The organism is Thermosynechococcus sp. JY1331 (assembly GCF_031583475.1).
Lineage (GTDB): Bacteria > Cyanobacteriota > Cyanobacteriia > Thermosynechococcales > Thermosynechococcaceae > Thermosynechococcus.
Genome location: NZ_CP134180.1, coordinates 1,605,040 through 1,660,455 on the forward strand (window position 1 = coordinate 1,605,040; position 55,416 = coordinate 1,660,455).

Genomic DNA, 55,416 nt, shown 5'->3' on the forward strand with positions numbered 1-55,416 from the left:
TGGTAATGCGGCGTTCTGCTCCTGGGGCGCCCACAGAAACCGTGTTGGGAGCTGTTGTTACAGAGCCAGCGCCAATGGCCACACTGTTGGCATGGATGGCCTGTGCCGATGGGCCAAAGGCAATGGCATTATTGGCACCCGTCGTCGAATTGTTGCCAATGGCAATACTATTGGCACCCCCAGGGTTAGCAGCATTTCCCAAAGCAATGTTACCGCACGTTACTGTTGCGTTAGTGATTGAACAAATTCCGGTAGCAAACAGTTGGTTGATGAGGGCAGAGAGCTGACTGCCATTAATTGCATCCGTACTCGTTGGTGCAATGATGCCAGGCGCAACATTGACAACCTTGCGTTCAGCACCGGGGGCACCAACAGACACAACATTGGCCTGTGTTGTTACAGAGTTTGCCCCAATGGCCACACTGTTGGCATGTTGAACTGTGGCACCTCTACCAATGGCCACACCATCAGTAGCACCACCCACGACTTGGGCAGTCTGACCAATTGCAATACTATCAGCCGGATTTGCAGTACTTTGGTGGCCAATGGCAATACTACGAGCCCCCAGCGCTTGGTTGCCTGAACCCATTGCGGTGCTATTAGCTCCTTGGGCTTGGTTACCAGAGCCTACGGCGGTACTGTTGTCGCCAGGGTTCAGGTAGGTGTTGGTGGTGCCATCATAATTATTCCTCATCCCCACAGCGGTGGCGTTTGCTGCATTCGCTGAATTCTGCATCCCCACAGCGGTGGCGTTTGTTTGGGTGGCTTGGTTGCCCGAACCCATTGCGGTGCTGTCAAGCCCTTGGGCTAGGTTCTGCATCCCCACAGCTGTAGTGTTGTCTGCATTGGCTTGGTTCACATACCCCATTGCGGTGCTTCTAGTTCCTTGGGCAGTGTTTGTAAAGCCAACCGCGCTGCTCTGAAATCCTTGGGCTTGGTTACCAGAGCCTACGGCGGTGGCGTCCTGTTGAGTGGCAAAGTTCTGTCTACCCACGGCGGTGGCGTTTGTTTGGGTGGCTCGGTTCTGCATCCCCACAGCGGTACTGTTGTCGCCAGGGGTCAGGTAGGTGCCATCATAATTATTCTGCATCCCCACAGCGGTGGCATTTGCTGCATTCGCTGAATTCTGCATCCCCATCGCGGTGGCATTTACTGCATTGGCTTGGTTCACAAACCCCACAGCTGTAGTGTTGTCTGCATTGGCTTGGTTCACAAACCCCATTGCGGTGCTATTAGCTCCTTGTGCGGTGTTTGCAAAGCCAACCGCACTGCTCTGAAATCCTTGTGCGGTGTTTGCAAAGCCAACTGCGCTGCTGTCATTTCCCAGAGCTTGGTTCGCAAACCCCACAGCTGTAGTGTTGTCTGCATTGGCTAGGTTCACAAACCCCATTGCGGTGCTATTAGCTCCTTGTGCGGTGTTTGCAAAGCCAACCGCGCTGCTCCGAACTCCTTGGGCTTGGTTACCAGAGCCTACGGCGGTGGCGTTTGCTTGGGTAGCTTGGTTGCCCGAACCCATTGCGGTGCTGTCAAGCCCTTGGGCTCGGTTCTGCATCCCCACAGCGGTGGCGTTTGTTTGGGTGGCTCGGTTCTGCATCCCCACAGCGGTACTGTTGGTGCCGGGGGTCAGGTAGGTGCCATCATAATTATTCTGCATCCCCACGGCGGTGGCATTTACTGCATTCGCTGAATTCTGCATCCCCATCGCGGTGCTATTAGCTCCTTGGGCTCGGTTCTGCATCCCCACAGCGGTGTTGTTATCACCCTCGGCTCGGTTCTGCATGCCAATGGCGGTGTTGTTACTGCCAGTTGTATTCGGAGTGCCATCACCATCAGCAACGTTTTGATAACCGACTGCGGTATTGTTATTGCGAGCTGCAGGGCTAGAAGAATGTGGTGTTCCAACTGTGCCGACTTGATTTTGTGCTCCTAGGGCAGTGTTATTGTTGCCTTTGGCTTGATCTTCTGGAATTGACAAATTCAAATTACCGTCATTGTTGCCAATTGTGTTGTTAGAGCCAAAGGCATGATTTTGAGAATTAACGGTGTTGATCCTGTTGTTAGTACCAACAGCGGTGTTTTCGGTATTTATGTTTGACCCAAGGTTATTGTTGCTACCGATCGCATGATTGGCGACAGTTCCACCATTTACTGTGTTGCTAATACCAACAGCAATAGACCGTTGCAAGGCAGGGAGTAAATTGTTATTTGCGCCACAAATTAGGTTGTCGCTCCCTGGACCAGCGGTAGAATCGAAATTAGGATTAGCACCACTATTCCCACAGTCTCGAGTTTGAGACAATGCAGGTGTGGTGACTAGAATAATGTGCACTGTTATGCTAACAACACAAGCCAAAACGGGGTGTAGTCTTTTGCACATGAGGATAGGCCTCCCAAGGTTAAGGTGTAAATACAACAGTCAAGTGCTTTGTAGAATTTTGCACTTTCCTATGGGCTACTCTTTCCTTAAACCCAAAAAGACACAAGTCCTACAGTCGCTAAAAAAGCGAAGGAAAACCCTGCCTTTTTGGTATCCCCCGTTAGCTCACTATTTAAGTAACTCTAGTCAGACTTCGCTTAATTGTCAAGCTTAGTCAAGCACAATTTAGATTTTTTTCGTTTTTAATCAACCTTATCAGTTCCTGATCGCCCGCTGTAGGCGATCGCGCCATGCCAAGGCAAGGGTGAATTCTGTAAAAGGAATGCGATAACAGTCTCCTGTAAAGGTTTCTAGCACCAGTTGAATTGCTCCTTTAGAATGAGTAGTTTGTGTGTCAATTCGTTGACCGTTACACTCAATCCAAATGTTTTGAATAGTCGATAATTCGCAAGTTTGCAAATGAATAATGCCCTGTTGGGTAGGGTGTCCCCACGTCAAGCGATCGCCCTGTTGACCAAGGACAGCGGCAATGTCATATTTACTGGTTTCAAAATTTTTTGCCCACTGGCGATAGTGTTCCACCTTCCGGTACTCGACCCAGCCCAACCATGCCAGCAGGATAAAAACAGCCAATAGGGGTAACCAGAGCAGACCGTGACTCATCGATCCACCAATAACTGCCGCCGCAATACATCGAGGGCATTCATAGCACTGAGATGCCGCACCCAATCCCGTCCCCGTTGACCACTAAAGCGAAATTCACGGGTCATGACCTCGCCATTGGGCAGTGCCACGCCAATATACACCAGTCCCACTGGCTTACTGAGCGTCGCGCCGCCGGGGCCAGCAATCCCGGTAATACTGACGCCCCAGTCACTGCCTAAACGCGTTTTCACGCCTAAAGCCATCTGGGCAGCCACCACGGCACTCACGGCGCCTTCTTGCTCTAAGTCCTCAGGATTGACCCCCAGTAGAGTTACCTTGACATCATTGGCGTAGGCAATTACGCCCCCCTTAAACGAGAGAGAACTCCCCGGCAAACGGGTTAGCATCTCCCCAAGGCCACCGCCGGTGCAGGACTCTGCCACTGCCACTGTTTGCTGTCGTTCCTGAAGCAGCCGCGCTACCGCACTGGCAAGGGTATCCTCATCCGCACCGTAGCAATCTAGGCCGACAATTTGGCGGATTTCTGCTTCAACGGGTTGAATCAATTGCTGGGCTTCTGCTTCATCTTTGGCACGGACAGTAATGCGGAGGCGGGTTTCCCCATTGCTGGCATAGGGCGCCACCGTGGGATGCTCACGGGCAATTTGGGCAGCCACTTTTTCCGCAAGTACCGATTCAGGGATGCCCCAGAAACGCAGCACACGGCTGTAAATCACCTCTTTTCCCCAGCCCTGGGAGCGCAAAAAGGGCACCGCAGTTTCTTGCCACATCTGCTTCATTTCGGCGGGAACACCGGGAAAGGTGAGAATTGTCAGACCCGTGCGCGGCTGCCAAATCATACCGGGGGCACTGCCAATCGGGTTGGGCAAAATCTGGGCGCCCGCAGGCAGGAGCGCCTGTTTACGGTTACTGGGACTAAAGCCGCCGCGATGGGCATACTTGCGTTCTAGATCGGCAATAATTTCAGGACGTTCTTCAAGGGGGGCTTGAAAGAAATCGGCGATGGTTTCCGTTGTCAGGTCATCGGGCGTGGGGCCAAGGCCACCCGTGAAAATCAATAGGCGGGCGCGATCGCAGGCAATAGCGAGGACTTTTTTGATGCGAGTGGGATTGTCGCCCACCACGGTTTGATAGTAGTGGGGAATCCCCAAGCTTGCCAGTTGCTGGGCCAAAAACTGGGCATTGCTGTTGAGAATTTCCCCCAGCAGCAATTCTGTGCCCACGCAAATAATCTCTGCGCTCATTGTTTCAGTCATCTTCGTTGTTGCGCACCCGTTCCCATACATACCAAGCGGCAAAGCCCATCAAAAGGGAGGCGGCCACGGCATAGCCCCATCCCCCCGGCAAACCGGCCAAGGCCAAGGCCAGACTCCCCACCCATAGCGTTAGGCAATAGATAAACAGCACCGTCATCCGCTGGGAAAGACCGGCGTTGAGAAGGCGATGGTGTAGATGTCCCTTATCGGGGGCAAAGGGAGACTGCCCTTTCAGGAGGCGGTTAAAAACAACGGTTGAGGTGTCCACAATAGGCACAGCCAGAATCAATAGGGGCAGCAAAATTGCCACCGCTGTGTAGGCTTTCACAAGGCCAATGACCCCTAGGCCGGCAAGGGTAAAACCCATGAAGTAGGCGCCGCCATCGCCCATGAAAATTTGTGCCGGATTGAAGTTATAGCGTAGAAACCCCAAGGCACCTCCTGCCAAGGCAGCTGCCAATAGTCCTGCCTCCGGCTCCCCCATCAGCATACAGACAAACAGCATCGCTGAGGCAGCAATACCCGACACCCCGGCTGCTAGGCCATCCACACCATCAATGAAGTTAATGGCATTGGCAATGCCGACCAGCCACACTGTCGTCAGGGGTAAGCTCAACCACCCCAAGTCAACAATGCCGACAAAGGGCACCGTGATAATGCGAATTTTGACACCCACGGCCCAGACAATGCCCGCCACCAGAAATTGCAAGACAAGGCGTAGAAGCGCTGGTAAAGTCAGCAGATCATCCGCTAGGCCAATCAGGAAAAAGGCCACCCCGCCAAGGGTGACCCCCCAAATCTCATATTCTGCTGGCTGAGGTAGGACGCCAAATCCTCCCGCATTCCAAACAATCAGCAGCGCCACCAGATTGCCTAAAAAGATCGATACCCCCCCTAAACGCACCATGGGACGAGTGTGAATCTTACGGGCATTGGGGCGATCGACAAACCCTGCCTTCTGGCCAAAGTCATTGACAATGGGGGTGACCAACAGAACAACGGCAATGGCAGCAAGGAAGGCAATCAGGTGGTACAGCATCTGTTCAGGGCATTGGCAGCAGGATTCCCTCTCAGGCTAGCACTGGTTGCGGCAATTGCAAGTGGGGATAGAGGGGAAATTGAGTACAGAGGGCAGCCACCCGCTCGCGGCAGCGGTTTTTAATCACCTCATCCTCGGGGGCATGCAGGCGATCGCTAATAATTTCGGCGATTTCCGTAAACTCAGCCTCAGTGAAGCCACGGGTTGTCAACGCTGGGGTTCCTAACCGCAGACCACTGGTGACAAAGGGAGAGGCAGGGTCAAAGGGAATCGTATTTTTATTGGTGGTGATATTGATTTCCCCCATCAGGCGATCGGCCTCTTTGCCCGTTAGATTTACCGATCGCAGGTCAATCAGCATCAAGTGGTTATCGGTGCCCCCAGAGACAAGGCGCAGTTGTCGCGCTTGCAGCCCTGCAGCGAGGGCTTGGGCATTGCGGATCACTTGGCCAGAATAGGCTTTAAACTCGGGCTTAAGGGCTTCACCAAAGGCCACCGCCTTAGCGGCAATAACGTGCTCCAACGGCCCCCCTTGGGTACCGGGAAAGACGGCTTTATCGAACTTTTTGCCCAACTCTTCATCACGGGTAAGAATCAGGCCGCCGCGAGGGCCGCGCAGGGTTTTATGGGTGGTGGTGGTGACCACATCGCAAAGGGGCACAGGATTGGGATGGTGACCTGTGGCAACCAAACCGGCAATGTGGGCAATATCGGCCATGAGGTAGGCCCCCACTTCATCGGCAATTTGACGAAACTCGGCAAAGGGAATGACGCGCGGATAGGCGGAATAGCCGCAGATGATCAGCTTAGGACGGTGCTGCCGCGCCAAATCCCGCACCTGATCCATATCGAGGCGTTCTGTTTCAGGATGGACACCGTAGTGAACGACGTTAAACCATTTACCAGAAACGTTGACGGGGGAACCGTGGGTGAGATGGCCACCGTGGGACAAATCCATCCCCATAATCGTGTCGCCGGGATTGAGCAGTGCCAAAAAGACGGCAAAATTGGCTTGGGCACCGGAGTGGGGTTGCACATTGGCGTGGGCGGCGGCAAAGAGTTCCTTGGCGCGATCGATGGCCAGTTGCTCTACTTCATCCACAAATTCGCAGCCACCGTAGTAGCGTTTACCGGGCAATCCCTCGGCATATTTGTTGGTGAGAACTGTGCCTTGAGCGGCCATCACCGCAGGAGAAGTAAAGTTTTCGCTGGCAATCAGTTCAAGGTGTTGCTGCTGCCGCTGGACTTCCCGCTGTACCATTTCAGCGACCAAGGGATCCGTTTGCGCAAGCCAATCAATATGGGTCATTTTATTGTCAATGGAGGGAGATGAACTGCCTTACTATCTTATCGCGGATCGCTGCCTGAGCCTTGGTTAGTTGCTCAGTTGCACGTTCCAGAGGCGGGAGGTTTCCAGGCGATCCAGCCACGTTTCGTAGAATGCCCGATTGGCGGCTTGCTCTTGGGGGTCAGTGGTCGTCCAAGGATAGGGGGCAAGGGCAGTGATTGCCGCTGTGGTGACGCAAAACATTGATTTTTGGAAGGTTTGGCAAATTTTCACGCGCAGATCGTCTTCCCCTCGGCCTTGGCGACGATAGAACTCTAAAAGATAGGGAGGGAGATAGTGGCGCATATCCTGCATGAGCAGTGTGGGAGGAATACCAGCCGCACCCGTGGGAATGGGATCCGCAAACAGGGCACCATAACCAAACTCGCTTTGATCGCGGGAAATTTGTTGCGCTTGGGCATTGAAGGAAATGAGGCCAAAGAAGGGGGTACCCCGCAGGAACACCGCTTCGACATAGGGAATGGCGGTGTCGGCTAAAAAGGTAAGACCAGCGCTAGCCGGCAGAATATCGTAAGTTTGGCCGTGAATGGTAACGCTGTAGGTAATGGGGCGATCGGCAGCCGCAATCAGTCCCGCGCGAATATGATCTACGACATCGGGAATGCTGCGAATCTCACCCGCATCGTAGCGATCGCTCAAGGTGAGAAAGATGGGATACATCACCGTCCAAAACTGCCCCAAGCCACTGTAGTAGCAGAGCATCCGCACCGTTTCCAGCAAAAACTCTGGAAAAAGCTGGTTCACGAATTGCATCAGGGGATTGCCCCGCAGTTTAGCGGCGATCGCCTTGGCCGCCAATTGCCGAAATTCTGCCGAATCAAGGAAGGCATCAAGACCGCCGCCCCCATGCCACATCATGGCACGCATACAGTATTCGGCGTATTCGTAGTTAATGCGGTCGTGCCACCAGTGGCGCAGCAGCTTGGGAATGGTAATCTCACCGTTGAAGTATTTGAAAAAGGGAAAGAGCACCAGAAACTGCCGCTCACTAATGTCGCAGAGATTTTCCGCGTAGGCCTTGAGCACCACCCCATAGCTTTTGAGGATGCCCACCACTTCCATCACATGGGTTGGCGTATCCGGTAACAGGGCTTGACCATTCAGCAACCGCTCTAGGATGGCGGTACGCAGTTCTTGATGCAGGGAGGTTGGAGCAGCAGTAATCAGGGTCATGGTACGGGCAGCGTAGCAACAGCAGTGGTGAGAAGGCTAACGGTGGTTTCACTCCAATGGATCAGCCAGTTGGGAATAATCCCTAAGATCAAGATTAGCGTGGCTAATAGGAGGCTCGGCAGGCGATCGCCCCACGCCACGGGCGGCAAATCCGTCAATTCATTGGGCAAACGACCAAAAAAGACGCGGTTCACCAGCAAGAGAAAATACACTGCTGTTAAGCCCGTCCCCACCATACACAGGAGTGTTTGCACTGGGAAGGTGAGGAAACTACTGCGGAAGATCAGGAACTCCGCCACAAAGCCCACCATGCCGGGGATACCGCCACTGGCCATGACACCGACAATCATCAGGCTACCAATCAGGGGCAACCCCCGCTCAGGGTTCAGCAATCCCCGCAGTACCTCAATGTTGCGGCTGCCGGTTTTTTCATAGACAACCCCCACCAGTAAAAAGAGGAGGGCGGAAATTAACCCGTGGCTCATCATTTGGGCAATAGCCGCCAAAATACTCAAGGGAGTGGCAGTGGCAGTGGCCAAGAGAACAAACCCCATGTGCCCAATGGAACTGTAGGCCACCATTTTTTTCATATCCGTTTGGGCGATCGCCATTAGGGAACCGTAGAGGACACTGACTACCGCCCAAGTGGCCAACCCCGGCGCCAAAACTTGCCATGCCTGCGGAAATAACTGCACGCCAAAGCGCACTAGCCCATAGGTACCCAATTTCAGGAGTACCCCCGCCAGCAGCACAGAAATCGGCGTGGAGGCTTCAACGTGGGCATCAGGTAGCCACGTATGGAAGGGCACGAGGGGAATCTTGATGCCAAAGCCCACCAAAATCAGCCCCAACAGAACCAGCTGTGAACTCAGGGGTAAGAGGGTGGATAACTGGGGGTCAAAGTCAAAGGAGGGGGCATGGGCTAACCACACCAGTCCCAGAAAGCCAGCCAAGAGCAGCACCCCAGAAATGGCTGTGTAAATTAAAAACTTGGTGGCGGCATAACTGCGCCGTGCCCCACCCCAAATCGCAATCAGAAGGTAGAGGGGAATCAACTCCAATTCATAGAAGAGGAAAAAGAGCAGCAAATTATCGGCCAAAAAAGCGCCACTGACACCCGCATTCAACAGCAGTACCAGCGGGTAATACAACCGCGGACGGGGCAGATTGACAGAAGTGGCCAAGAGGGCAATCAGCGTCAGGAAGTTATTTAAGACCAATAGCGGCAGCGACAGGCCATCCACGCTCAGGCGATAGCTCAAGCCCAGTGGCTCCAACCAAGGAATCACCTCGGTTAATTGCGGTGCTGCATTGGCGGGGTCAAATAGACGGGCGATCGCGAGACTGACGACAAGGGCGATCGCCATCACGACAGCGGCTAAACTGCGGTAGGTGCGCCCCAGACTTTCAGCGGGTAACAGGCTGAGGGCAAGGGCACCGAGTAAGGGCACCCAGAGAAGGAAACTTAACAGCGGCATTACAGTAGTAGCCATGCGATCGCCCCCCCAAGAATCGCCACACCAATGAACACCAGCAGTAGGTAGGCTTGGGATTGACCGCTGGCACTGTACTTCAGCAATTCACCCCCCACAAGGGAAGCCACACCTGTTGTATTCACAATCCGATCCACAACGTGGCGATCCACCCAAGCGCTCAACTGCGAGAGCGATCGCACTGCCCAGACCACGGTATAGCGATAGAGTTCCTCAATGTAAAGATCGTAGGCTAACAGATCCTGCACAAAGCGCAAGGGCACCTTGATCGGACGTGTCCACTGGCGTTTGAGGGTGACAAAGCCCCCAAGGAGAATTCCAGTGAATCCCGACACCACAAGCAGAACCACAATCCACCAATCAATCGTTGTCGGTAACAACTGCACTCGCTGCAAAATGAAGGGCACCAGCAAGTTCAAAATACTCAGGGTGACCATTGGCACTGCCAGCGGCCAAGGGACTTCGGGGGCGCGGCGGGTTTTAGGTTGGGCAGACCCCAAGAAGACCAAGCGAAAGACACGGGTGAGGTTGACAGCCGTTAGGGTATTAACCAGCAAAATCAGCCCCACCAAGCCAAGCTGGGTTTGCCAGTAATAGTCAATGCCGCGATAAAACGACCAAAAGGCACCCAAGGGTAGACAGCCAATCAGGGATAGACCACCAATCACAAAGGCTGAACTTGTGGCTGGCATCCGTCCGCCTAAGCCCCCCAATTCCGTCAAATCCTGACAGTTAGTGGTCATAATCACACTGCCAATACTCATAAACAGCAGTGCCTTGGCGATCGCGTGGGTGAGCAAGACAAACAGGGCAAAATCTGTCCAGTTGGTGCCGACGCCAATAAACACCAACCCCAGATAGGCGCTCGTCGAGTGGGACAGTGCCCGTTTAATGTCAATCTGGGCAATGGAAACAAGGGATTCACTGATGGCAGTCACCGCCCCAATCAGGATCAGCGCAATGTTTGCCCCCGGGCAGGCCACCAGAATCGGCTGTAGCTTAATGAGAATATAGGCACCCGCCGCCACCACCACTGAGTTGCGCATAATCGAAGCGGGGTTGGGCCCTTCCATCGCTTCATCGAGCCAGAGGTGCAAAGGTACTTGGGCACATTTCCCAGTCGGTCCTGCAATCAAGGCTAAGCCCAGTAAAAAGCCCCAACCGTCTGGTAAATTGGCGTCTTCTGCCCATTGGTAGAGATCGGGAAAATCATAACTCCCCGCAAGGCTGCCGACAGCGACTACCCCCATGAGGAGTAAGATATCCCCCACCCGTTTGGTGAGAAAGGCATCCCGTGCTGCTTTGACCACAAGGGGCTGAGCATACCAGAAGCCAATCAGCAAATAGGTCGAGAGGGTCAGCATCTCCAACAGGCCATAGCTGAGGAGCAACGAGTTACTGATCGCAATGCCACTGAGGGCCGCCTCAAAAAAGCCCATTAAGGCAAAGAAGCGAGCCATACCCCAGTCCTTTTCGAGATAACCAAGGGCAAAAATCTGCGCCAAGATGCTCAGACCCGTCACCAACTCCATAGCCCCCGTGGTGACACTGTTGATGAGCAATGAAAACGAGAGATCGAGTCCCGGTGCCTGTAGCCAATGCCAAACAATCGTTGCGGTGGCGCCACTGCGAGTTTGTTGCAATAGGAAAAAGCCATGCACAAAAGCAACAATCGTCATCAGCAGATTGAAATAGGCTGCGGGTCGAGGCCCGGTGCGCCGCACAACACCGGTGGCCCAAGGCAACGTCAGGGCTGCACCCACTAAGCCATAACAGGGTACCCACCAACTGGTTTCTAACAGTGAATTTGGCATGGCAAAAATGAACCTTGGCGGTTGAGGACGTTTGCAATACTGCTCTCTTCGTGTATTTTACAGGCTGGGGTTCCGCAGCAGTTTTGAGCCAAATCAATCATGGGGCAAGGATTCACTCTAGGGAAGGTTGAGCAATGGGGGCGATCGCCCTTCCTCGCTATTGTCCTAGCGGTAACATTTTTTGCCGCCCCACCCGCCCCAGCTCAAACGATTAGCCAGCGGGGAATGGTGACAGCAGCTCAACTCGCAGCAGCAAACGTAGGAAGAGATATCCTCAAGGCAGGGGGCAATGCCGTGGATGCAGCCGTGGCAACCGCATTCATGATCGCCGTCGTTGAACCCTATGCCGCTGGGATTGGTGGCGGTGGCTTTGTCCTTGTGTATCACGCCCAATCTCAAACCCTGCGTGCCCTTGATTTTCGGGAGCGTGCCCCCCTGCAAGCGACACCAACGATGTATCTCAACGCGAAGGGAGAGGTGATTCCCCGCGCCAGTTTGGATGGGGTCTTGGCCGCAGGCACCCCCGGCACCGTTGCTGGCTTAGCCGCTTTGCACCAGCACTATGGTCAACTGCCTTGGTCGCAGGTGGTGGCACCCGCCATTCAGGCTGCCCAACAGGGGTTTGCGGTTACCCCACGTTATCAGCAGTGGGCAACGATGCGCCAAGCCGTTCTGCAGCACGATGCTACCGCCGCGCGCATTTTCCTCAGGGATGGCCAAGTCCCCCCCTTGGGCACGGTGATTCAACAGCCGGAGCTAGCAAAAACCTTGGGGGCGATCGCCCGTGATCCCCGCAGCTTTTATGAGGGTTGGATTGCCAGAGCGATTGCCGAGTTTATGGCGCAGCAAGGGGGCAAGATCACCCTAGAGGATTTACGAACCTATACCCCCGTTTGGCGAGAGCCAATTTGTGGCACCTATCGTGCGTTTCAGGTCTGTTCGATGCCACCCCCCTCTGCTGGTGGTGTGGCCCTTGTGCAAATGCTCAACCTCTGGCAACTGTTGCCCCCTGCTTCTACCCCCAGCGATCGCGGTCACTACCTAGCCAGCATCATGCAAATTGCCTACGCCGATCGCGCCCGTTACCTCGGGGATAGTGACTTTGTGCCGGTGCCGGTCACGGCCCTCACCCATCCTCGCTATGCCCAACAGCGGGTCACTGAAATTCTTCCCCGTCGTGCCCGTCCCCAACGTGCTGTGAGTGCCGCAACCCCAATTCAACTTGCAGAGTCAGACAACACCAGTCACCTGAATGTTGTCGATGCCCAAAGAAATGCCGTTAGCCTAACCTTTACGATCAATGGTCCCTTTGGGGCGGGTGTGGTGGTGCCGCAAACGGGGATTCTCCTCAACAATGAAATGGATGATTTTGCCATTGCCCCCAATCAACCCAACCTCTTTGGTGTGGTTGGTATTCAATCAGAAAACGCCCCCCTTGCCAATGGCATCGAACCCGCCAAGCGTCCCCTTTCGAGCATGAGTCCAACAATTGTCCTCAAGGATAATCGCCCCAATATGGTTTTAGGCTCCCCCGGCGGCAGTCGCATTATTACCACCGTGCTGCAACTGTTTCTGAACGTCGTTGATTTAGGGCAGGATGCCGCCACCGCCGTTGCCCGTCCCCGCATTCATCAGCAGTGGGCACCGGATACCCTCTTTGTCGAGCCAACGATTCCAAGTTCTTGGATTCAAGCGTGGCAACAGTGGGGCTATCGGGTAGAACAAAGCCGCCCTTGGGGAAATGCCAGCTTAATTCGCGTTTTGGATCAGGGACAATTGGAAGGGGCAGCCGATCCGCGGGGGGAAGGTGCTGCCATGGGTTGGTAGAGGAGAAATATGGCACAGGTGAGTATGGCCGCCTTAGTCGCCGCAGTGCGAGCGGGCAATTGGTTGATTAGTTTTCCCACCGATACGGTGCCCGCCTTGGCCAGTCGGTGCGATCGCGGGGAATTGATCTATGCTGCCAAGGAGCGCCAACCGGCTAAACCCTTGATCCTCATGGGCGCCCATCCTGAGCAACTCTGGCCCTTTGTGCGCGGTAGTGCTGCTGAATGGGAGCAGTGGTCTGCCATGGCGGCGCGTTATTGGCCGGGAGCCGTGACCTTGGTGTTGCCCGCTGCTGAACTTCCTGCAGGTTTGAACCCCCTAGGTACAGGCACAATTGGCTTGCGGGTTCCCGATTGGCCGCCTGCCCAAGCCCTCCTCGAGCAAACAGGACCATTGGCCACCACCAGTATTAACCGTTCAGGTCAGCCGCCACTCATTGAATGGGGGGCGATCGCCCGTGAGTTTCCCCAAGTGCTGACGCTCCATCCGTGGCAGTTACCCCCTACTCCCCCAGAACCTTCAACCGTCGTGCAATGGCAATCGGGGGAATGGCACGTCCTGCGCCAAGGGCGAGTGCAGATGAAAACACCCTAATACTGGGAATCAATTTCCCCAGAGGCGACCCGTTCGAGGAGTTCCTGTAAAATTTTTTCCTCTTCTTCGGAAATTTCGCCATCGGCAAGCACTGCGTCAATAATTTGGCCATGTTCCTCCAGGGTCAGAATTTTATCTTCTAGGGCTTTTTCCACTAAAGCTTTAATTTGGGCTGTATCCATACTGCGACTCCACGTCGTCACTGCCAGTATAGCCTCATGCTTTGTAAAGCTGACGTTTGTCTCTATTGGCCAAGCAATTGGGTACCTAAGACTTTCTCCAAGGTGTAGGGACAGGTTTCAGGGAGATCTGAGTAATCCAAGGGGGTTTCACGCACCACTAAATCTTTGCCAGATTCATAGGCCTCAGCGATCGCCTGGGGTAAGTAGGGTTGCAGGCTGGGGTTTTGACTGATCAGCTTCTCCACAGCTCGCCGTTGTTCGCGAATGGTTGCTCGCCAGCTTTTACTGCGTTTTTGCGGCTGATAGTCCCACTTCAGGAGATGTCCAATGAGAATCCCGAGGCGATTTTCTAGCTCCCGACGCTCCTGCCGTCCCAAGGCTTCGATTTCCTCTACTAGGTGGGCAATATCAAGGTGGCCAAAGTCGCCTGCCTTGAGCAACTTCGCCTGCTCTAGGGTCCAAGCATAAAAGTCCGTGTCATACAGAGGAGAGGTCATGGCCTTTGATGGTGAACTATTCCGTGGGATACAAATCTCGCGGGAAGTCTGGGTCGAGCAATTGTTCTAGGGTATAGGGACAGGTTGGGGGTAAATCTGGATAGTCTAGGGGCGTTTCCAAGCACACTAAGTCTAGTCCTGCCAAATAGGCTTTGGCGATCGCCTTCGTTAGATAAGACTGAAGGCTAGGATTTTCCTCCAATAAATCCTTAATCTCGCGTCGTTGCATCTGAATCGTGACTCGCCAACTTTTACTGCGTCTTTCTGGCTGGTACTCCCACTTCAGCAAATGCCCAATCAAAACACCGAGGCGGTTTTTTAGTTCTTGCCGCTGCTGCCGTGCCAAGGCTTCGATTTCCTCTACTAGGTGGGCAATATCAAGATGGCTAAAGTCGCCTGTCTTGAGTAGCTTCGCCTGCTCTAGGGTCCAAGCATAAAAGTCGCTTTCATAAAGATTGCTTTGCATGATTTTTGATGAGCAGATCCCCTCAAGCTGCATTTTAGATAATGTACGCTGCAAAAAATTGCCCCAAGCTAGGACTGGCACTCACCAGTGTATGAAAGATACGACTCCCGGCTTCCTGCCCCGGCTGAATGGGAAACATTCTCTGCCACGGTTCTGGCGGGTCTAACCATTGCCAGTGGGCACCAGCGGCATGGACAATTGGCCAAGCGGGGGCAACATCCCAAATGCGAGGTGTGCGCTCCACAGCACCAAGCGTATAACCCGCAGCAACGGTCAGCAAGTTGTAACTGGCGGATCCCAACATGCGAATTTTGCAGGGGAAGGAGCGCTTGAGCACATCAGTACTGCGGGCACAAAGACTAAAAAACGTCTGCAACGTTGGCTCACTGACTTTGACGCGAATGGGTTTCTCATTCAAATAGGCACCGTTGGCATGGTCAGGGGCTTGATAGAAGCCATAAAACGTCTGCTGCAAGCCGGGAACGTGCACATAGCCAAATACGGGTGTGCCTTGGTAGAGCAGACTGAGGGCAATACACCAAATGGGCAGACCATGACTATAGTTAGTCGTGCCATCAATGGGATCAATGATCCAACACCACTGTTCACCACCGTAGGTATGGTTGCCCTCTTCACTCAGGCAGCCATGGTGGGGAAAGCGCTCTTGCAGCATCGCGGTGATTTTTTGATCGGCCCAAAGGTCAGCACGGGTAACAAGGCTGCCATCGGCTTTGCGATCGCTGGGGGATTGCCCTGCCCACTCCAGCAAACGGGGGGCAACCACCTGTTGAATCTGTTGACAGGTTTGCAGCACCTCAGACCAAAACCCTGAGTTCATTGGCTGTCTCCCACCGCGATACAATGAGCACGTCTGATCCTATACCCACTGGTCAATATCCGTCCCGACTCCCCATGGCACAAACACTGGTCGTCAAAATTGGCACATCGAGCTTAACGGGGGGTAAAGAAGGAAATCTAGCCTTGGCCACCATTGCCCAACTGGTGGAGGTCTTGTGTCACTGTCAACGGCGGGGCGATCGCGTGGTTTTGGTTTCTTCGGGAGCAGTGGGTGTAGGCGCTGCGCGCTTGGGCTTAACAGAGCGTCCCCAACAATTAGCCCAAAAACAAGCAGTGGCAGCAGTGGGGCAGGGACACCTAATGCGCATGTACGATGATCTTTTTTCAGTCCTGCGCCAGCCGATTGCCCAAATCCTCGTGACGCGGCAAAATTTTGTCGATCGCCAGAGCTACCTGAATATCTACAACACGTTCCAAGCGCTGTTTGAACTGGGCGTCATCCCCATTGTCAATGAAAACGATACGGTGGCGGTGGATGAACTCAAGTTTGGCGACAATGATACCCTCTCAGCCCTTGTGGCGAGCCTTGTGGAAGCGGATTGGTTATTTTTGCTCACGGATGTCGATCGCCTCTACTCAGCGGACCCGCGCATTGATAAAACAGCTGTTCCCATTGAGCGGGTGGTCTCCTTAGCCGAGTTAGCCCAAACGATTCAAATTGGTGCTGCTGGCTCCCCTTGGGGCACCGGGGGCATGGCCACCAAAATTCGGGCTGCCGAGATTGCCACCGAAGCCGGCGTACGCACTGTCATTACCGATGGGCGATCGCCCACCAACCTCCTGAAAATCCTTGCGGGTGAACCCTTGGGCACCCACTTTGAACCCCGTCCCAAAACCATCAATGCCCGCAAACGCTGGATTGCCCGTGCCCTCATTCCCAAAGGCGAGTTGTGGCTCGATGAGGGTGCCGTTAAGGCCATTACTGTGGGTGGCAAGTCTCTTTTGGCAGCAGGCATCACCCGTGTTGCAGGGGAGTTTCAAGCCCAAGATGCCGTGAAGCTCTGTGACCCCGCAGGCACTGAAATTGCCCGTGGCCTTGTCAACTACAACAGTGAAGAAATCCGGCGTGTGCAGGGGCAACAGTCCAGCGAACTAGCCAAGATCCTCGGCTATGCCGCTGCCGATACGATTGTCCACCGCGACAACTTGGTGGTGACCCTGTAACCGTGCTTTATCGCCCCAAAAAGAACGATCGGTAGCAAGTGCGGTAAAATTACTCACTAACTGTGACGGTTTATGCAGCGATTGGGGGTAGGTTTTGCATCTGGCATAGTCACACCAAGGAGGGCGTATCCCTCTAGGACAGTACCTGATGGGCGAAAGGACACGTATGGTTCAATTCCACATCCAACCAGATAGCGAAATTCCTGCTTCAACTCAGCTCTTTAACCAAATTAGTTTTGCGATCGCTGCACGGCAATTTCCGCCGGGGTATCGCTTGCCCAGTACGCGGCAGCTCGCCATGCAAACTGGATTGCACCGCAACACGATCAGCAAAGTTTACGAACGCCTTGAAGCTGCTGGTTTAGTCGTGCCCCAAGTGGGGTCGGGCATCTATGTGCGTGCCCTCGGCCAAGAGGAAACCCGTCCTCGCCAACGCCGACCCGCTGTTGTGCCTGTACACCGCATTGTTCAAGAAAGTGTCGATACCCTCCTCGAAATGGGCTATTCCCTGAGTCAAATTCGCGAGTTATTCCTTGCCGAGATTGATGCCCGCCAGAAAGCTGGAGTGAGGGTTTTGGTGACGGTGCCCCGCCACGATCAAGGGGCTGGCGAACTGATTGTTCAGGAACTGCAACAACTGCTGCCAATTCCCGTCGAGCTGATTTTTCTTGAAGACTTAGAAACCGTCCTTGATGGCGATACCTCTGCAACTGTCGTTACCGTGCGCTATTTTGCCAGCATGACGGAAGCGATTACCCGCGATAAAGACGTGCGAGTATTTTTCATCGACATCTACAACTACCAGCGGGAACTGGAAGTGGTGCGACAATTGCCAAAAGGCTCCTGCTTGGGGTTGGTCAGCCTGAGTTCCGGTACCCTCGGTGTGGCAGAGGTGATGATCCACAGTTTGCGCGGGGATGAGCTACTCTTGGTGACGGCTCAAGCCAACGATAACTATAAGCTCAATGCCTTGGTGCACCGTGCCCACACGATCATTAGCGATCGCGCCAGTGGGGAACGGGTCAAGGCAGCCATTGCGGCGGCCCGTCATGAGTTGATTCGCATCCCCCGTCTCATTTGCTGCGAAAGCTACATTGATCCACAGTCGGTTGAGCTGCTGAAACGGGAAATTGGTCTGACGGAGGATCTCCCCCTCGAAGCTAAAGCCTCTTGACTCAGGGATTGAGGTCATTCAGGCTATGGGACAATTGCACGGTGATTACCTGATTTTTTGCTTGATTGTGCATTGCATCCAGTTGTAGGTTCGTAAGATAACCTAAGCCAGCGGCTAGACTACAGTACAGGATGCCGACGGCACTGAGTTTTGGCCAATGCAAGCTCATAAAACGCCACATGAGTTAACTCCTCATTGACAGAACCACACCACATAAGTCAAGACCCCTGCTGCCAGCCCAAAACCCAGCCCTCTTCACAGGGATGGAACACAGTTAAAACGGTGAAAGTCTCTATAGGAGAGAAGCCCCCTTTGTGTCCCCCATGTTTTAGAACAGGACTGTACCTAGGAAATCTCTGGAGAACTTCCTAAGCAAGGGAACGCGGTTTGCGAGTAGGGGTCACACCTAAAAAGTTATTTCCAATTTTACTGATTGCGCTAAGAACCGTACTCAGCGTGTTACAGTTATTAAATTTTATGAAATATGCAGCAAAGTCCTGAATTTGTAAGGACTTGAGAAAGATTAAAGAAGTCTTCTAAAATCATCTAGAAAATGTTAATTATTTTTTTATTTTGGCTCAGCCAGCAAGCGTGGATACCCTGCCTCCGGTACGCATTGTGCTCGTGGAACCCCAAGGGGAGATCAATGTCGGCAGCATTGCCCGTGTGATGAAAAATATGGGGTTACAGCAGTTGTGGATTGTCAGTCCCCGCTGTGATCCCAAGGGAGAGCTAGCCCATCGCTGGGCGGTTCACGCAGAGGATGTGCTCCAGCAAGCCAGAATGACGGACTCCCTCGCAACGGCGCTGGCGGATTGTCAGCGGGTCTTTGCCACCGTGGGGCGAGAGGTGGCGGATTTGGCGTTACCTCTGTGGACACCGCGTCAGGCGGCACCGCAACTGTTGGCTGTCCCGCAGTCGGCACTGGTCTTTGGTCGCGAGGATCGGGGACTCACGAATGCAGAATTGGAGTGTGCCCATGGTTTGGTGCAGATTCCTACGGCCAATGCTTATCCATCTTTGAATCTGGCGCAAGCTGTTGCCGTATGCTGCTATGAGTTGTGGTTGACAGCCTGCGACAGTGCGGGAACTTTTCCCCAAGGGTCTGCCGTCCCCTTTGAGCGGTTGCAGGGGTTTTATGACCATTTAGAGCAGGTGCTGCTCCAGATTGGTTTTTTGTATCCCCATACTGCTGCTAGTCGTATGGCCAAGGTGCGATCGCTCCTCGGGCGTGCTTACCCCACGGATGCCGAAGTGGCGCTGTTGCGGGGCATGGTTCGTCAGGTGGAGTGGGCGATTCAGCACGCAGCCACGATTTCTTCGGACACCTTCCCTCTACAGTAAATGGCATGGTTGCTCAGTCGCGTTCAATGGTTTCGTCCTCTACGCTTTCCTCACTGTCTCATCCAGCACCGCTTCCTAGCCCAACGCCTCCCCGTCCCAATTTGTTCTTAATGACTTTTCGCTTTGGCGTCAGTGTGGTTGCCCTTGCCACCATAGTCGGCACACTGCTGTCGGTGTTGCAGCCTGAAAAACTGTCCCTAGAGACCACGGCCAGTCAGGCGATCGCCCCTGAAACACCAACCCCCAACTTGCCCCCAGAACGTCCCCTCCCCACTCTGCAACAGCAAATTCAACAACTGGTGAGCCGTCAACCCAATCTGACGGCGGGGCTGTACTTTTTTAACCTCGACTCGGGGGCATCTCTGAATGTAGGCGGCGATGCGGTCTTTCCAGCGGCCTCTACGATTAAATTTCCCATCCTTGTTGCCTTTTTCAAGGCGGTGGATGAGGGACGAGTCACGCTCCATGAACGCCTCACCATGCGCCCGGATCTGATTGCCCCTGAGGCCGGTACGCTGCAGTATCAAAAGCCCAATTCCCAGTATCCTGCCCTTGAGGTGGCCGATTTAATGATTACCATTAGCGACAACACGGCAACGAATATGATTATTGATCGCCTTGGGGGCGCAGCCGTGCTCAACCAACAGTTTCAGGAATGGGGCTTAGAAAATACAGTGATCAACAATCTGCTACCGGATATGAAGGGCACCAACACCACTAGCCCCCGCGACTTGGCAACGCTGATGCTGAAAATTGGTCAGGGGGAAATTGTCTCCCCCCGTAGTCGCGATCGCCTGCTGGACATTATGCGGCGCACGGTCACTAATACCCTCTTGCCTGCTGGCCTTGGCAAAGGGGCTACGATTGCCCACAAAACTGGCGATATTGGTATTGTGGTGGGAGATGCGGGCATGGTGGATATGCCCAATGGCCAACGCTATGTGGCAGCAATGATGGTGAAACGCCCCTACAATGATCCCCGAGGTAGTGAACTCATTCGCCAAGTCTCGCGCATGGCCTACCAAGCCTTCGAGAAACTTCCCCCTTCTCAGCCCTAGATGTCGCAGCCACTCCTGACCTTAGAGAATGTGTGCCGCTACTTTGGCGGCCTCAAGGCGGTTGATCGCGTGTCCTTTAGCGTGGCAACGGGGGAGATTTTTGGCATTATTGGCCCCAATGGCGCTGGTAAAACCACCCTTTTTAACCTGCTGACGGGGTTAATTCCTCTCACCTCAGGAGAAATTCAGTTTCAGCAGCAGCCCCTGCACCTGCTTAAGCCACACCAGATTGCTGGGTTGGGCATTGCTCGCACCTTTCAAAATATTCGCCTCTTTCCAGAAATGAGTGTTTGGGAGAATGTGCGCATGGGACAGCATCTCCATGCCCCTGCCAGTTTTTGGGCAAACCTCTGGGGAGCAGCGCCTGTACGGTATGTTCAGGAGCGCTTGGAAAACCGCGCCAAGGAACTCCTCTACTGGGTGAATCTCTATGAGCGGCGCCACGAGCGGGCAGGCAACTTACCCTATGGTGAACAACGCCGCCTTGAACTGGCGCGTGCCTTGGCACTGCAACCCCGCCTGCTCTTGTTAGATGAACCGGCTGCGGGTATGAACCCCAAGGAAAAGCAAGACCTCTGTGAGTTAATTCGCCGCCTCAAGGAGACCTTTGACCTGACGGTGATTCTCATTGAGCACCATGTGCCCTTGGTGATGAGTTTGTGCGATCGCTTGGCAGTATTGGACTTTGGTCAACTCATTGCTTTAGGGGATCCCCTGACGGTTAAAAATGATCCCAAGGTGATTGAGGCATACCTTGGCGGTGATGTTTAAGGCGACGGATTCCTATTTCCAAGGACGAACAGCCATTCTTGCCACCAAGCATGGCAAAGAGCAGGCGATCGCCCCGGTGCTGGCGCGTCTAGGGGTAACAGTGGTTGTGGCCTCGGATTTTGATAGCGATCGCTTTGGCACGTTTAGCCGTGAAATTCCCCGCTGTGGCACCCAAGAGGAGGCGGCTCTCGCCAAGGCAGAAGCGGTGCTGGCACAAACGGAGGCAGACTTAGTGATTGCCAGTGAGGGGAGCTTTGGCCCCCATCCGCAATTTCCGATGCTTCCGAGCGATCGCGAACTCATCCTGCTTGTGGATCGCCGCCATGACCTTGTCTTGCGGGGGGAGGTGCTCTCCCTACAAACCAACTTTAACCATGCCACCGTGAGCAATCTTGAAGAGGCCTTGGCCTTTGCCGAGTGGGTGGGCTTTCCAGAACATGGTTTGATTGCGATGGCGCAGGCTGATCCTCTACCCAATACGCCAATTTTCAAAGGGATTCAAAGCGAGGAACAGTTGCAAAGGGCGATCGCCACCTTGGAAACCGATCGCCCCACCATTCACCTTGAAACCGATATGCGGGCCCACATGAACCCGACGCGCATGCAGGTGATTGCTCAAGCGGCTGCTGACCTCGTTCAAGCAATGGCTCAGGGCTGTCCTCAGTGTGGTTGGCCGGGGTTTGTGGCTCGTGAGAAACTGCCGGGGCTACCCTGTGAACGGTGTGGCGCACCCACCAGCGCCATCAAAGCCAGCCGTTACCGCTGTCAACGCTGTTTGCACCAACTCACAGTGCCAGTTCCTGAAGCCGTTGCCGATCCCAGTCAATGCTACTTCTGCAACCCCTAGGCAAGGACAAAGACTTGGTATAATCCCTTGTACAGCCCTCGGCACCGATTAAGCCATCCTATCGTCTGCATTCCTAGCGCATGTTTTGAGGAGTGACCCATGACACCTCGCTATCTCACCAGTCTTGCCCTTGCTGCACTCACTCTCAATCTCGGGGGTATGGCGCTTGCCCAGACTGCAAACACGAATAACCCAATGGAAGGCTGGCAACAAAACGGCAATACCAATGATTTGGGAAGCATTCTTAATCCCCAGAATGGCAACTTTTCCGTGCCCGGACTGATGAATCGCCTGCGTTTGATGGATGGTCGCGATCCCAACGAAGTAGTGGCGGATCAAATGGAAAATCTTAATGCTGAAGCAGAGGCCTTTCGCAAACGACAGCAGCAACAATTTCAAAATCTAACGGTTACGCCCTAGGACGGGGATGGTATGTCCCCAAGGGTATTGATTTTGGGCTTAGGTCATTGGGGACAAACACTGGCATACCTATTTGAGCAACAGGGCTGCAGGGTCTCCTGCTGGGGGCGATCGCAGGGGGCACTCTCGGCTGCTCTTTTCCAAGAGATTCACTTATTGGTTTCGGCTCTCCCCATCAAAGCTGTGCGGGAAGTCGCTGCCCAAGTGGCCGCCCTCAAGCCCCCCCTAGACACCATCCTTGTCAGTGCCACCAAGGGTTTAGAAGCAGAAACCTTTGCCACAGCAGCGGATATTTGGCAAACCTACTGCCCGCATCACGATCTCGTCGTTCTTTCTGGCCCCAACTTGGCCGGTGAAATTCAACAGGGACTACCGGCAGCGGCAGTGGTGGGGGGAAAGCCAGCAGCCACCAAGCCAGTGCAAGACTGTTTGGGCAGTACCACCTTTCGCCTCTATAGCAATGAGGATCGGCGGGGTGTGGAAATGGGGGGCATCTTCAAAAATGTGATTGCGATCGCCTGTGGCGTCAATGATGGTCTGGGTCTTGGCGTCAATGCCCGCTCTGCCCTGATTACCCGAGGACTGGTGGAAATGGTGCGGGTGGGTACCCACTGGGGCGGACAAGTGGAAACTTTCTACGGCCTTTCAGGGTTAGGGGATCTCCTCGCCACCTGTACCAGCGCCCTGAGTCGCAACTATCAAGTGGGGTGGCATCTTGCCCAAGGTCAATCCCTCTCCCAAGCCCTAGCGCTGACCAAGGGGACGGCTGAAGGGGTGAACACTGCTCGCGTGCTCTGCACCTATGCCCAGCAGCACCAGTTAGAGATGCCGATTACGGCGATGGTGAATGCCGTTCTGAGGGGCGACCTCACTCCCCAAGCGGCTCTCAACTGTCTTTTGGAGCGTCCCTTCAAGCCGGAGATTATTCCTGGTCAGTAGCTTCAGTCCTGGGCTGTGAACTTGCCCTGGGTGCCGGCAGCGCCGCAGGAGCCGTTTCACTGACGGGAATGGCCACAGGGGGACGGTCAAGACTGAGCATCAAACCAACTGCCGTTGGCTCAATCGATAGAGGAGATACCGCTGGCTCAATGCCGGCAGGACTGGTGATAGCCACAGGCAGACTGGAGAAGGGATTGGGAATTAGACCCGTCAGCATTGCCACGAAGGATGCCGCTAGGGTTGCTCCTGCACTCCCTAAGACCCAAATACGACGGGGGCGATGGGCCTTAGCAATCACTTCAGCGGCCAAACGATCCGCTGGACAGGGGGTCAAGGGTACGGGCAGTTCTTGCATCTGTTGCTTGAGGGTCAGGAGTCGCTGATAGAGGCGTTGGCCTTCAGGGTCAGTGGCCAGCCATGCTTCCACCTGTTGCCGTTCTGCAGCCGTCACTTCACCATCGAGGTAGGCGCTCAGGAGTTCAAAGGTATCGCGTTTGCAGTGATCCAGTTCGTCCATCATAGGGGTCTGTCCTTGCAGGAAAAGGGTAGGGGTGATTCGCATCAGGTTGAAGGGAGATCGAGGTGGGGTTGGAGTTCTAGTTGGAGTCGCTGTCGGGCACGGGCGATTCGCGATTTCACGGTTCCGAGGGAAACCCCAGTGATTTGGGCAATTTCTTCGTAGGAGAGGCCTTCAATTTCCCGCAGAACAATCGTTGTCCGAAAGGTTTCCGGTAGGTTGGCGATCGCCCGCCGTAATTGATCATAAAATTCATCCGTACGCAACCGGTCATCGGGACTGGCATCACTGGCGGCAAGTTCCCAGCTCATTTCACCCTCTTGGGTTTTCAGGGGTGCATCCAGCGACAGGGGCGGTTGATGGCGTTTGCGTTTGCGCAACTCATCGTAAAACAAGTTGGTGGCAATGCGGCTGAGCCAACCCCGAAATTTGCTGGCGTCTTGGAGTTTGTGAATGTTGCGATAGACCCGAATCCAGACTTCTTGCACAAGGTCGGCGCGATCGTCCCAGTCGGGCGCGAGGTGATAGATAATTCGCTCCACATGGGATTGGTATCGCCGCAACAATTCAGTAAAGGCAGCACGATCTGGGGTTCTGCCGGCTTGACAGCGGACAACCAACTCTTGGGGTGTAAGTTTTGTCAGCGGCAGCGTCACCCGAGCACTGGTCTCCTCAACACGCGTCCAAGCAAGGGGAAGACTGGATGTCATGGATACAATCGACCTCAGACCAATCGCTTTTCATGACGCCCTTGCCCCCATGATGTTCCCTGATCCGTTATAGCTTGCCAAGGACATTGCCATGCATCCTGTTTTGGCTGCGAGTCTGTTAATGTTTCCTTAACGTTGGTGAATTTAGATTAAACTTTTTATTGTAGCGGCGATCGTTCTTTGGACGCGCTACGCAAATACTCAACGCGCGGCTCAATGTAACCCCTTATCACCGCCCCTCACCACCATGCTCTGGATCCGCATTGCCAGTGGACTTGTCGCGATCGCTCTCGCGCTGCTGATGACCTTTCTAGGCGGTTGGTATTTTTGTCTGGGCATTGGGGCACTGATTTATCTGGGTCAACTGGAATACTTTGAGCTAGCCCGTGCCAAAGGGAGTGCACCAGCCGCTAAAACCACCCTCGTGGTGAGTCAAGTGCTCCTGATCACCTCACTGCTGCGTCCAGACCTTGCGGATGCTGTCTTTCCCGTCGCAGGTACCTTCATTTGCTTCTACTTGCTATTTCAACCCAAGCTGGCCTCGATCGCCGACATTTCCACTTCAATCATGGGGCTATTTTACGGCGGCTATTTGCCAAGCTATTGGGTGCGCTTGCGGGGATTGGAGCAACAGGCAACATTACCTTTGGGAGGATTTTGGCCAGAGCAGTTTCAACTCACCGCTTTGCCCTTGGGGTTGCAGGTAACCCTCTTGGCCTTTGTCTGTATTTGGGCGGCAGATATTGGTGCCTATGCTGTTGGTAAGCTCTTTGGCCGGACACGGCTTTCCCACATCAGTCCCAAGAAAACCGTAGAAGGGGCAGTGTTTGGCGTTTTAGGGAGTTTAGGCGTCGCCCTTTGGGGAGCACATTCCCTCGGCTGGCCATTCCCTTGGCTTTTGGGTGCAATGTTTGGCCTCATGATTGGCATTGCCAGTCTATTGGGGGACTTAACGGAGTCAATGATGAAACGGGATGCCGGCGTCAAAGATTCTGGCCAGTTGATTCCCGGGCATGGCGGCATTTTGGATCGCGCCGATAGCTATGTTTTTACGGCACCCCTTGTGTTTTACTTTGTGACGTTACTATTGCCCTTGTGTCAATGAGTTTCTTGCCATTCAATCTACCAAAATTCGCCGCAGTGCTCCGTCTATACCGCAAAGCGGTTAGGTAGTGGTGAGGCGGCGGGCGACCGCAGGGAGCAGTCACTCAATCTCAGCTTGTTGCTGGATATATTGAGCTAGCACCGAACATCGGGTGCGACTGATAGCTATAGTCCACTCATGATCACCCTGACGTACGAGTACAAACTAAAACTAACCCAGCAGCAGGCTAAGCAGATCGACTACGATCTAGACGTGTGTCGCCAAGTTTGAAATGATGCGCTGAGGGAGCGCAAAGACTGGATTGCTTCGCGCAAATGTCCAGTCAATGCCTGCTCTGTGCCTAGCGAGTACATCATCCCAGCGGATGCCCCCTACCCCAGCTTCAACGTGCAGTGCCAAGGATTAACCCAAGCAAAGCAGACCAACCCTGATTTAGCGTCGGTTAACGCCCAAACATTGCAGCAAGTCTTGAAGCGGGTGGTTGGCCTCGATGTTGGCCTGGAATACTTTCTCTCCACCTCGGACGGACTTCAACTAGCACGGCCTAGGTTTTTCGTAGAGATGCTGTGAACGGGGAATCTCCTGCTATACGCCTAGCCTTAGCGGGATGAGCGTCAATGAGAACGGGGCTCAGCCTGTCCAGAGGTACTTGATCGTCCGCCTAAAGATCAGGAAAGACAACCCGCACATCGGGATGGACTAAATGGTGCTGCTTGACCACTAGACCCTTGGCAAGGGCAGGGGAGAGTTCGAGGGCGCGATCGCCATGATCGGCGAGGCAAAGAATATAGGGCAAGGTGCTATTCGTCAGGGCTTGGGTGGCTGTCCAAGGCACAGCTCCCGGCATATTCGGCACGCCATAGTGAACCACACCAAAGGCGGTATAGGTGGGGTTGGAATGGGTCGTGGGTCGCAGCGTTTCCACACAGCCCCCTTGATCCACGGCCACATCAATAATCACAGCGCCGGGGCGCATCGTTTGCACAAGGGACTTGGGCACCAAACAGGGAGGACGCTGACCCGGCACAAGGACAGCACCAATCACTAAGTCCGCTTGCGGCAATAGCTCAGCAATGAGGTGAGAACTGCTGTAGAGGTACTCCACCCGCGCGCCAAAGAGGGTTTCTAGGTACTTGAGACGCTCGACATTAATATCGAGAATGCTCACCTGTGCCCCCAAACCCACAGCCATCCGCGCCGCTTCGGTGCCGACGACACCGCCCCCTAAAATGACAACCCGCCCCGGCCGCACCCCCGGAATGCCACTGAGGAGCACTCCCCGCCCCCCTTGGGTACGCTCTAGGAAGCGGGCACCAAACTGCACCGCCAAGCGACCAGCAATCATGCTCATGGGGGTTAGCAGCGGGAAGCTGCGTTGGTGATGATGCGTTTCTTCAACACTTTCATAGGCGATCGCGGTAATCCCCGATTCCAACAGAGCCACCGTCAGCTCCCGACTAGCGGCAAGGTGCAAGTAGGTAAAGAGCAGTTGGCCAGAACGCAAATAGCGATACTCCGAGGGCAAGGGTTCCTTGACTTTGACCACCAGTTGGGCATCCCACGCGGCTTGAGCCGTGGCCACAATTTGGGCACCTGCGGCAACATAGGCTTCATCGAGGAAGCCAGAACCCACCCCCGCGCCACTTTCAATGAGAACCTCATGGCCGCGTTCCCGCAGACTTTGTACCCCCGCTGGCGTCAGACCGACGCGGAATTCTTGATCCTTGATTTCTTTGGGGACACCGATACGCATGGCCAATCTATTCTCCGAGGTCTAGAAATTGATAACTACCAAAGACTTTCAACACATCTGTAGCGTCCTTAAGCGCCAGCAGACAATCAGCCACCACATCAGGGCGACCATTCACCTCTAGGTCAACAAAGAAGAGATAATCCCCCAAAGCACGTTTGCTGGGGCGCGATTCAATGCGGCTGAGGTTAATCTTGCGATCGCTAAAGAGTTGCAGCACCTTGAGCAGGGCACCGGGGGCATTGGCCTTCAGGCTAAAGGCAATGGAAGTGTGGGTATCCCCCGGCTGGGGCCAGCCGTCCCCCTGTTGGCGACTCACCACCCAAAACCGCGTGCAATTGTCGGGAATATCCTGAATTTCGGTGGCGACAATGGGTAGTTGATGGAGTTGGGCGGCTCGCACGGAGGCGATCGCCGCCACCCGATCGGATTGAGCCACGTATTGCAGCCCTTCGGCGGTGGAGGTCACCGGACATTGGCGAGCATGGGAAAGATGGGCTTGTAACCAGCGCTGGCACTGCCCGAGAGCTTGGGGATGGGAATAGACCGCTTGAATTTGGGCGAAATCTGTGGTTTGGGCAATGAAGGCATGGACAATGGGGCGGATAAAGGCGTACTGAATGTGCAGCGTATCCAGTCGCCATAGTGAATCAAGGGTAATGTTGACACTGCCCTCAACGGAATTTTCACTGGGGACTAGCGCCAAATCCAACTCGCCGGCGGCCAACGCCTCCAAACAGCCAGCGATCGTCGTCAAAGGAATCAGCGTCAGGGGTTCTCCCTGTTGCCATTGGGCGTAGCTTTGAGCGGCTTCTTCACTGTAGGTGCCCACTGGGCCAAGATAACCCAGCTTCACCATAGAGGATCTAGACAAGGGGGGCAAAGACTCAAGGACACATCCTCACAAGGGATTTGCAAAAGGGTCTAATGAATGAGTTAGACGTAAGCCGGGTTCTGTTCAAAGGGTGGTTATCTATCTGGGACACTTGTTACCAAGTGCCTCTAGCGGCTCTGGCTAGCAAAGAACTGGGGAAAAGACCAACCCTGGTTCCTTAGCGCTAGCACACCTTGCTTCCAGCCGGGGTTTACCGAGCCAACACCTCTCGATGTTGCTGGTGCGCTCTTACCGCACCGTTGCACCCTTGCCTGTGAGGTTTCCCTCCATCGGCGGTATATTTCTGTGGCACTATCCTCGCGGTCACCCGCACTGGGCGTTACCCAGCAAGCTTGGTCTTTCGGAAGCCCGGACTTTCCTCAGGAGTGAGAGACTCCCGCAACCACCGCGCTAACTCATTCAGTTTTATTGTACTAGGGGCGCTTGGGCAATACTCCCTAGACCAACGGCAGATAATACGGCGACCCATTCACTGCGGGCTAGGTTCCGTGTGGCTTCATTCCCTTGCAGCTCGGCCAAAATCGCCAAGGTTTCATACCAAAGACCCGCATCAACTGCTGCCCCAAGGCGATCGCCCCCACTCTTGCCCTGAAGTTGCTTTGCCAAATCCGTGGCCGGCTGCACCCGCGAAATCACGCCACTGACAGAGATAAAGGCGGAGGGATCATCGGCATCAGCACCACACAGTAGGGTAAAGGTCCAGCGGTAGTCTTGGCCGGGTTGGAGTTGCACATTGGGCTTCAGTGCCAGAATCCCCGGTTCAGCGGGTAGATCCACCACCATTGTTGCTAGGGGACGATGCTCAGCATCAGCAATCACCACTTCCCCCTGCGTGGCTTTGCTCTTGGGCACAAAAACAAAGAGGGTTGGTGTCGCCACAGCCGTTTGGCCAAGGTGGGTATCAGGGAGTAAGGCGGTTAAACGTTCACTGCCGCTAACACAGGCTCCACGGGTTGCCCCCCCAAAGCGACTACCGGGAACACCACGGTTCGGCAGATTCGCCCGCAGCCGCGCCACAAGACTGGAAGGCTGGCTCACCACAGGGGTCGTTCCCTGCGCAAGGCTGAGAGAACCAAGGGGCAACAGAAAGAGGGTCACCGCAGGTACAAGGGCAAGGTAGGAACGCATGGCCAAACTCCTAAGAAGAATAGCTCTACCCTAGCCCTAGGGAGTCGGCCTTGGCAGTGAACTCGTTTACCGTTGGGGTGTGATTGCGATCGCTTGCTCTAGGCAGTGGCACTGGCCAACTGCCGCAAAATCTTGAGCGCCTCATCTACGTGGGCTTTGAAGTTGAGCATAGAGTCAAAAACGTAGCGCACCACACCCTCTTGATCAATGACATAGGTGACTCGCCCCGGAAAGAGACCAAAGAGCGAAGAGGCACCATACTGCTGGCGAACCTTGTTGCCGGGATCACTGAGGACGAGAAAGGGGAGTTGGTGATTTTTCTGGAAGCCCTGCTGCCGCTCCACGGGGTCGCCACTAATGCCAATCACTTCAGCGCCCAGTTCTTGGAAAACACTGTAGGCATCGCGAAAGGCACAGGCTTGAATCGTGCAGCCGGGGGTTTCTGAGGCGGGGTAAAAGTAGAGGACAACGTTCTTTTTGCCACGAAAGTCGGAGAGCTTCACCTTGCGGCCATCGGCAGCCGTGAGTTCAAAATCAGGGGCGCGATCGCCCACTTGAATTGCTGTGGCCATACTCTCGCTAATTGCCTCCCAACCACTTTTGGCCATTCAGGCGCTGCATCACCCCAAAGACCAGTAGATCAAGCGTTACTTTACGCTCATCCCCCAAAAATGGCTCAATGGTGCTGGGGGCAATGCCACCGCTGCTACAGACAAAAGCCTTCGGCCCTTGGATATCCCCCTCTAGGAAGTAGAGGCGAAACTGATACATTCCCTTGCCCCACTCACCCATCACGGTATTCTCCTCTAGGCGCAGACTCACATCCCCCACTTTGGCGCTGAGGGCGTTCTGGAGAGCAGGCAAAAAAGCCTCATTAATAAACTCAGCAAAGGGTTTATCCTCAATGGCGGGGGGCTTTTCTTTTTTGGGGGCTTGGGTGGGCGTCTCTTCTGCCATAGCGCTGCTATAGGGTACCATTTCCTCTGCATGATAGCACTCTCCCTTGCAGGCAACGGCCATGGGGCAATTAGAATTACGACGCCCAACGATTAAGGATTTAGATAGCATCGTTCAACTGGATCAGGTGTGTCTGGGGGGCTTTTGGTCGCACCAAGGCTATGCCCGTGAGTTGGAGAATCCGCAACATACGCTGCTGGTGGTGGCCACCCTTGATGGGGTGTGGGGCTGTGGCGTGAGCTGGGGGATTGCCGATGAATTGCACCTAGTGCTGTTGATGGTGCATCCGCAGTACCGGCGGCAGGGGTTAGCAGGGTTACTCCTATGTCGGCTCTTGCAACTGGGGCATCAAGGGGGCGATCGCCAGTGGGCAACGTTGGAAGTACGCGCCAGCAATGCAGCCGCCCAACGACTCTATCAGCACTTTGGCTTTGAACTGGTCGGACGGCGTCCCCACTACTACGAGAACCCCCCAGAGGATGCCCTGATTCTTTGGCGCAATCACCTCAATACTCCCGAAATGGGGCAGGAACTTGAGCAGCACTGGCAGCACTGGCGATCGCGGGTTGAGGCGCAAGGTTGGTCGCTCATCGATGACACCTAGAGAGCCGAGGGGTGACATATTGCGCTTTGTTACGGCGCTTTCCCCGACCCTTGGGCTGGCGAACGATAATGAAAGGGACACGTTTGGGAGACTTGTCCCATGAACTTGCTGGAACAGTTGCGACAAATGACAGTTGTGGTCGCCGATACGGGAGACATCCTCGCCATCGAAAAATTCACCCCCCGTGATGCCACCACCAATCCCTCGTTGATTACGGCTGCTGCCCAAATGAAGGAGTACCAGCCCATTGTGGATGAAACCCTGCGCAAAGCCAAAGCTGATTTGGGGTCTGGTGCTACTCCCCGTGAGATTGTCTCCCTTGCTGTGGATCGCTTGGCGGTGGCCTTTGGCTTGAAAATTTTGCAAATTATCCCCGGTCGGGTCTCAACGGAAGTAGATGCGCGGCTCTCCTACGATACAGAAGCTACAGTGCAAAAGGCGCGGGAGTTGATTGGCCAATACGAAGCCGCAGGCGTGGGGCGCGATCGCGTGCTGATTAAAATTGCCTCGACCTGGGAAGGCATCCGCGCTGCCGAAATTCTCGAAAAAGAGGGCATTCACTGCAATTTAACCCTGCTGTTTGGCTTCCATCAGGCGATCGCCTGCGCTGAGGCGGGTGTGACATTGATTTCCCCCTTTGTTGGGCGCATTCTCGACTGGTACAAGAAAAAAACAGGTCGTGCCGAGTATCCAGGGCCTGAGGATCCAGGGGTGATTTCCGTCACCAAAATCTACAACTACTACAAGAAATTCGGCTACCCCACGGAAGTGATGGGCGCCAGCTTCCGCAACATTGGCGAAATTATTGAACTGGCGGGTTGTGATCTGCTGACGATTTCACCGGCACTGCTACAGGAGCTACAAAACACCAGTGGCGAGCTAAAACGCAAACTGGATCCGGCGATCGCTGCCACCCTTGACATTGAAAAAGTCGCTATGGATGAAGCCACCTTCCGCAAGATGCACGCGGCTGATGAGATGGCCAGTGAAAAACTGGATGAGGGCATTAAGGGCTTCACCAAGGCACTGGAGACCCTTGAGGATCTCTTGACGCAGCGACTGGCCCGCCTTGAAGGGGCGGAAACCCTCACCCATGCAGCAGAAGAACTCTTCCATGTCTATGACCTCGATGGCGATGGCATTATTACCCGCGAAGAGTGGCTGGGAACGGATGCAGTGTTTGATGCCCTCGATGCCAACCACGATGGTAAGGTGACCCCGGAGGACATGGGAGCAGGCTTGGGGGTGGTGCTGCACTTGGCCAAGGCCAAATAACAAAGACCAACTTGGCAGTCTTGCATCAGCATCCTCTGTGCGTCACAGTGGAAGAAGCGTTCATGGCTGATGCACCAACGATGTCTGATACTTCTCCCTCCTTTCAGCAATTTCTCAGGGATTGTGAGCAATTGGGGCTACTGCGCCTTGTGGTTACAAACGAAACTGCCGTTCTGGAGGTGCGATCGCCCCTCACCAAGGTTTTCTATGCTGAACTGCCCAAGGGGCGCTATGCCAATATGCACACGGAGGACTTTGAGTTTCACTTGAATATGGATCAGGTGGCCAAAATTCGCTTTGAGGAAGGGCAAGCCAAGCGGGGCAACTTTCCTACCTACGCCATTCGCTTTCTCGATGCCAATGAGAAATCCGTCCTCAGTGCCTTTTTGCAGTGGGGTAAGCCCGGTGAATACGCCGCAGGTCAAGTGGCAGCTTGGCACGCCCTGCGGGAACGCTACGGTACAGAGTGGCAACCCGTGGTGGCCGACCTTGAGGCAAAAGCGTCCAGCGCAACCCATGGATAGGGATCTATGAGAGTCGTTGTAACCGGTGCTACTGGATTTGTCGGGCAGCAGGTCGTCAGCGCCCTCAGCGATCGCGGCGATCACGTGGTTGCCTTAGTACGCTCCCCGGCGAAAGCCGCCAAACAATTCGCTGGCATGACCCATGTTGAATGGGTGGGCTATACCCCCAAAGCCGCTGGGGACTGGTTTGCTGCCCTTGAGGGGGCGGATGCAGTAATTAACTTGGCAGGAGAACCCCTTGCCAATGGTCGCTGGACAGCGCAGCGCAAACAGGAGATCTACGATAGCCGGGTTGTCGGCACACAGCAGTTGGTGCGGGCGATCGCCCAATGTCAACAGCGCCCGCGGGTATTGGTCTCGACCTCTGCCATTGGCTACTACGGCACTAGCGATACAGAAACGTTTGTCGAAACCCATGCAGCGGGAAATGATTTTCTGGCCAAGGTCTGTGTGGACTGGGAAGCGGCTGCCCAAGGGGTAACGGATTTAGGGGTGCGGTTCGTGATTCTGCGTTTTGGCATTGTCCTCGGCGAGCAGGGGGCACTGGCCAAGCTCCTATTGCCCTTTCAGTTATACCTAGGGGGGCCCCTTGGGTCGGGTCAGCAGTGGTTTTCGTGGATCCATCAGCAGGATTTAGTGCGCCTGATTCTGGCCGCAGTGGATCAAGCGGGAATGCAGGGGGTTTACAATGCCACCGCCCCAGAGCCACTGACGATGGCGGACTTTTGCCGGGTATTAGGAGAGGTGATGCAGCGCCCCTCTTGGTTGCCTGTGCCCGCCGCCGTCCTCCAATTGCTGCTGGGGGAAGGTGCCGATGTGGTGCTCAAGGGGCAGCGGGTCTTGCCGGAGCGGACGCTGGCTACGGGATTTCAATTTGACTACCCCAACGCCAAGGCAGCTCTCACCAACCTCCTCAAACCACGATATACTGATGGTTCCCGCTAGTTTGGTGCAAGATGGTGGAATTGACCCCCGCAGCCATTCAAGAGTTGGAACGTCTCCAAGCCCATGGCGTCAGTCGAGGTCGGGCCGCGATTCTACGGATTCAGGTGCAACCTAGTGCCTGCGGTGACTGGCGCTACGATCTTGCCCTTGTGACCGAACCCGAGCCGACGGATGTGCTCACCCAGTCCCAAGGCTGGACGATCGCGATCGCGGCGGAAGCGGCTGAGATGTTGCGGGGGTTGCGGGTGGATTACATCGAAGACTTAATGGGGGGCGCTTTTCGCTTCCACAATCCCAATGCCAGTCAAACCTGTGGCTGTGGCATGGCCTTTCGGGTGAGCGGATCGTAGGTTTCAGAAATCACTATGGGCAATACGTTTGGGCATCTCTTTCGCGTCACCACCTTTGGTGAATCCCATGGGGGCGGTGTGGGGGTGGTTGTGGATGGCTGCCCTCCCCGATTGGAACTGTCAGAAGCGGATATTCAAAAGGAACTGGATCGCCGCCGCCCCGGCCAAAGTCGGCTCACGACCCCTCGCCAAGAGAGCGATCGCTGTGAAATTCTCTCCGGTGTCTTTGAGGGCAAAACCCTCGGCACGCCCATTGCGATTCTGGTGCGCAACAAGGACACTCGCCCCGAAGATTATGCCGAAATGGCACGGGTCTATCGTCCCTCCCATGCAGATGCTACCTATGACGGCAAATACGGGATTCGCAACTGGCAAGGGGGGGGCCGTGCCTCGGCACGGGAAACCATTGGGCGTGTGGCCGCGGGGGCGATCGCCCGCAAAATTCTGGCTCAAGTCGCGGGTACCGAAATCATTGCCTACGTCAAGCGGGTCAAGGACATTGAAGCCGTTGTTGATCCTGATACCGTGGCAGCGGCTGCCGTTGAGGCGAATATCATGCGCTGTCCCGATGCCACCACCGCAGAAAAGATGATTGCCTTTGTGGATGACGTGCGGCGGCAGGCCAACTCCATTGGCGGTGTCATTGAGTGCGTGGTTCGCAATGTGCCTGTCGGCCTAGGCTCCCCCGTCTTTGACAAACTAGAAGCAGATCTTGCCAAGGGGGTGATGTCGCTGCCCGCCAGTAAGGGCTTTGAAATTGGTTCTGGCTTTGCCGGTACCCTGCTCACGGGTCAAGAGCACAATGACGAGTTCTATACCGATGAACAGGGAAGAATTCGCACCCGCACCAATCGCTCTGGGGGGGTTCAGGGGGGCATCTCCAATGGCGAAAACATTATTTTGCGGGTAGCTTTTAAGCCCACCGCCACCATTGGCCAAGCCCAGAAAACCGTGAACCAAGCAGGCGAGGAGACAATTCTAGCGGCAAAAGGGCGGCATGATCCCTGTGTGTTACCGCGAGCGGTGCCGATGGTCGAGGCAATGGTGGCTTTGGTTCTCTGTGACCATCTGCTCCGGGATCATGCCCAGTGTCATCTGCTGTTTTAGCGACTGCGATTGAGGGCAATCAGTAACCGCAGGATAAAGATAAACAGGTTGATGTAGGTCAGGTACATCGAAAGGGCAGCAGAGAGGTACTGATCATCGCGGTAGGTACGGGGCAGCACAAAGAAGTCCACCACCGCAGCCCCCACAAAGAGCACGACACCAATGCCAGAAATCGCAATTTCCAGAAACGTGGGTGTAAAGACACCAAAGAAGCTGAAGACTAACTGGAGAACGAGCACCACCAGCAGGGCAATAATCCCCAGTTGTACCGTTTTGGCAAGGGCAAAGCCATCGCGTTCCGACAGATTGGAACCAATGGGACTAGCGGCCATAAACGTGATGCCACAGCCGCCAGCGGCAATGATGATCCCCATAATGCCTACGGTGCTGAGGGCAAGGGCAATCAATCCAGAGAGTGTATAACCCGACAGCAAACTGTAGGTGGCCAACAGGGGTAGGGCTAGTCCATTGTTCCCTTTGCGAGCAGCTCCCTGCGCCACAAAAAAGAGGACAAGTTCAGCAATAATGGCCACAATAAACGTGGGCATGAAGAGTTGGGGCGCAGCAGCAAGCACGCCCAGACCACCCCAGCTACCCACCGCCGTCAGGACGAGGCCACCACCGACAAAGGGCAGGGCATTGCGAATCACATTGGGACCGACGATCGCGCTACTACGCGCCTCGCGAATCGCCTCTTGAAAGTTACTGGTACTACTCACGGGAATCCTCCAAGGGTGGTGAATAGACAACACAGCCAGATGGCATAGTTCTATTGTGCCAAAATTGCCAAGGGCACCTAGCTGGCAACAACCACGGAGACCTCTGGTGGCGGGGCGGTTATCTCTAATGGCGGATAGAATTGGGTCAAGACACTCAAGGATAGATGCTCCACCGTTGGGTAGTATCCCAGCCATTGACTGGCTAACTGGGCAAATTGTTCGGGTATCCCACTGACATAAAAGTGCACTTGGCCTTGGGGGCAAGGAGTCGCTAAATTCATGGCCTCTAGTTTGCGCACTGTTGCACGGGCAACGGCATGGGCAGGATCAAGGTGATGAACCGTTGCGGGCAAATACTGCTCAATCACAGGGCGCAGGTGGGGGTAATGGGTGCAACCATAAATGAGGGTATCGGGGTCAAATTGAACTAGGGGGTTTAGGGTCTGACAAACAATGCGGTGGACGCGATCGCCCTCTAGGCAATTGCTTTCCACAAGGGGGACAAACTCAGGGCAAGCCACTTGAGCGATCGCCACTGTGGGTGAGAGTTCCTGAAGTGCCCGTGCATAGGCACCGCTTTTAACCGTTGCGGGGGTAGCAATGACACCAATGCGCTTTCCCAGCGTGACCGCCATCTTGGCAGCGGGGACAATCAAGCCAAGGATCGGAAAGGGAAACTCACTGCGAACCTGTGCCAAGGCAAGGGCTGAACTGGTGTTGCAGGCCATCACCGCCATCTTGACGCCTTGGGAATGCATCCACGTCAAAATCTCCCGCACATATTGCAGGATTTCACTGCGGCGGCGAGTTCCATAGGGCAACCGTGCTGTATCCCCAAAGTAGAGAAACGATTCTTGGGGTAAAAGGCGTTGGAGTGCCTGTAAAACCGTTAGGCCCCCCACCCCACTGTCAAACACGCCAATCGCTCCCAGAGGATTTAGCCCTAGGGATGTCTTGTGCCAGTTGTCCACTCGAACCTCGACCTCACACCAACAAAGATGACATTGCCCCGTTCAGCAAGAGGGCAACCACAGCCAATCTACTGCCCTTTTTACGGAGATGGGACACGCTCAAAACCGCGAGATCTCCTTGATGGACTCTAGGTCATAGAAAAGGGCTGTAGTGCCACTCTAGCAGGTTTTGCTAAGAAGCGAATGATTGACGCTAAGACTGAACATCGGGTGCTATACATTGAATCACAGAGCACCCGTGGCTGTAGGGTTGGTCACCCCCTGTGGGGAAGTTATGGTGTGAGGATAGGAAAAACAATGCTCAGTCAGGAACAGCTCACCAGTTCTCAGGAGTGTGAGCGCGCATGGATTGAAATTGATTTGGCGGCCTTGGCAGCCAATACCCAACATCTTCGCCAATGGCTGGCACCAACAACGGAACTTTTAGCCGTGGTGAAAGCAGATGCCTATGGTCATGGCGCCCTCACGGTGGCACAGACAGTTTTAGCCCACGGTGCAACTTGGCTAGGGGTGGCAACAATTCCCGAAGGAATTACCCTACGGCAGGCGGGGATTACAGCGCCAATTTTGGTCTTGGGATCCGTCAATTTGCCGGTGCAGGTGCAGATGATGGCCGAGTGGCAGCTTCAGCCCACCCTCTCTACACCCAAGCAAGCCTTGATTTTCTCCGACTACGCTGATCACCGGCGGGAACCCCTTGATGTCCATTTGATGATTGATACAGGCATGTCTCGCTTGGGCTGTCCGTGGCAGGATGCCGTGGGTTTTGTGCAATTTGTGCAGCGGTTACCCCACCTGCGCATCCAAGGCATTTACTCCCACTTTGCTAGTGCCGATGATCCTGACCCCAGTTTGATGCGGCAGCAGCAGGCCTATTTTGAGCAGGTGTGCCAAGAACTTGCTCCCCTTTTGGGGTCGGTACGGCGTCACATGGCGAATTCGGCAGCCACCTTGGCCAATCGCAGTAGCCACTATGACATGGTGCGGATTGGTTTGAGTCTCTATGGTGTGTATCCTGCCCCTCATTTACGGGATGTGGTGCCACTGCGACCAGTGATGCAGGTGCGATCGCGCATTACCCTGTTGAAGGAGATTCCCGCCCATACGGGCATTAGCTATGGCCACCAATTCATTGCCCCCAAGCCGATGAAAATTGCCGTTGTGGGCATTGGCTACGCTGATGGGGTGCCCCGCCTTCTTTCCAACAAGCTCGAAGTCTTGGTTCAGGGAAAGCGCGTTCGCCAAGTGGGGGCCATTACGATGGATCAACTGATGATTGATGTCAGTGACATTGATGGTCTTCAGGAGGGGGATGTGGTGACCCTTCTTGGCGAAGATGGCGGGGACTGCCTAACCGTAGAAACTTGGGCGGACACCCTAGGCACAATTACTTGGGAAATTCTCTGTGGCTTCAAGAACCGCTTGCCGCGTATTCCCGTGTCCTAAAATTTCGCTACTCTCCTTCAGAGCCGTGGGCTGCCATGAACTCCCGCGCCCCCGGAAAGGTCTGGGATTCACCCGCAATCACTTTTTTGATGCCAAACTGCACTACAGCACCCGCACAGAGATAGCAGGGCATTAGGGTTGAGTACAGCACCGTATCTTCATAGCGACCGATGCGACCCGCATTGGCCAGACAGTCAATCTCCGCATGCAGAATCGGACTGCCCCGCTGCACCCGTTGGTTGTGGCCGCGACCAATGATTTGGCCATTGCGCACCAAGACCGAGCCAATCGGAATGCCACCTTCTCTGAGTCCTTGTTCTGCTTCGGCGATCGCCGCCGCCATAAATTCATCCATGATTGTCCGCCTGAGCAAATGTTCATTCCTAGTAAACGTCTTTTTCTGAACGGGTGTCTAGTCTTGGTATGATGCAAGCCAGAATCTGGTGGTGTCAGTGTCCATGATCAAGTTTTTGGTAACGGGTGGGGGTGGTTTTATTGGCGCCAACTTTGTGCGCTTAGCCCTTACGGAAGGCTGGGGGGCGGTACTCAACCTCGATAAAGTGACCTATGCCTGTCACCCCGGCACCTTGGCCATGCTCGAGCAATTGCCCAATTATCAATTTGTCAAGGGGGATGTGGGCGATCGCCCCCTTGTGCAAGAGCTATTGCAAACCTTTCAGCCCGATGCCGTGATTCACTTTGCTGCCGAAAGCCATGTCGATCGCTCCATCAATAGTCCCCAAGACTTTATCCAAACCAATGTTGTGGGCACCGCCAATCTCCTAGAGGAGGTCAAAACCTACTGGCAGCAGTTACCCACTGGAGCACAGGAGCAGTTCCGCTTCATTCATATTTCCACCGATGAAGTCTATGGCAGCCTTGGCCCTGAGGATCCGCCCTTTCGCGAAGACAGCCCCTATGCCCCCAACAGCCCCTATGCCGCCTCAAAGGCTGCCTCGGATCACTTGGTGCGAGCTTACCACCACACCTACGGCCTGCCCACCCTGACCACCAACTGCTCCAACAACTATGGTCCCTACCAGTTTCCCGAAAAGCTGATTCCGCTGGTGATCTGCCAAGCCCTAGCGGGGCAACCGCTGCCGATATATGGCGATGGTCAAAATGTGCGGGATTGGCTCTACGTTGAAGATCACTGCCGTGCGGTCTATACCGTTTGGCAAAAGGGTCAGGTGGGGGAAACCTACAACATTGGTGGCAACTGCGAAAAGCCGAACCTTGAGGTCGTGCAAACCCTCTGCGATCTGCTGCAAACCCTTGTGCCTCGCGCTGATTTGAATTACCGCAGCTTGATTACCTTTGTCAGCGATCGCCCCGGTCACGATCGCCGCTACGCCATTGACGCCTGTAAAATTCAGCGGGAACTGGGGTGGCAGCCCCAAGAAACCTTCAGCAGTGGCCTTGAAAAAACCGTGCAGTGGTATCTTGCCCATCAAGATTGGGTGGAAGCAGCGCGCACCGCCGACTACAGTGCTTGGCTGGCAACCCACTATGGCAGCGTTCTTAGTCATTGCCCATGAAAGGAATTATTTTGGCTGGTGGCTCTGGAACCCGCCTCTATCCCCTGACACAGGTGCTCAGTAAACAACTGATGCCCATCTACGACAAGCCAATGATTTACTATCCCCTCTCAATTCTGATGCTGGCGGGGATTCGGGAGGTCCTCATTATTTCTACCCCAGAGCACCTCTATCTTTTTGAAAAGCTTCTAGGGGATGGTCATCAGTGGGGCTTGTCCCTCAGCTATTGTGTGCAGCCTCAGCCCAATGGTCTCGCGGAAGCTTTTATCCTAGGGCGGGAGTTTTTACAAGGAGAACCCGTCTGCCTCACCCTTGGGGATAATCTGCTCTACGGCCATGATTTACCCCAAAAATTGCAACAGGGGGCGCAATTGACGGAAGGGGCAATGATTTTTGGCTATCGGGTGGCCAATCCGCAGCAGTACGGTGTGATTGAGTTTGATGCCAGCGGTCGCGTCCTCGGCATTGAGGAAAAGCCAGCGGTGCCTAAGTCCAACTATGCGGTGCCCGGCATCTATTTCTATGACCATCAAGTGTGCGATCTGGCAGCCCAGCTTCAACCATCGGCGCGGGGGGAACTGGAAATCACCGATCTCAACCGCCTCTACCTTGAAAAGGGACAACTGCGGGTGGAATTGCTGGGACGCGGCTATGCGTGGCTGGATACGGGTACCCATGATCTGCTGCAACAGGCCAGCAGCTTTATTCGCACACTGGAGGAACGGCAGGGGGTGAAAATTGCCTGCTTAGAGGAAATTGCTCTGCATCAGGGCTACATTACCCCAGAGCAACTTTATGAACTCGCCCAACCCCTGCGCAAAAGTAGCTACGGTCAATATCTCTTGCAGGTGTGGGCAGAAGTCACTGGAGGCAGTCATGCTCAAGGTACAACCCCTGGCGATCGCTGACGTTCTGCTCTTGGAACCCCGTGTCTTTCGGGATCAGCGGGGCTTTTTCCTAGAAAGCTTTAATCAGCGGGCTTTTATGGCCGCTACAGGCTTAGAGGTGACCTTTGTCCAAGACAATCACTCTGCCTCACAACAGGGCGTGCTACGGGGATTACACTACCAGCACCAACAGCCCCAAGGCAAACTCATTCGCGTCATCGAAGGAAAAATTTTTGATGTCGCAGTCGATTTGCGGCGTTCCTCGCCCACCTGTGGCCAATGGGTAGGGGCTTGGCTCAGCGCAGACACCTTCCAGCAACTGTGGATTCCCCCTGGCTTTGCCCATGGCTTCTGGGTGCAATCAGCCACCGCCCAAGTGCTCTACAAAACAACGGACTACTACAATCCGGGGGATGAATATACGCTGCTGTGGAATGATCCAACCGTCGGCATTCAATGGCCGATCGACAGCGAACCCCTCCTTTCTGCCAAGGATCAGCAGGGCAAGTCGTTCAACGAACTTCCCCTATTTGCTTGAGATAAAAAATCCCTCCCCAATTGGAGAGGGACACTCAGACGAGGATACGATTAGGCTCTACAGAGCGTTACCACGGGGGAGTACCTCTTCTGGGAAGACAAAGTTTTCATGGGGTTGGTCTTGGGGCGCCATCCAAGCGCGAATGCCCTCGTTCAAGAGCAGGTTCTTCGTGTAGAACGTCTCAAACTCAGGGTCTTCCGCTGCCCGAATCTCCTGCGAAATAAAGTCGTAAGACCGCAGGTTCAACGCCAGACCCACCACGCCAATCGCACTCATCCACAGCCCCGTCACGGGCACAAACAACATGAAAAAGTGCAACCAGCGCTTGTTCGAGAAGGCAATGCCAAAAATTTGGCTCCAGAACCGGTTGGCCGTCACCATCGAGTAGGTCTCTTCCGATTGGGTGGGGCTAAAGGCACGGAAAGTGCTGGCGCCTTCGCCATCTTGGAAGAGGGTGTTCTCCACTGTGGCACCGTGGATGGCACACAACAGGGCACCGCCGAGCACACCGGCCACCCCCATCATGTGGAAGGGGTTCAAAGTCCAGTTGTGGAACCCTTGGAAGAACAGCAGGAAGCGGAAGATGGCAGCCACGCCAAAGCTGGGGGCAAAGAACCAACTGGATTGCCCCAAGGGATACATCAAGAAGACGCTGACAAAAACGGCAATGGGGGCACTGAAGGCAATGGCGTTGTAGGGACGGATGCCCACCAAGCGAGCAATTTCAAATTGCCGCAGCATGAAGCCAATGAGGCCAAAGGCGCCGTGGAGGGCGATAAAGGTCCACAGACCGCCCAGTTGGCACCAGCGGGTGAAGTCCCCTTGGGCTTCGGGACCCCAGAGGAGCAGGAGGGAGTGCCCCATGCTGTTGGCGGGGGTGGAAACGGCAACGGTGAGGAAGTTGCAGCCTTCGAGGTAGCTGGAGGCGAGGCCGTGGGTGTACCAAGAGGTCACAAAGGTGGTACCGGTCAGCCAGCCCCCGAGGGCAAGGTAGGCGCAGGGAAACAGCAGGATGCCTGACCAGCCGACAAAGACAAATCTGTCACGCTTGAGCCAGTCGTCGAGGATGTCAAACCATCCCCGTTCTGCTGGCGCTCGTCCAATTGCGATCGTCATAAAACTCAACTCCGAAAGGAAGTGATAAAGGCAGATTCGTGAGGTAGCTCAATGGGACGATAAGAGCCAAGTTTACGAATCTTAATAACGACTCTAATCTAGCAAAGGCGTTTTGTGGTTTTCAACAAGGCATACCTCGTCGAGGAACTGTGTATCTAGGGTATAGCCCTTTTCCAAACCATGGCAGAACATAGCGAGCTGTCGTCCCTCCTAGGAAGCTGTTTTGCTCACGGTGTTCAATTCCTGTGAAAAGGGTTGTAAGATACTCGGTGTTTCTTGCCCTGAATTCTGCCCTATGGGTCGCTCAATTCTAATTCCCGCCATTCCCGTAAAGGTCTCTGTTCTTGGCTTTCCACTGCACTTGGTGGATAATGCTCCTGAGTGGCTCTTAATGCAGCAGCGGAATGGCCATGGTCAGCACGTGATCACGCTCAATTCAGAGATGGTGATGCTGGCGGAGCGAACACCAGAGTTTGCTGATGTTTTACACCGTGCTGATTTGGTGATTCCCGATGGATCGGGGGTCATTCTCTACCTCAAGTTGCATGGCCTCTCGGTGCGCCGTCTGCCGGGGATTGAATTTGCCGAAGCCCTCCTGCGACTTGCCAATGAGGCGCCCCAGCCCAAGCGGGTCTTCTTCTATGGGGCAGCGCCGGGGGTGGCAGAAAAAGTAGCTGAGCGCTGGCATCGAGAGTTGCCCAACCTGAACATTATTGGTGTGCAGTCAGGCTACCACGATGCCGATACAGAGGTTGCTCTCATTGAAACGCTGAAGGAGACACAACCCCACATTATTTTTGTGGCTTTGGGAGTTCCCCGTCAGGAATATTGGATTGATCGCCATCGTCACATTTGTCCAGAGGCGATTTGGGTTGGCGTGGGCGGTAGTTTTGATGTGTGGGCAGGGGTTAAAAAGCGAGCACCCAAGCTAATGCAAAAACTCCATCTAGAATGGCTCTACCGTCTGTATCAGGAACCGTGGCGCTGGCGGCGGATGTTGGCTTTGCCCCAATTTGCATGGAAGGCGCTCCTAAGTCGTTTGTATGGGCGACAGCGTTTCTCGTCCCGATGACAGCAGTGACCCCAGTGGTACCCCCCTGCGAACCCACCTCTCAGGGGGTAATCGTTGCAGAACTGTGGCAAGTCACGAAGTCCTTTGGTGGCACTTTGCCCTGCTTACATCGCGTCAATTTACAACTGCGACGGGGAGAGTTTTATTTTCTCACGGGTGCTTCGGGGTCAGGTAAATCCACCCTCTTAAAACTCCTCTGTGGCCAAGTTCGCCCAGATCAGGGCATAGTTCGCCTCTTTGGTGAGGAAGTCAATCCCCAACAGGATCGACGGATGGCACAGTTGCGGCGGCGCTTGGGGGTAATCTTTCAAGACTTTAAGCTGCTGGGCGATCGCTCCGTGGCAGACAATGTGGCTTTTGCGCTGCTGGTGCGCGGTATTCCCAAAGCAGAAATTCAGCAGCGGGTACAAACGGCGCTCAAACTGGTGGGTCTGAGCCACAAAGCCAATGCCAATCCCCAATCTCTATCGGGGGGAGAGCAGCAGCGGGTGAGCATTGCTCGGGCGATCGTTGGTGGGCCTGAGCTATTGCTGGCGGATGAACCCACGGGCAATCTGGATCCGCAAACCAGCCAGCAAATTCTTGCCCTGCTCCATCGCCTCCATCAACATGGGCTAACGGTTCTCTTTACCACCCATGACTTAGCCTTGACTCGCTTAGTCCCCCATCGGATTCTCCATTTGCACCATGGCAAACTTGAGTCCCTTACCCACCCTTGACTTTTTGCTTCCAGAAGTGCGCCGCAGTCTCTGGCGCGGTGGTTGGCTCAATGGCGCAGCCGTTATTGCTGTGGCCGTGACGCTCTTTATTTTTGGTTGGGGCTGGCAAGTGTCGCACCTCCTTGGCGCTAGTGTCGAGTCCTTGGGCAATCGGCTAGAAATTACGGCCTATGTGTCGCCTGAACTTCCCGCAGCCAAAGTGGCCAGCCTTAAGGAGCAGTTGGCGGCATTACCGGGGGTAGCCGACTTCACTTGGATTGATCGCGATCGCGCTTGGGCACAATTGCAAGCTGATTTAGGCCTCAAAAGTGAACAGGGTGGCTTAGCCCTCTTTGACACCAATCCCCTCAGCGATGAAATCAAGATCCGCGCCCAAAGCCTCGAACAGGTGGCTCCCCTAGCCAGCCAAATTGCCCAAAAGGAAGGCATTGAGTCGGTGCAGTATCTTGAGCGTGCCCTAACGGGTCTGCAAAGTGTGCAGCGGGTGGTGCGGGCAGTCACGTTCATTTTGGTGCTGCTCCTGAGTTTAACGGTAGTTGCCTTAGTGAGCGCCATTTTACGGTTGATTATCCTTGTGCGCCAACCTGAAATTGAGATCATGACATTGGTGGGCGCCACCCAAACTTGGATTTATACCCCCCTATTTATTCAAGCCGCTAGTCTAGGTGGCGGCGGTGGTTTACTGGCGTGGATAGTTGGCTGGGGCAGTAGTCAACAGCTTCAGCAGTGGTTAACCCAACAGGCCAGTTTTCGCGCCCTTGCCAGCAATGTTTCCCTTGAATGGTCGCTGGGCTTGGGGGTGTTCCTGATCATCATTGGGGTAATTTTGGGGCTAGTGAGTACCCGATTGGCACTGCCAACCACCTCTCAGCGGTAGGCGGCTATGCCACAATAAATGGGGCAATGACGATTGATTCTAAGGGCTATGGCACAATTTACGGCTGACGAGAAAGCAATTGTTCAAAATTATTTCAACACGACCGGCTTCGATCGCTGGCGGCGCATCTATGGCACGGATCAGGTCAGCAAGGTGCAAGCGGATATCCGCATGGGACACCAACAGACCATTGATACGGTACTAGCATGGCTCAAGGCTGATGGCTCCCTCAAGGGTAAACTCATTTGTGATGCGGGCTGTGGGGTTGGTAGTCTGAGCATTCCCCTTGCAGAATTGGGGGCACGGGTCTATGCCAGTGACATTTCCGAGAAGATGGTGGCCGAAGCCCGCGATCGCGCCGCTGCTCAATTGAATGGCCACCATGAACTCATCCTCAGTGTCAGTGATCTTGAAGCCCTGCGGGGACAATACCATACCGTCATCTGCCTTGATGTCCTCATCCACTATCCCGACAGCCAAATGGCAGGGATGCTAGCCCACTTGAGTTCCTTGGCGATGGAGCGACTGATCCTCAGCTTTGCCCCCAAAACACCAAAATATACGCTGCTGAAAAAAATTGGTGAATTCTTCCCCGGCTCCAGCAAGGCCACCCGTGCCTATCTCCACAGTGAGGAATTTATTGTGGGGATTTTGCGAGACTTGGGTTGGCGGATTGAACGCAATGCCATGACCAAAACCCGCTTTTACTTTTCGCGACTCCTAGAAGCAGTGCGCGCCTAGATGACGAACCTCAACCTCAGCTTGGCGGATCTGCAAGCCTTGGGGCGCCAGTGGGGGACATGGCTGCCGCCGGGGACAGTGCTCTTGTTAGCGGGGGATCTAGGGGCAGGGAAAACCACGTTTGTGCAAGCCTTGGGGGAGGGATTGGGCATTGCGGATGTCATCCAAAGCCCCACTTTCACGCTGATTCAGGAATACCCCGAAGGGCGTGTGCCCCTCTATCACTTTGATCTCTATCGCCTTACCCCTGCTGAAGTGGCGGAGTTGGCACCGGAACGCTATTGGCTTGGGGAAGAAATTGATCTCGGAATTGTTGCCATAGAGTGGCCCGATCGCCTGCCAACGCTACCCCCAGACTACCTTAGGCTCCAGCTTCAACGACAGCAGGATCGCACCTGTCTAACTCTAGAGGCTGTAGGGGCAGCGACATCGCTGTTGCCCAAATGCTTAAATCTTTGAGGGCGCGATCGCGATAAGCGGCATAGCGCAAGGCCTTTTGCCGAACGTTTTGCTCTAGGGGTGGCAGAATACCAAAGTTGGGGGGCATGGGCTGGAAGGTTTTGCTCTCCGCCGTACTGATGTAGTGGAAGAGGGCACCGGCCATCGTGGTTGGCGGCAATACCAAGGGTGGGAGTCCTTGTGCCAAGCGAGCCGCGTTCGTTCCTGCTAACCAGCCCCCCGCCGCTGCTGCTGTATACCCTTCGGTACCGGTAATTTGACCCGCCGCCAAGAGGGTGGGGCGATCGCGAAACTGGAGACTGGCACTCAACAACTTCGGCGCATTTAAGAAGGTATTGCGGTGCATCACCCCCATGCGCACAAACTCGGCCTGCTCTAAGCCCGGAATCATCCGCAAGACTCGCTGCTGCTCGCCCCAGCGCAAATTGGTTTGAAAGCCCACCAAGTTCCACAGTTGACCATGGCGATCCTCTTGGCGCAGTTGTGCCACCGCATAGGGACGCTCTCCCGTACGCGGATCTCGCAAGCCCACGGGTTTCAAAGGTCCAAAGCGCAGCGTATCCACCCCCCGCCGCGCCAACTCCTCTACGGGTAAGCAAGCCTCAAAAAATTGAGCATTCTCACGCTCAAAGTCCTTCAAGGGTGCCTGTTCAGCTTCACAGAGAGCCTGCCAAAAGCGCTGATATTCCTCAGCAGTGAAGGGACAGTTGAGATAGGCCGCTTCCCCGCGGTCGTAGCGGGAGGCCAAAAAGGCCACCTCACGGTTAATGGACTCCCCAACCACAATTGGGCTGGCAGCATCGAAAAAGCTGAGGTAGTCCAGTCCGGTAAAGCGTTGGAGATCCGCACTCAGCGCCTCACTGGTAAGCGGCCCGGTGGCTAGCACGACAATCCCAGTCTCTGGCAAATGGGGGAGTTCTTCACGCCGCAATGTCACAAGGGGATGGCCTTCGAGGGTTTCAGTCAACTCACGACTAAACTGGGCACGATCCACCGCTAGAGCACCGCCGGCAGGCACTTGATGGCGATCGGCAGTGGCAATAATCAACGACCCGAGGGCACGCAGTTCATGGTGCAATAACCCCGTGGCGCGATCGCTGGCCTTGGCACCAAAGGAATTACTGCACACCAACTCTGCCAACTCCGCCGTATGGTGAGCTGGACTAGGCACATGGGGGCGCATTTCATACAGCACCACCGGCACACCCGCTCGAACAATTTGCCAAGCCGCTTCTGTACCCGCTAGACCACCACCAATGACCGTAATCGGTTCCATTGCTATCCTTCTGGGGGAGACTCCACTGCAACTTCCGAGCTGGGTAACGCCTCTGAGTCTTCTACCTCTGGCTTAAAGACCAAGCGCAACAGGGGTGGCGCAACGAACGTGGTCACAATCACCATGACGATAATACCGGCATCTAGAGCCTTCGAGAGCACACCGCTGGCCGACCCCACAGCCGCAAAAATCAAACCCACTTCACCGCGAGGCACCATACCAATGCCAATGGCCCAACGGTTAATTCCCGGCTGGCCAAAGACCGTTGCCCCTGTTACCACCTTACCAACAATGGCCACCAATACAAGGAACGAGGCAATGATCAGACCCGCACGATTGGCCGGTTCTAGGGGATTGAGAACGCTAATATCGGTGCGTGCGCCAACACAGACAAAGAAAACTGGCACTAGCATATCGGCAATGGGCAAAATCTGCTCCTCTAGCTCACGTCGTTTTTCCGTTTCCCCCAAGACTAAGCCAGCGGTAAAAGCACCGAGAATCGCTTCCAATTGCAGCATCACTGCCACATAACCAAGGACAAAGGCAAAGATAAGAGAGGGAATCAGTAAGTTGCCGCGCGTTGTCAGGCGATCGACCATTCCCAAAAAGAAGGGACTCAGCAGCCGCCCCACGACAACAGACCCCACCAAAAAGACTACAGAGCTAATGATCAAGTAGATCACATTGCTAATCTCGACCGTGCCCGTTTTGGCTAGACTGGCCACCACTGCCAGCACAATAATGCCGAGAATATCATCGAGAACGGCTGCCCCAATGATGATTTGACCTTCCGGAGAAGTAAGACGTTGAATTTCGGCAAGGACTTTGGCTGTGATGCCAATACTGGTTGCCGTCAGAGCCGCCCCTGCAAAGATGGCCGGTACCAAGTCCACATGAAACAGCGTCACGAGGCCAAGGGTTCCTGCTGTAAAGGGAACCACCACCCCGCCCACAGCAACGATAGCTGCCTGCGGCCCCACCCTCAGCAAACCCTCTAGATCGGACTCCAAGCCAATCTCAAAGAGCAGGATCATGACGCCAATTTCTGAGAGGACGGCAATGACCTCACTGGCAGTATTGGCAACCACCGTAGCCAGCGGGTCATCCATGCCGGTGGTCTGCTGAATAAACGTCGTCAGCACAGAGGGCTCAGTGGTTCCCCCTTCGGAAAAGACCAACAGGTGCAAGACCGAAATACCAACCACCACACCGCCCACCAGCTCACCCAACACCGGTGGAAAGTTAATGCGGGCACAAATTTCACCGCCCATTTTGCTCGCCAAGTAAATCACCACCAGACTCAGTAAAACAGCGGCCAAAATTAAAGGTGCTGCTTCCGCCAAGTTCACTGATTCTGCTGCCGCATTGGCAAAAAAGGGTTCAAACAGTAGCGCTATCAAAGGCATAGAAGCAAAGGCTCAAAACTCTTTAACTCAGTTAAGCATGCCTTCCCCTTTTGCTCAACCTGCCTCTAGTCTGAACCGAATCCTATTTCTTTCTGTCTAAACCAAGTTGGATTTCAGTCGGTTTATCATCGTTTTTTATAGCAGCGGTCACTCGATCATGCGCATTCTCTTTGTCGAAGATGACCCCCAGCAGCGACAGCCCATTTGCCTAGCACTGCAGCGGCAGGGCTACACCGTTGATACTGCACCCGATTTGAAAACAGCCTACTGGTTAATCCATGAGGTGGATTATGAATTGCTCATTTTAGATTGGCTTTTACCCGATGGTGAAGGCACACAGCTGTGTCGCTATTACCGCCAGCAGCAAAAAAACGCGCCAATTGTATTTCTTACCGCAAAGGACACGACGGCGGATAAAGTCACTGGCTTAGATGTGGGTGCCGATGATTATCTCATTAAGCCCGTGGATCTATTGGAATTATTGGCACGCATCCGCGCCCTGCGGCGGCGATCGCCCCTCTGGCAGGGGGATGAACTAACCCTTGAGGGATTAACTCTCCACCTAGAGACTCGGAAGTTGAGCTATCAAGGTGTGGAAATTCAGCTTAAAAGTCGAGATTTTCAGTTGCTCAGCTACCTGATGCGCCATCCACGCCAAGTTCTCAGCTGCCAGCAAATTGAAAGTCAACTCTGGGAATGGGATAAATCCCCTGAGAGTAACGCGGTTGCTGTGCGAGTGAAACGGCTGCGGGAGCAATTGAAGCAACTGGGTGTAGAGCATTGGCTCAAAACCCACTATGGTAGTGGTTATTCCTTGAATCCCCAGCAAAATGTTTCTTAGGAAAGTAGTTGGATCAATTCGCTATCGTGCTGGCTTAATTATTGCCATGCCGATTATCTTTCTGTTCATTATTGTCGCGTCATTTATATGGTTGAAGCTAAACCTAATTGAAGATGATGAATGGGTGTTGCATACGCAAAAAGTAAGACTAGAAACGCAAAAACTACTTAACTTACTGCTGGACTTGGAAACGGGTGTGCGTGGCTATAGCCTGACAGGCAGTCACCGCTTTCTGCAACCTTACATTGCGGCAAAATCTCGCATTGTTCCATCATTGGAAAAAATTAGAGAGCTGGTACAGGATAATCCTGAGCAACTTAAGGCTTTAGACTCAATCGAGGAAACCCTTCAGCAAAACATTCAGATTTTTGATCGTTATGTATATTCAGAAAATTTTACATCTACGACCCATTTAGTCAGTAAATCTAACCAAGAGCAGAATATTGATTGGAATAAAAGTCGGATTTTAATGGAAAGAGCACGGCAAAGCATTTACGAATTTTATAAAAATGAGGAGGTGCTGTTGGGCGATCGCCGGGGGCACCAAATTGAGTATCGAGAATTGGCATGGTCAATTATAATTGCTGCTGCCGTGATTGGTGGTATTGCTAGCTTACTCTCTGTTCGCTTGTTTTATCAGCTGGTTGCAGAACTAGAATCGCGCGAAAATTCCCTTAGGGAAAATAATGAAAAACTATCTGTTGTTTGTCATCAGCTTCAGCGATTTACAGCCAATGCTTCCCATGAGCTAAGGGCACCTTTATCAGCAATTTTAAGTAATAGTCAACTGGCTCTAATGATCTTAGAAGAAGAGCTGCAAGATGACAGTGAATCCTTTACAACTGTGCAGCAAAACTTAAACAACATCTGCCAGATTGCAAAACAAATGGCCAATTTAGTCAGCGATCTGCTGTTTTTGGCTCGCCATGAAGGTCAGTTGGCCAATTGCCAATCGTTTAATGCCCATGCGCTGATTAAGGAATTAGCTGAAGAGTGGCAGCAGCCCATGGATGACCAAGGGATTACATTTGTGGTTCAACTCCCTGAATTGCCCATCATGGTAAAGGGTGACTTTTTGCTGCTCAAGCAAGCAATTGCAAATCTTTTGAGGAATGCCTGCGCCTATACCCCCCAAGGTGGCAAGGTGAAATTGGAAACTCAGTCAACGGAGCGCGAGGTTCAAATTGCTGTTGTGGATACGGGGATCGGCATTCCAGAAGCTGCCCTGCCCCATGTCTGCGAGCGCTTTTATCGCATTCATCAAGGTCAGAAACAACCGCAGGGCTTTGGTTTGGGGCTAGCGATCGTCAAACAAATTGTTGATGCTCATCAAGGACAGCTGCAAATTCACAGTCGCGTGGGGGAGGGAACAACGGTGACCATTACCTTACCCCCAAGCGGACGTTGACGGACGTTGACATAGTTCTGTCATTTTTTTTCCTTAATCTAGGGATTGAAGCATTGAGGACACAGAACATGGTTAGGAAGTATTTATGGGCTTTGGGTATGTCTCTTTTTGTAGGTACTACGGGCGTTTTGATGCCACCGATAGCTCAAAGTGTTGCCCAGTCGGTAACTCCGATTCGTAATTTAGGCAATGTCTATGGCATTACCATTCGCGGCACCGTACGCAGTGCAGTTGGCAATCATTTCATTCTCGACGATGGCACGGGTCAAGTCATTGTGGATGCCGGTCCCCGTTGGTTTCACCAAATCAATCTCCAGCCCGGCGAAACGGTCACGGTGGTAGGGAAATATGATGACTATGATTTTGACGCTTTTCGCATTACCCGCGCCAATGGCGAGGTGATTAACATTCGTCCCCATGGTGGACCTCCCCCCTGGGCGGGTGGCCGGCGACGCTGGGAGCAACGACAGGCACGTTAGGAGGAACCCCGTTACCACATAGGCGGCTGGGAAATTTTGTGAGGTAGCTAAAAATCTGGATGGATAGAGGGGGCAATTGCCCCTTTTATGTTCAGCTTTTAGCGATCGCTAGCCAAAATCAGCCTAGAATCCAGCCTAGTTCTATTACGGATTCTTGGGTTAAGGCATGAGTTTTTCGAAACTTTCCGCGCAAGGATTCTTGGTATAGTAGAAGCGTTTACGAACTACGGTTCACTCGTCATTGGTTAGCCATGCTACTGAAGTCTACAACACGCCACGTTCACATCTATGCCGGCCATGTGGTTGATGGGGAAGTTCATCCTGATACAGAAACGCTGACGCTGAATGTGGATCCCGATAACGAGTTGGAGTGGAACGACGCCGCCCTAGCGAAGGTGGAAGCCAAATTTCAGGAGTTGGTGGCAAATGCCGCTGGCGAGGACTTGACGGAATATAATCTGCGGCGCATTGGCTCGGACTTGGAGCATTTTATTCGCTCTTTGCTGATGCAGGGGGAAATTGGCTACAACCTCAACAGTCGTGTGCGCAACTACAGTCTGGGGATTCCTCGTGTGAATCACTCCTAGATTTATTCGATTTATTCATCCTCAATTGCGGATTATTTAACAGGTACTTTGACAGCGGCATTTCCCGCTACAGTCCTGACCTATTGGGATGGATAGAGGGAGTACAATCCTCTCTGCTAGTCGCTTTCACGGTTTTGAAGGTGTGCTCTCTTTGTGAAAGGCGCTGTGTTTGCCTTGTAGTACCGCTGAATTGGCCAAAAAAAAGAGGCCATTACTGACCTCAAAATGACACTTTGACCGCTGAAAATTGGGAGAGAGTTAAGGTCTAGAGGAGACCCCAGAAGTGAAGCACGCCTTGTTTGGTGATCAGTTCTGTGAGTAGCGCCGCCACAAAGCCGATCATGGCGAGGCGACCGTTCCAAATTTCAGCTTGGGGGGTGAATCCAAAGACCCATGCGTTGCGATCTTCAGCTTTGATGGTTTTGGTATCTTCCATGGTTTTGACTCCTGATCGAACCCTGTACCCTCACTGTAACAATTCTTTACTAATTCCGCAACATCTCTTAATATATTTTTCTCTATTGCTGTCCTAGAGGGCGATCGCGATATCCCTAATCAATGACTGTGGCCATCTTCACGTTCTCCAGCTTGGCGAGGATTTGCGGCTTGTAGTTTTCAAACTCTGCTTTGAGGAGATTACGGCTCACAATCGCTGGGGCAGAACTGGGCAAGCTTTTACTGGTTTGCAGCCAATCCCGTAGCAGTTGCCGCTGGAAGGTAGCGATCGTAAACATGCGGACATTGATGCAGTGTTGCGGATCCTCAAGGGAGAAAAAGAGCAGCGGATAGTAGCCGGTCTCCGAGAGCAAAACGCAGAGTTCTTGGTTGCGTGGCAGTTTCATATCCAAATAACAGGGCAACCAGCGGGGCCCTTGCTTGGGATCGTAGATGGCAGTAATCCAGAGGATCATCGGGTGGGGACTGGTGGTAAAGAGAAACTGGTTGTAGCGAATATTGAGCATGCGCCGATCAATTTCTGGGCGAGGCAGCATCACCCACAGCGAGGCGGCTGATTCCCGCTGTGCATACAAAGGCATCGGAAAGACAATTTCCGCGACGGGTTTATCGGCAGGCCAAACACTTTGCCAGCAGACTTCTTCAACGGTGGCAAGGGCAACAGGCGGTTGAGACTGGCGTTCTGAGGGTTGAGAGACTTTTGCAGCGACCTCTACCCCCGGCTGGGTGACTCGACTACTCCCAAACTGTTCCTCAAGGGCTGTTAAGACCTTGATAATTTCACCGACGTTTTGGGGGCGATCGCTGGGGGACTTGGCCATGCAGGCCATGATCAGTTCCTCAAGGACAGGAGGAAGATACAACCCTGGACTGGCCACATTGAAGGGCACTGGCTTTTGGAAGTGGTGTGCCTTAAACCAACTGCCAATGGAGTGGGTGTCCGCCTGAATGGGCATCTTGCCGGTGAGTAGCTCATACATGGTGATGCCAAGACTGTAGATATCCGAGCGGTGATCCAACTCTCGCCCTTCAATTTGCTCTGGGGAACAGTAGGCCAAAGTGCCCATAAACGACGAGGTTTGCCTTTTTTCAGAGACATCCCCCAAAAATTTGGCAATCCCAAAATCCAATAGCTTCGCAAGTTCCCCCATCGTGCCATCCTGAATCACAAGGACGTTGCTAGGTTTAATGTCACGGTGAATAATGGGGCATTTTTGGCCTTCGATGATAATTCCCTCATGGGCTACCTGCAGACCAAGGCACATATGGCGTGCAATTCGCAGAAATCGGCTTAAGGGCAGGGGTTCTTCTAGGAGCAAATCACTGAGGTTTTCGCCTTCCAAAAATTCCATGACGTAGAAGGGAATTTCCTCGTTGTTCATGCCGTAGTCGAGCACCCGCACCACGTGCATACTTTTCTGACCGAGGAGAGCACCCGCGCGCGCTTCTTGGGCAAAGCGGGTTTTCATGCGATCGTTGAGCAGGGTTTGCGACAGGAATTTAACGGCAACCGGAACGCCGCCAAGGAGAATGTCCTCTGCCCGATACACCCGCCCCATTGAGCCTTTGCCAATCAGCTCCGTCAGCTGGTACCGATTCATCAGAATTTGGCCAATGTTGGTATCGCGGTGCGGTTCTGACATAGTTGCCTCAAGGGGAAATCGGCTGGCGAGGTCGCAAACAGGGAAGCATTGTGTTGCTAGGTCGCTATGGTTATACGTCTATTATCTCTAGAGTCTTTAGGTTCTGTTTGATCCATTGGGGCGATCGCTCCCCCCTAATCCGTAGTTTCTTAAGCCTTTTTAGGGTTCTAAGCATTAGGAACGCCTAACCAAGACATCAATGACGAACTGGTAATCTGAATCTCTTTATCGAGATCGGGAACAGGGATAAAGACCACGCCACCGCTACAGGAAATTTCCCCCACCGATCGCCACTGATTCGCGGTATAGATATGGACATAATTAACTGCGCCCCGTCGCCAACTGCGCCACATCTCACTGGCAGCACAATCATAGAGTTGATAGCCTTCGGGAATGGCGGCACGGGTAAAGGGCACCAGTTGTGCCTTATTTTGAGCGAGATCAGGGAAGAATGATCCATGGGTCAATGCTTGTCGCAAAGATTCCCACGCATCGCAGTAGCGCTTGACCATGATCTGCGGTTGACCATTTTCACTTTTACCTGTGGCAATGACGCCCGCTTTGTTGTCCACCAGTTGCCAAGTCCCTAAAACCGATTCAATGCGATAGTTGGGATTTGAGGCAAGGCTCTCAGCCCCATTGACAACATCGGCAACAAAAACAGCAAACAACTCGCTGTCATCCATGAACTCACTCCCGATCCTGCTTTTTTATAGTTTACTTTGCCGCTCCAGTCGGAGAGAGGTCGGTCATTGTTTTTGCTCTTGTGAAATTAAAATATCTGGGAAAATTTCCTTTCTGAGGCGATCGCAAAGCTCCGTATAATCATGGATTGATAAGGTAGTTGCATGGCTGCCTTCACTGGACTCTTACGCAGGGGTATCTCCCACACTCTGACTGCTTTGAGATGCTTTGACTTCTGAGGTTAACCATGAAATATCGCATTTTAATGGCGACGCTGCTGGCGGTATGTTTAGGGATTTTTTCCTTGAGCGCCCCCGCCTTTGCCGCAAAACAGACTTTAACCTATGACGATATTGTCGGCACTGGTCTGGCCAACAAG

At 54.0% G+C, this 55,416-nt stretch carries 60 protein-coding genes, 1 other RNA gene and 1 pseudogene (2 of these 62 cut by a window edge); 32 read left to right on the top strand and 30 right to left on the bottom strand.

The features are described from left to right. The 8 genes from RHJ31_RS07745 to RHJ31_RS07780 all read right to left on the bottom strand — a co-directional run. Nucleotides 1-1,981 carry the 5' portion of a YadA-like family protein gene (locus RHJ31_RS07745; RefSeq protein ID WP_310445772.1) on the bottom strand. 344 nt of this gene lie to the left of the window's left edge, so the window shows 1,981 of its 2,325 coding nt (coding positions 1-1,981); its start codon is at nt 1,979-1,981; the stop codon falls past the left edge of the window. 651 nt (nt 1,982-2,632) lie between these two features. Then, entirely contained in the window at nt 2,633-3,040 is a 408-nt protein-coding gene (locus tag RHJ31_RS07750; RefSeq protein ID WP_302676190.1) for a hypothetical protein, read from the bottom strand. After that, complete coding sequence (locus tag RHJ31_RS07755; protein WP_302676191.1) at nt 3,037-4,287, bottom strand: competence/damage-inducible protein A; 1,251 nt, start codon at nt 4,285-4,287, stop codon at nt 3,037-3,039. The genes RHJ31_RS07750 and RHJ31_RS07755 overlap by 4 nt, the downstream gene beginning before the upstream one ends. Before the next feature lie 4 nt (nt 4,288-4,291). Beyond that, on the bottom strand, nt 4,292-5,338 hold the full coding sequence (locus RHJ31_RS07760) for a glycosyltransferase family 4 protein (protein ID WP_302676192.1): 1,047 nt from the start codon (nt 5,336-5,338) through the stop codon (nt 4,292-4,294). A gap of 31 nt (nt 5,339-5,369) precedes the next feature. After that, on the bottom strand, nt 5,370-6,647 hold the full coding sequence (glyA, locus tag RHJ31_RS07765) for a serine hydroxymethyltransferase (RefSeq protein WP_302676193.1): 1,278 nt from the start codon (nt 6,645-6,647) through the stop codon (nt 5,370-5,372). A 66-nt stretch (nt 6,648-6,713) separates the two neighbouring features. After that, nucleotides 6,714-7,859: a CO2 hydration protein gene (locus RHJ31_RS07770; protein WP_302676194.1), complete on the bottom strand. Its 1,146-nt coding sequence runs from the start codon at nt 7,857-7,859 to the stop codon at nt 6,714-6,716. Further along, nucleotides 7,856-9,352, bottom strand: coding sequence for an NADH-quinone oxidoreductase subunit M (locus RHJ31_RS07775; protein WP_225901535.1), 1,497 nt, complete (start codon nt 9,350-9,352; stop codon nt 7,856-7,858). Before RHJ31_RS07775 ends, RHJ31_RS07770 begins: the two co-directional genes overlap by 4 nt. Next, nucleotides 9,337-11,166: an NAD(P)H-quinone oxidoreductase subunit F gene (locus RHJ31_RS07780; RefSeq protein ID WP_302676195.1), complete on the bottom strand. Its 1,830-nt coding sequence runs from the start codon at nt 11,164-11,166 to the stop codon at nt 9,337-9,339. The genes RHJ31_RS07775 and RHJ31_RS07780 overlap by 16 nt, the downstream gene beginning before the upstream one ends. Before the next feature lie 99 nt (nt 11,167-11,265). Here RHJ31_RS07780 and ggt point away from each other — a divergent pair, with 99 nt between their 5' ends. Next, entirely contained in the window at nt 11,266-12,993 is a 1,728-nt protein-coding gene (ggt, locus tag RHJ31_RS07785; protein ID WP_302676196.1) for a gamma-glutamyltransferase, read from the top strand. Nucleotides 12,994-13,002: 9 nt separating this feature from the next. Further along, a complete protein-coding gene (locus RHJ31_RS07790) occupies nt 13,003-13,587 on the top strand; it encodes an L-threonylcarbamoyladenylate synthase (RefSeq protein WP_302676197.1) in 585 nt (194 codons plus the stop codon). On the opposite strand, the gene RHJ31_RS07795 is transcribed toward RHJ31_RS07790, so the two are convergent. From RHJ31_RS07795 to RHJ31_RS07810, 4 genes are all read right to left on the bottom strand, one after another. Continuing rightward, entirely contained in the window at nt 13,584-13,769 is a 186-nt protein-coding gene (locus RHJ31_RS07795; RefSeq protein ID WP_302676198.1) for a hypothetical protein, read from the bottom strand. The two genes, RHJ31_RS07790 and RHJ31_RS07795, sit on opposite strands and share 4 nt — an antisense overlap. Before the next feature lie 62 nt (nt 13,770-13,831). Then, nucleotides 13,832-14,266 (bottom strand): DUF29 domain-containing protein, encoded by a 435-nt coding sequence (locus RHJ31_RS07800; protein ID WP_302676199.1) that lies wholly within the window; start codon nt 14,264-14,266, stop codon nt 13,832-13,834. A 16-nt stretch (nt 14,267-14,282) separates the two neighbouring features. Then, entirely contained in the window at nt 14,283-14,732 is a 450-nt protein-coding gene (locus RHJ31_RS07805; protein ID WP_302676200.1) for a DUF29 domain-containing protein, read from the bottom strand. A 34-nt stretch (nt 14,733-14,766) separates the two neighbouring features. Next, complete coding sequence (locus RHJ31_RS07810; RefSeq protein ID WP_206199722.1) at nt 14,767-15,570, bottom strand: inositol monophosphatase family protein; 804 nt, start codon at nt 15,568-15,570, stop codon at nt 14,767-14,769. 74 nt (nt 15,571-15,644) lie between these two features. Here RHJ31_RS07810 and proB point away from each other — a divergent pair, with 74 nt between their 5' ends. Next, nucleotides 15,645-16,754 carry a glutamate 5-kinase gene (proB, locus tag RHJ31_RS07815; protein WP_302676201.1) on the top strand — a complete coding sequence of 370 codons (1,110 nt, stop codon included), beginning with the start codon at nt 15,645-15,647 and terminating at the stop codon, nt 16,752-16,754. A 166-nt stretch (nt 16,755-16,920) separates the two neighbouring features. Then, nucleotides 16,921-17,928, top strand: a complete 1,008-nt coding sequence (locus RHJ31_RS07820; RefSeq protein ID WP_302676202.1) for a GntR family transcriptional regulator — start codon at nt 16,921-16,923, stop codon at nt 17,926-17,928. A gap of 1 nt (nt 17,929) precedes the next feature. Here RHJ31_RS07820 and RHJ31_RS07825 read toward each other — a convergent pair whose 3' ends face one another. Beyond that, nucleotides 17,930-18,109: a hypothetical protein gene (locus tag RHJ31_RS07825; RefSeq protein ID WP_302676203.1), complete on the bottom strand. Its 180-nt coding sequence runs from the start codon at nt 18,107-18,109 to the stop codon at nt 17,930-17,932. A gap of 410 nt (nt 18,110-18,519) precedes the next feature. On the opposite strand from RHJ31_RS07825, the gene RHJ31_RS07830 reads away from it, so the two are divergent. From RHJ31_RS07830 to RHJ31_RS07855, 6 genes are all read left to right on the top strand, one after another. Continuing rightward, a complete protein-coding gene (locus tag RHJ31_RS07830; RefSeq protein ID WP_302676204.1) occupies nt 18,520-19,272 on the top strand; it encodes an RNA methyltransferase in 753 nt (250 codons plus the stop codon). A gap of 26 nt (nt 19,273-19,298) precedes the next feature. After that, nucleotides 19,299-20,330 (top strand): serine hydrolase, encoded by a 1,032-nt coding sequence (locus tag RHJ31_RS07835; RefSeq protein ID WP_310445774.1) that lies wholly within the window; start codon nt 19,299-19,301, stop codon nt 20,328-20,330. Continuing rightward, nucleotides 20,331-21,101: an ABC transporter ATP-binding protein gene (locus RHJ31_RS07840; protein WP_302676205.1), complete on the top strand. Its 771-nt coding sequence runs from the start codon at nt 20,331-20,333 to the stop codon at nt 21,099-21,101. Beyond that, nucleotides 21,094-21,948: a DUF6671 family protein gene (locus RHJ31_RS07845; protein ID WP_302676206.1), complete on the top strand. Its 855-nt coding sequence runs from the start codon at nt 21,094-21,096 to the stop codon at nt 21,946-21,948. The genes RHJ31_RS07840 and RHJ31_RS07845 overlap by 8 nt, the downstream gene beginning before the upstream one ends. A 99-nt stretch (nt 21,949-22,047) precedes the next feature. Next, a complete protein-coding gene (locus tag RHJ31_RS07850) occupies nt 22,048-22,368 on the top strand; it encodes a hypothetical protein (RefSeq protein WP_302676207.1) in 321 nt (106 codons plus the stop codon). Nucleotides 22,369-22,380: 12 nt separating this feature from the next. After that, entirely contained in the window at nt 22,381-23,307 is a 927-nt protein-coding gene (locus RHJ31_RS07855) for an NAD(P)H-dependent glycerol-3-phosphate dehydrogenase (RefSeq protein WP_302676208.1), read from the top strand. Here RHJ31_RS07855 and RHJ31_RS07860 read toward each other — a convergent pair. Next, nucleotides 23,291-23,827, bottom strand: coding sequence for an anti-sigma factor (locus RHJ31_RS07860; RefSeq protein ID WP_302676209.1), 537 nt, complete (start codon nt 23,825-23,827; stop codon nt 23,291-23,293). The genes RHJ31_RS07855 and RHJ31_RS07860 overlap by 17 nt on opposite strands. A gap of 41 nt (nt 23,828-23,868) precedes the next feature. Further along, nucleotides 23,869-24,534, bottom strand: coding sequence for a sigma-70 family RNA polymerase sigma factor (locus RHJ31_RS07865; protein WP_149818375.1), 666 nt, complete (start codon nt 24,532-24,534; stop codon nt 23,869-23,871). A gap of 247 nt (nt 24,535-24,781) precedes the next feature. On the opposite strand from RHJ31_RS07865, the gene RHJ31_RS07870 reads away from it, so the two are divergent. Next, a complete protein-coding gene (locus tag RHJ31_RS07870) occupies nt 24,782-25,639 on the top strand; it encodes a phosphatidate cytidylyltransferase (RefSeq protein WP_302676210.1) in 858 nt (285 codons plus the stop codon). A gap of 336 nt (nt 25,640-25,975) precedes the next feature. After that, nucleotides 25,976-26,209 carry a hypothetical protein gene (locus RHJ31_RS13255; protein WP_302676211.1) on the top strand — a complete coding sequence of 78 codons (234 nt, stop codon included), beginning with the start codon at nt 25,976-25,978 and terminating at the stop codon, nt 26,207-26,209. 91 nt (nt 26,210-26,300) lie between these two features. Here RHJ31_RS13255 and ald read toward each other — a convergent pair whose 3' ends face one another. From ald to RHJ31_RS07905, 6 genes are all read right to left on the bottom strand, one after another. Next, nucleotides 26,301-27,392, bottom strand: coding sequence for an alanine dehydrogenase (ald, locus tag RHJ31_RS07880; RefSeq protein ID WP_302676212.1), 1,092 nt, complete (start codon nt 27,390-27,392; stop codon nt 26,301-26,303). Between the two features lie 7 nt (nt 27,393-27,399). Then, nucleotides 27,400-28,248: a prephenate dehydratase gene (gene pheA, locus RHJ31_RS07885; protein ID WP_302676213.1), complete on the bottom strand. Its 849-nt coding sequence runs from the start codon at nt 28,246-28,248 to the stop codon at nt 27,400-27,402. A gap of 69 nt (nt 28,249-28,317) precedes the next feature. Next, nucleotides 28,318-28,682: RNase P RNA component class A (gene rnpB, locus RHJ31_RS07890), an RNA gene on the bottom strand. A 7-nt stretch (nt 28,683-28,689) separates the two neighbouring features. After that, nucleotides 28,690-29,412 (bottom strand): DUF928 domain-containing protein, encoded by a 723-nt coding sequence (locus tag RHJ31_RS07895; RefSeq protein ID WP_149818368.1) that lies wholly within the window; start codon nt 29,410-29,412, stop codon nt 28,690-28,692. A gap of 98 nt (nt 29,413-29,510) precedes the next feature. Next, nucleotides 29,511-30,020, bottom strand: a complete 510-nt coding sequence (locus RHJ31_RS07900; RefSeq protein ID WP_225901532.1) for a peroxiredoxin — start codon at nt 30,018-30,020, stop codon at nt 29,511-29,513. After that, nucleotides 29,992-30,369, bottom strand: coding sequence for a DUF2996 domain-containing protein (locus RHJ31_RS07905; RefSeq protein ID WP_310445776.1), 378 nt, complete (start codon nt 30,367-30,369; stop codon nt 29,992-29,994). The genes RHJ31_RS07900 and RHJ31_RS07905 overlap by 29 nt, the downstream gene beginning before the upstream one ends. Nucleotides 30,370-30,430: 61 nt before the next feature. On the opposite strand from RHJ31_RS07905, the gene rimI reads away from it, so the two are divergent. From rimI to aroC, 6 genes are all read left to right on the top strand, one after another. Next, complete coding sequence (rimI, locus tag RHJ31_RS07910; protein ID WP_302676215.1) at nt 30,431-30,973, top strand: ribosomal protein S18-alanine N-acetyltransferase; 543 nt, start codon at nt 30,431-30,433, stop codon at nt 30,971-30,973. Nucleotides 30,974-31,072: 99 nt separating this feature from the next. Further along, on the top strand, nt 31,073-32,248 hold the full coding sequence (locus tag RHJ31_RS07915) for a transaldolase (RefSeq protein ID WP_286626689.1): 1,176 nt from the start codon (nt 31,073-31,075) through the stop codon (nt 32,246-32,248). 80 nt (nt 32,249-32,328) lie between these two features. Continuing rightward, nucleotides 32,329-32,772 (top strand): ChuX/HutX family heme-like substrate-binding protein, encoded by a 444-nt coding sequence (locus RHJ31_RS07920; RefSeq protein WP_310828371.1) that lies wholly within the window; start codon nt 32,329-32,331, stop codon nt 32,770-32,772. 6 nt (nt 32,773-32,778) lie between these two features. Beyond that, a complete protein-coding gene (locus tag RHJ31_RS07925) occupies nt 32,779-33,717 on the top strand; it encodes a TIGR01777 family oxidoreductase (protein WP_302676217.1) in 939 nt (312 codons plus the stop codon). 11 nt (nt 33,718-33,728) lie between these two features. Continuing rightward, nucleotides 33,729-34,067, top strand: coding sequence for an iron-sulfur cluster assembly accessory protein (locus tag RHJ31_RS07930; protein WP_302676218.1), 339 nt, complete (start codon nt 33,729-33,731; stop codon nt 34,065-34,067). A gap of 15 nt (nt 34,068-34,082) precedes the next feature. Next, the gene (gene aroC / locus RHJ31_RS07935; protein ID WP_302676219.1) at nt 34,083-35,174 is read left to right on the top strand and encodes a chorismate synthase; all 1,092 of its coding nucleotides are present in this window, start codon (nt 34,083-34,085) and stop codon (nt 35,172-35,174) included. Here aroC and RHJ31_RS07940 read toward each other — a convergent pair. Both RHJ31_RS07940 and murI read right to left on the bottom strand, forming a co-directional pair. Further along, a complete protein-coding gene (locus tag RHJ31_RS07940) occupies nt 35,171-35,893 on the bottom strand; it encodes a Bax inhibitor-1 family protein (protein ID WP_190278207.1) in 723 nt (240 codons plus the stop codon). The two genes, aroC and RHJ31_RS07940, sit on opposite strands and share 4 nt — an antisense overlap. A 77-nt stretch (nt 35,894-35,970) precedes the next feature. Beyond that, entirely contained in the window at nt 35,971-36,864 is an 894-nt protein-coding gene (gene murI / locus RHJ31_RS07945) for a glutamate racemase (RefSeq protein ID WP_149818353.1), read from the bottom strand. A gap of 297 nt (nt 36,865-37,161) precedes the next feature. On the opposite strand from murI, the gene alr reads away from it, so the two are divergent. Continuing rightward, complete coding sequence (gene alr, locus RHJ31_RS07950) at nt 37,162-38,310, top strand: alanine racemase (protein ID WP_302676220.1); 1,149 nt, start codon at nt 37,162-37,164, stop codon at nt 38,308-38,310. A 16-nt stretch (nt 38,311-38,326) separates the two neighbouring features. Here alr and RHJ31_RS07955 read toward each other — a convergent pair. Further along, a pseudogene (locus RHJ31_RS07955) lies at nt 38,327-38,665 on the bottom strand (nucleoside deaminase); the annotation flags it as partial. A gap of 103 nt (nt 38,666-38,768) precedes the next feature. On the opposite strand from RHJ31_RS07955, the gene rfbB reads away from it, so the two are divergent. The 3 genes from rfbB to rfbC are packed head-to-tail and all read left to right on the top strand — an operon-like array spanning nt 38,769 to nt 41,273. After that, nucleotides 38,769-39,848, top strand: a complete 1,080-nt coding sequence (gene rfbB, locus RHJ31_RS07960) for a dTDP-glucose 4,6-dehydratase (protein WP_302676222.1) — start codon at nt 38,769-38,771, stop codon at nt 39,846-39,848. Next, on the top strand, nt 39,845-40,756 hold the full coding sequence (gene rfbA, locus RHJ31_RS07965; RefSeq protein WP_302676223.1) for a glucose-1-phosphate thymidylyltransferase RfbA: 912 nt from the start codon (nt 39,845-39,847) through the stop codon (nt 40,754-40,756). Before rfbB ends, rfbA begins: the two co-directional genes overlap by 4 nt. Further along, the gene (gene rfbC, locus RHJ31_RS07970; RefSeq protein WP_302676224.1) at nt 40,725-41,273 is read left to right on the top strand and encodes a dTDP-4-dehydrorhamnose 3,5-epimerase; all 549 of its coding nucleotides are present in this window, start codon (nt 40,725-40,727) and stop codon (nt 41,271-41,273) included. The genes rfbA and rfbC overlap by 32 nt, the downstream gene beginning before the upstream one ends. A 57-nt stretch (nt 41,274-41,330) precedes the next feature. Here rfbC and psbD read toward each other — a convergent pair whose 3' ends face one another. Next, nucleotides 41,331-42,389, bottom strand: a complete 1,059-nt coding sequence (gene psbD / locus RHJ31_RS07975; protein WP_206199695.1) for a photosystem II D2 protein (photosystem q(a) protein) — start codon at nt 42,387-42,389, stop codon at nt 41,331-41,333. A 295-nt stretch (nt 42,390-42,684) separates the two neighbouring features. Here psbD and RHJ31_RS07980 point away from each other — a divergent pair, with 295 nt between their 5' ends. Genes RHJ31_RS07980 through tsaE form a run of 5 tightly spaced genes read left to right on the top strand, consistent with a single transcriptional unit; the run spans nt 42,685 to nt 46,257 of the window. After that, entirely contained in the window at nt 42,685-43,461 is a 777-nt protein-coding gene (locus tag RHJ31_RS07980; protein ID WP_302676225.1) for a WecB/TagA/CpsF family glycosyltransferase, read from the top strand. Beyond that, nucleotides 43,458-44,180, top strand: a complete 723-nt coding sequence (ftsE, locus tag RHJ31_RS07985; RefSeq protein WP_302676226.1) for a cell division ATP-binding protein FtsE — start codon at nt 43,458-43,460, stop codon at nt 44,178-44,180. Before RHJ31_RS07980 ends, ftsE begins: the two co-directional genes overlap by 4 nt. Continuing rightward, the gene (locus RHJ31_RS07990) at nt 44,149-45,057 is read left to right on the top strand and encodes an ABC transporter permease (protein ID WP_206199693.1); all 909 of its coding nucleotides are present in this window, start codon (nt 44,149-44,151) and stop codon (nt 45,055-45,057) included. The genes ftsE and RHJ31_RS07990 overlap by 32 nt, the downstream gene beginning before the upstream one ends. A 48-nt stretch (nt 45,058-45,105) precedes the next feature. Then, nucleotides 45,106-45,798, top strand: a complete 693-nt coding sequence (gene bchM, locus RHJ31_RS07995; RefSeq protein WP_302676227.1) for a magnesium protoporphyrin IX methyltransferase — start codon at nt 45,106-45,108, stop codon at nt 45,796-45,798. After that, nucleotides 45,799-46,257, top strand: coding sequence for a tRNA (adenosine(37)-N6)-threonylcarbamoyltransferase complex ATPase subunit type 1 TsaE (tsaE, locus tag RHJ31_RS08000; RefSeq protein ID WP_206199691.1), 459 nt, complete (start codon nt 45,799-45,801; stop codon nt 46,255-46,257). Here the strand turns inward: tsaE and trmFO are convergent. Together trmFO and RHJ31_RS08010 are read right to left on the bottom strand one after the other, a co-directional pair. After that, nucleotides 46,160-47,533 (bottom strand): FADH(2)-oxidizing methylenetetrahydrofolate--tRNA-(uracil(54)-C(5))-methyltransferase TrmFO, encoded by a 1,374-nt coding sequence (gene trmFO / locus RHJ31_RS08005; protein ID WP_302676228.1) that lies wholly within the window; start codon nt 47,531-47,533, stop codon nt 46,160-46,162. The two genes, tsaE and trmFO, sit on opposite strands and share 98 nt — an antisense overlap. 2 nt (nt 47,534-47,535) lie before the next feature. Further along, on the bottom strand, nt 47,536-48,939 hold the full coding sequence (locus tag RHJ31_RS08010; protein ID WP_206199689.1) for a cation:proton antiporter: 1,404 nt from the start codon (nt 48,937-48,939) through the stop codon (nt 47,536-47,538). Nucleotides 48,940-49,096: 157 nt separating this feature from the next. Between RHJ31_RS08010 and RHJ31_RS08015 the strand changes: the two genes are divergently transcribed. The 4 genes from RHJ31_RS08015 to ndhM all read left to right on the top strand — a co-directional run bounded on the left by RHJ31_RS08015 (nt 49,097) and on the right by ndhM (nt 52,254). After that, nucleotides 49,097-49,780, top strand: a complete 684-nt coding sequence (locus RHJ31_RS08015; RefSeq protein WP_302676229.1) for a response regulator transcription factor — start codon at nt 49,097-49,099, stop codon at nt 49,778-49,780. Nucleotides 49,781-49,826: 46 nt separating this feature from the next. Then, entirely contained in the window at nt 49,827-51,188 is a 1,362-nt protein-coding gene (locus RHJ31_RS08020; RefSeq protein ID WP_302676230.1) for a CHASE3 domain-containing protein, read from the top strand. Between the two features lie 98 nt (nt 51,189-51,286). Then, nucleotides 51,287-51,667, top strand: a complete 381-nt coding sequence (locus RHJ31_RS08025; protein WP_310438265.1) for a hypothetical protein — start codon at nt 51,287-51,289, stop codon at nt 51,665-51,667. 251 nt (nt 51,668-51,918) lie between these two features. Next, nucleotides 51,919-52,254 (top strand): photosynthetic/respiratory NAD(P)H-quinone oxidoreductase subunit M, encoded by a 336-nt coding sequence (gene ndhM, locus RHJ31_RS08030; RefSeq protein ID WP_206199685.1) that lies wholly within the window; start codon nt 51,919-51,921, stop codon nt 52,252-52,254. Between the two features lie 265 nt (nt 52,255-52,519). Here the strand turns inward: ndhM and RHJ31_RS08035 are convergent, their stop codons facing one another. The 3 genes from RHJ31_RS08035 to RHJ31_RS08045 form a co-directional block, all read right to left on the bottom strand. Beyond that, nucleotides 52,520-52,690 carry a chlorophyll a/b-binding protein gene (locus RHJ31_RS08035; protein WP_011056299.1) on the bottom strand — a complete coding sequence of 57 codons (171 nt, stop codon included), beginning with the start codon at nt 52,688-52,690 and terminating at the stop codon, nt 52,520-52,522. A 115-nt stretch (nt 52,691-52,805) separates the two neighbouring features. Further along, the gene (locus RHJ31_RS08040) at nt 52,806-54,353 is read right to left on the bottom strand and encodes a serine/threonine-protein kinase (RefSeq protein ID WP_206199683.1); all 1,548 of its coding nucleotides are present in this window, start codon (nt 54,351-54,353) and stop codon (nt 52,806-52,808) included. Nucleotides 54,354-54,520: 167 nt separating this feature from the next. Next, nucleotides 54,521-55,039: a hypothetical protein gene (locus tag RHJ31_RS08045; RefSeq protein WP_302676232.1), complete on the bottom strand. Its 519-nt coding sequence runs from the start codon at nt 55,037-55,039 to the stop codon at nt 54,521-54,523. A gap of 245 nt (nt 55,040-55,284) precedes the next feature. Between RHJ31_RS08045 and RHJ31_RS08050 the strand changes: the two genes are divergently transcribed. Continuing rightward, nucleotides 55,285-55,416, top strand: partial view of a photosystem II manganese-stabilizing polypeptide gene (locus RHJ31_RS08050; protein WP_149818320.1) — the start only. 687 nt of this gene lie beyond the right edge of the window; only the first 132 of its 819 coding nucleotides appear in the window; the start codon lies at nt 55,285-55,287; the stop codon falls past the right edge of the window.

Coding starts and splice junctions, on each gene's coding strand:
- RHJ31_RS08010 (WP_206199689.1), bottom strand. CDS start 48,939: ATGCCTTTGATAGCGCTACTGTTTGAACCCTTTTTTGCCAATGCGGCA.
- trmFO (WP_302676228.1), bottom strand. CDS start 47,533: ATGGAACCGATTACGGTCATTGGTGGTGGTCTAGCGGGTACAGAAGCG.
- RHJ31_RS07905 (WP_310445776.1), bottom strand. CDS start 30,369: ATGGCAGAAGAGACGCCCACCCAAGCCCCCAAAAAAGAAAAGCCCCCC.
- RHJ31_RS07800 (WP_302676199.1), bottom strand. CDS start 14,266: ATGACCTCTCCTCTGTATGACACGGACTTTTATGCTTGGACCCTAGAG.
- RHJ31_RS07925 (WP_302676217.1), top strand. CDS start 32,779: ATGAGAGTCGTTGTAACCGGTGCTACTGGATTTGTCGGGCAGCAGGTC.
- RHJ31_RS07845 (WP_302676206.1), top strand. CDS start 21,094: ATGTTTAAGGCGACGGATTCCTATTTCCAAGGACGAACAGCCATTCTT.
- ggt (WP_302676196.1), top strand. CDS start 11,266: ATGGGGCAAGGATTCACTCTAGGGAAGGTTGAGCAATGGGGGCGATCG.
- rfbA (WP_302676223.1), top strand. CDS start 39,845: ATGAAAGGAATTATTTTGGCTGGTGGCTCTGGAACCCGCCTCTATCCC.
- RHJ31_RS07810 (WP_206199722.1), bottom strand. CDS start 15,570: ATGAACTCAGGGTTTTGGTCTGAGGTGCTGCAAACCTGTCAACAGATT.
- RHJ31_RS07920 (WP_310828371.1), top strand. CDS start 32,329: ATGTCTGATACTTCTCCCTCCTTTCAGCAATTTCTCAGGGATTGTGAG.
- RHJ31_RS07860 (WP_302676209.1), bottom strand. CDS start 23,827: ATGATGGACGAACTGGATCACTGCAAACGCGATACCTTTGAACTCCTG.
- RHJ31_RS07990 (WP_206199693.1), top strand. CDS start 44,149: ATGGCAAACTTGAGTCCCTTACCCACCCTTGACTTTTTGCTTCCAGAA.
- RHJ31_RS07930 (WP_302676218.1), top strand. CDS start 33,729: ATGGTGGAATTGACCCCCGCAGCCATTCAAGAGTTGGAACGTCTCCAA.
- psbD (WP_206199695.1), bottom strand. CDS start 42,389: ATGACGATCGCAATTGGACGAGCGCCAGCAGAACGGGGATGGTTTGAC.
- rfbC (WP_302676224.1), top strand. CDS start 40,725: ATGCTCAAGGTACAACCCCTGGCGATCGCTGACGTTCTGCTCTTGGAA.
- RHJ31_RS07865 (WP_149818375.1), bottom strand. CDS start 24,534: ATGACATCCAGTCTTCCCCTTGCTTGGACGCGTGTTGAGGAGACCAGT.
- RHJ31_RS07750 (WP_302676190.1), bottom strand. CDS start 3,040: ATGAGTCACGGTCTGCTCTGGTTACCCCTATTGGCTGTTTTTATCCTG.
- ald (WP_302676212.1), bottom strand. CDS start 27,392: ATGCGTATCGGTGTCCCCAAAGAAATCAAGGATCAAGAATTCCGCGTC.
- RHJ31_RS07915 (WP_286626689.1), top strand. CDS start 31,073: ATGAACTTGCTGGAACAGTTGCGACAAATGACAGTTGTGGTCGCCGAT.
- RHJ31_RS08015 (WP_302676229.1), top strand. CDS start 49,097: ATGCGCATTCTCTTTGTCGAAGATGACCCCCAGCAGCGACAGCCCATT.
- RHJ31_RS08035 (WP_011056299.1), bottom strand. CDS start 52,690: ATGGAAGATACCAAAACCATCAAAGCTGAAGATCGCAACGCATGGGTC.
- pheA (WP_302676213.1), bottom strand. CDS start 28,248: ATGGTGAAGCTGGGTTATCTTGGCCCAGTGGGCACCTACAGTGAAGAA.
- RHJ31_RS07980 (WP_302676225.1), top strand. CDS start 42,685: ATGGGTCGCTCAATTCTAATTCCCGCCATTCCCGTAAAGGTCTCTGTT.
- RHJ31_RS07790 (WP_302676197.1), top strand. CDS start 13,003: ATGGCACAGGTGAGTATGGCCGCCTTAGTCGCCGCAGTGCGAGCGGGC.
- RHJ31_RS07775 (WP_225901535.1), bottom strand. CDS start 9,352: ATGGCTACTACTGTAATGCCGCTGTTAAGTTTCCTTCTCTGGGTGCCC.
- RHJ31_RS07840 (WP_302676205.1), top strand. CDS start 20,331: ATGTCGCAGCCACTCCTGACCTTAGAGAATGTGTGCCGCTACTTTGGC.
- RHJ31_RS07760 (WP_302676192.1), bottom strand. CDS start 5,338: ATGCTGTACCACCTGATTGCCTTCCTTGCTGCCATTGCCGTTGTTCTG.
- RHJ31_RS08025 (WP_310438265.1), top strand. CDS start 51,287: ATGTCTCTTTTTGTAGGTACTACGGGCGTTTTGATGCCACCGATAGCT.
- RHJ31_RS07780 (WP_302676195.1), bottom strand. CDS start 11,166: ATGCCAAATTCACTGTTAGAAACCAGTTGGTGGGTACCCTGTTATGGC.
- RHJ31_RS07850 (WP_302676207.1), top strand. CDS start 22,048: ATGACACCTCGCTATCTCACCAGTCTTGCCCTTGCTGCACTCACTCTC.
- RHJ31_RS07805 (WP_302676200.1), bottom strand. CDS start 14,732: ATGCAAAGCAATCTTTATGAAAGCGACTTTTATGCTTGGACCCTAGAG.
- tsaE (WP_206199691.1), top strand. CDS start 45,799: ATGACGAACCTCAACCTCAGCTTGGCGGATCTGCAAGCCTTGGGGCGC.
- RHJ31_RS07895 (WP_149818368.1), bottom strand. CDS start 29,412: ATGCGTTCCTACCTTGCCCTTGTACCTGCGGTGACCCTCTTTCTGTTG.
- alr (WP_302676220.1), top strand. CDS start 37,162: ATGCTCAGTCAGGAACAGCTCACCAGTTCTCAGGAGTGTGAGCGCGCA.
- RHJ31_RS07855 (WP_302676208.1), top strand. CDS start 22,381: ATGTCCCCAAGGGTATTGATTTTGGGCTTAGGTCATTGGGGACAAACA.
- rfbB (WP_302676222.1), top strand. CDS start 38,769: ATGATCAAGTTTTTGGTAACGGGTGGGGGTGGTTTTATTGGCGCCAAC.
- RHJ31_RS07870 (WP_302676210.1), top strand. CDS start 24,782: ATGCTCTGGATCCGCATTGCCAGTGGACTTGTCGCGATCGCTCTCGCG.
- RHJ31_RS08020 (WP_302676230.1), top strand. CDS start 49,827: ATGCCGATTATCTTTCTGTTCATTATTGTCGCGTCATTTATATGGTTG.
- RHJ31_RS07900 (WP_225901532.1), bottom strand. CDS start 30,020: ATGGCCAAAAGTGGTTGGGAGGCAATTAGCGAGAGTATGGCCACAGCA.
- RHJ31_RS07795 (WP_302676198.1), bottom strand. CDS start 13,769: ATGGATACAGCCCAAATTAAAGCTTTAGTGGAAAAAGCCCTAGAAGAT.
- RHJ31_RS08045 (WP_302676232.1), bottom strand. CDS start 55,039: ATGGATGACAGCGAGTTGTTTGCTGTTTTTGTTGCCGATGTTGTCAAT.
- RHJ31_RS07835 (WP_310445774.1), top strand. CDS start 19,299: ATGGTTTCGTCCTCTACGCTTTCCTCACTGTCTCATCCAGCACCGCTT.
- RHJ31_RS07820 (WP_302676202.1), top strand. CDS start 16,921: ATGGTTCAATTCCACATCCAACCAGATAGCGAAATTCCTGCTTCAACT.
- bchM (WP_302676227.1), top strand. CDS start 45,106: ATGGCACAATTTACGGCTGACGAGAAAGCAATTGTTCAAAATTATTTC.
- rimI (WP_302676215.1), top strand. CDS start 30,431: ATGGGGCAATTAGAATTACGACGCCCAACGATTAAGGATTTAGATAGC.
- RHJ31_RS07825 (WP_302676203.1), bottom strand. CDS start 18,109: ATGTGGCGTTTTATGAGCTTGCATTGGCCAAAACTCAGTGCCGTCGGC.
- ftsE (WP_302676226.1), top strand. CDS start 43,458: ATGACAGCAGTGACCCCAGTGGTACCCCCCTGCGAACCCACCTCTCAG.
- RHJ31_RS08040 (WP_206199683.1), bottom strand. CDS start 54,353: ATGTCAGAACCGCACCGCGATACCAACATTGGCCAAATTCTGATGAAT.
- glyA (WP_302676193.1), bottom strand. CDS start 6,647: ATGACCCATATTGATTGGCTTGCGCAAACGGATCCCTTGGTCGCTGAA.
- aroC (WP_302676219.1), top strand. CDS start 34,083: ATGGGCAATACGTTTGGGCATCTCTTTCGCGTCACCACCTTTGGTGAA.
- RHJ31_RS07770 (WP_302676194.1), bottom strand. CDS start 7,859: ATGACCCTGATTACTGCTGCTCCAACCTCCCTGCATCAAGAACTGCGT.
- RHJ31_RS07755 (WP_302676191.1), bottom strand. CDS start 4,287: ATGAGCGCAGAGATTATTTGCGTGGGCACAGAATTGCTGCTGGGGGAA.
- ndhM (WP_206199685.1), top strand. CDS start 51,919: ATGCTACTGAAGTCTACAACACGCCACGTTCACATCTATGCCGGCCAT.
- proB (WP_302676201.1), top strand. CDS start 15,645: ATGGCACAAACACTGGTCGTCAAAATTGGCACATCGAGCTTAACGGGG.